The organism is Algoriphagus resistens (assembly GCF_001442615.1).
GTDB lineage: Bacteria > Bacteroidota > Bacteroidia > Cytophagales > Cyclobacteriaceae > Algoriphagus > Algoriphagus resistens.
On record NZ_LMXN01000006.1, the window covers coordinates 173015 to 230685 of the forward strand.

57 protein-coding genes and 3 pseudogenes (2 of these 60 running past the window's edge) are annotated in these 57671 nt (G+C 40.4%); 25 read left to right on the top strand and 35 right to left on the bottom strand.

All coding sequences use genetic code 11. The annotated features are described in order from the left end of the window. Positions 1-478 carry the beginning of an acetyl-CoA carboxylase biotin carboxylase subunit gene (locus AS141_RS12820; RefSeq protein ID WP_057938060.1) on the bottom strand. Its footprint begins 1019 nt before the window's first position, so only the first 478 of its 1497 coding nucleotides appear in the window; its start codon is at positions 476-478; the stop codon falls past the left edge of the window. Between the two features lie 181 nt (positions 479-659). On the opposite strand from AS141_RS12820, the gene AS141_RS12825 reads away from it, so the two are divergent. Further along, positions 660-1910, top strand: a complete 1251-nt coding sequence (locus AS141_RS12825; protein ID WP_057938061.1) for an aminotransferase class I/II-fold pyridoxal phosphate-dependent enzyme — start codon at positions 660-662, stop codon at positions 1908-1910. 102 nt (positions 1911-2012) lie between these two features. Continuing rightward, positions 2013-2189 (top strand): histone H1, encoded by a 177-nt coding sequence (locus tag AS141_RS12830; RefSeq protein WP_057938062.1) that lies wholly within the window; start codon positions 2013-2015, stop codon positions 2187-2189. 63 nt (positions 2190-2252) lie between these two features. Here AS141_RS12830 and AS141_RS12835 read toward each other — a convergent pair whose 3' ends face one another. The 5 genes from AS141_RS12835 to AS141_RS12855 all read right to left on the bottom strand — a co-directional run bounded on the left by AS141_RS12835 (position 2253) and on the right by AS141_RS12855 (position 8556). Further along, positions 2253-4094 (bottom strand): M1 family metallopeptidase, encoded by a 1842-nt coding sequence (locus AS141_RS12835; RefSeq protein WP_394331078.1) that lies wholly within the window; start codon positions 4092-4094, stop codon positions 2253-2255. Positions 4095-4211: 117 nt separating this feature from the next. Beyond that, positions 4212-5264 carry a dTDP-glucose 4,6-dehydratase gene (rfbB, locus tag AS141_RS12840; RefSeq protein ID WP_057938063.1) on the bottom strand — a complete coding sequence of 351 codons (1053 nt, stop codon included), beginning with the start codon at positions 5262-5264 and terminating at the stop codon, positions 4212-4214. A 1-nt stretch (position 5265) separates the two neighbouring features. Beyond that, on the bottom strand, positions 5266-6318 hold the full coding sequence (locus AS141_RS12845; protein WP_057938064.1) for an NAD-dependent epimerase: 1053 nt from the start codon (positions 6316-6318) through the stop codon (positions 5266-5268). A 38-nt stretch (positions 6319-6356) separates the two neighbouring features. Beyond that, positions 6357-7523 (bottom strand): glycosyltransferase family 4 protein, encoded by a 1167-nt coding sequence (locus AS141_RS12850; RefSeq protein WP_057938065.1) that lies wholly within the window; start codon positions 7521-7523, stop codon positions 6357-6359. A gap of 88 nt (positions 7524-7611) precedes the next feature. Beyond that, positions 7612-8556 carry a hypothetical protein gene (locus tag AS141_RS12855; RefSeq protein WP_157243467.1) on the bottom strand — a complete coding sequence of 315 codons (945 nt, stop codon included), beginning with the start codon at positions 8554-8556 and terminating at the stop codon, positions 7612-7614. A 254-nt stretch (positions 8557-8810) separates the two neighbouring features. Between AS141_RS12855 and AS141_RS12860 the strand changes: the two genes are divergently transcribed. The 4 genes from AS141_RS12860 (at position 8811) to proC (ending at position 13006) form a co-directional block, all read left to right on the top strand. After that, entirely contained in the window at positions 8811-9182 is a 372-nt protein-coding gene (locus AS141_RS12860) for a BlaI/MecI/CopY family transcriptional regulator (protein ID WP_057938067.1), read from the top strand. After that, the gene (locus AS141_RS12865; protein WP_057938068.1) at positions 9179-10573 is read left to right on the top strand and encodes a M56 family metallopeptidase; all 1395 of its coding nucleotides are present in this window, start codon (positions 9179-9181) and stop codon (positions 10571-10573) included. The genes AS141_RS12860 and AS141_RS12865 overlap by 4 nt, the downstream gene beginning before the upstream one ends. A gap of 235 nt (positions 10574-10808) precedes the next feature. Beyond that, complete coding sequence (locus AS141_RS12870) at positions 10809-11999, top strand: hypothetical protein (RefSeq protein ID WP_057938069.1); 1191 nt, start codon at positions 10809-10811, stop codon at positions 11997-11999. 206 nt (positions 12000-12205) lie between these two features. Beyond that, the gene (gene proC, locus AS141_RS12875) at positions 12206-13006 is read left to right on the top strand and encodes a pyrroline-5-carboxylate reductase (protein ID WP_057938070.1); all 801 of its coding nucleotides are present in this window, start codon (positions 12206-12208) and stop codon (positions 13004-13006) included. Positions 13007-13288: 282 nt separating this feature from the next. On the opposite strand, the gene AS141_RS12880 is transcribed toward proC, so the two are convergent. From AS141_RS12880 to alaS, 3 genes are read right to left on the bottom strand one after another with little or no spacing between them, the layout of a single operon-like run. Further along, the gene (locus tag AS141_RS12880) at positions 13289-14386 is read right to left on the bottom strand and encodes a TlpA disulfide reductase family protein (protein ID WP_232424901.1); all 1098 of its coding nucleotides are present in this window, start codon (positions 14384-14386) and stop codon (positions 13289-13291) included. A gap of 15 nt (positions 14387-14401) precedes the next feature. Further along, entirely contained in the window at positions 14402-15862 is a 1461-nt protein-coding gene (gene gatB, locus AS141_RS12885) for an Asp-tRNA(Asn)/Glu-tRNA(Gln) amidotransferase subunit GatB (RefSeq protein ID WP_057938071.1), read from the bottom strand. 21 nt (positions 15863-15883) lie between these two features. Continuing rightward, the gene (alaS, locus tag AS141_RS12890; protein ID WP_057938072.1) at positions 15884-18508 is read right to left on the bottom strand and encodes an alanine--tRNA ligase; all 2625 of its coding nucleotides are present in this window, start codon (positions 18506-18508) and stop codon (positions 15884-15886) included. Positions 18509-18945: 437 nt separating this feature from the next. On the opposite strand from alaS, the gene AS141_RS12900 reads away from it, so the two are divergent. The 5 genes from AS141_RS12900 to AS141_RS12920 all read left to right on the top strand — a co-directional run bounded on the left by AS141_RS12900 (position 18946) and on the right by AS141_RS12920 (position 22971). Continuing rightward, positions 18946-20052 carry an alanine racemase gene (locus AS141_RS12900; protein ID WP_057938074.1) on the top strand — a complete coding sequence of 369 codons (1107 nt, stop codon included), beginning with the start codon at positions 18946-18948 and terminating at the stop codon, positions 20050-20052. A 107-nt stretch (positions 20053-20159) separates the two neighbouring features. Continuing rightward, a complete protein-coding gene (gene nudK, locus AS141_RS12905; RefSeq protein ID WP_057938075.1) occupies positions 20160-20738 on the top strand; it encodes a GDP-mannose pyrophosphatase NudK in 579 nt (192 codons plus the stop codon). A 68-nt stretch (positions 20739-20806) separates the two neighbouring features. Beyond that, the gene (locus AS141_RS12910) at positions 20807-21304 is read left to right on the top strand and encodes an SRPBCC family protein (RefSeq protein WP_057938076.1); all 498 of its coding nucleotides are present in this window, start codon (positions 20807-20809) and stop codon (positions 21302-21304) included. A gap of 33 nt (positions 21305-21337) precedes the next feature. After that, on the top strand, positions 21338-21991 hold the full coding sequence (locus AS141_RS12915) for a DUF2306 domain-containing protein (RefSeq protein ID WP_082632287.1): 654 nt from the start codon (positions 21338-21340) through the stop codon (positions 21989-21991). A gap of 26 nt (positions 21992-22017) precedes the next feature. Continuing rightward, positions 22018-22971, top strand: a complete 954-nt coding sequence (locus tag AS141_RS12920) for a magnesium transporter CorA family protein (RefSeq protein WP_057938077.1) — start codon at positions 22018-22020, stop codon at positions 22969-22971. Between the two features lie 82 nt (positions 22972-23053). On the opposite strand, the gene AS141_RS12925 is transcribed toward AS141_RS12920, so the two are convergent. Both AS141_RS12925 and AS141_RS27415 read right to left on the bottom strand, forming a co-directional pair. Next, positions 23054-23641: a hypothetical protein gene (locus AS141_RS12925; protein ID WP_057938078.1), complete on the bottom strand. Its 588-nt coding sequence runs from the start codon at positions 23639-23641 to the stop codon at positions 23054-23056. 470 nt (positions 23642-24111) lie between these two features. Further along, positions 24112-24438 (bottom strand): annotated as a pseudogene (locus AS141_RS27415) (transposase); the annotation flags it as partial. 137 nt (positions 24439-24575) lie between these two features. Here AS141_RS27415 and AS141_RS26015 point away from each other — a divergent pair. Then, positions 24576-25801, top strand: a pseudogene (locus tag AS141_RS26015) (IS5 family transposase); the annotation flags it as partial. A 382-nt stretch (positions 25802-26183) separates the two neighbouring features. On the opposite strand, the gene AS141_RS12940 reads toward AS141_RS26015, so the two are convergent. Continuing rightward, a complete protein-coding gene (locus tag AS141_RS12940) occupies positions 26184-27158 on the bottom strand; it encodes an AraC family transcriptional regulator (protein ID WP_057938080.1) in 975 nt (324 codons plus the stop codon). Between the two features lie 111 nt (positions 27159-27269). On the opposite strand from AS141_RS12940, the gene AS141_RS12945 reads away from it, so the two are divergent. From AS141_RS12945 to AS141_RS12955, 3 genes are all read left to right on the top strand, one after another. Next, positions 27270-27641, top strand: a complete 372-nt coding sequence (locus AS141_RS12945) for a hypothetical protein (RefSeq protein WP_057938081.1) — start codon at positions 27270-27272, stop codon at positions 27639-27641. A gap of 308 nt (positions 27642-27949) precedes the next feature. Beyond that, positions 27950-28654, top strand: coding sequence for an alpha/beta fold hydrolase (locus tag AS141_RS12950; protein WP_057938082.1), 705 nt, complete (start codon positions 27950-27952; stop codon positions 28652-28654). Positions 28655-28760: 106 nt separating this feature from the next. Then, positions 28761-29144, top strand: coding sequence for a VOC family protein (locus AS141_RS12955; protein WP_057938083.1), 384 nt, complete (start codon positions 28761-28763; stop codon positions 29142-29144). Positions 29145-29637: 493 nt separating this feature from the next. On the opposite strand, the gene AS141_RS12960 is transcribed toward AS141_RS12955, so the two are convergent. The 19 genes and pseudogenes from AS141_RS12960 to AS141_RS13040 form a co-directional block, all read right to left on the bottom strand. Further along, complete coding sequence (locus AS141_RS12960; RefSeq protein WP_057938084.1) at positions 29638-30186, bottom strand: hypothetical protein; 549 nt, start codon at positions 30184-30186, stop codon at positions 29638-29640. 136 nt (positions 30187-30322) lie between these two features. Further along, positions 30323-31465: an acyltransferase family protein gene (locus AS141_RS12965; RefSeq protein WP_057938085.1), complete on the bottom strand. Its 1143-nt coding sequence runs from the start codon at positions 31463-31465 to the stop codon at positions 30323-30325. A 428-nt stretch (positions 31466-31893) separates the two neighbouring features. Continuing rightward, entirely contained in the window at positions 31894-32349 is a 456-nt protein-coding gene (locus AS141_RS12970) for a GNAT family N-acetyltransferase (RefSeq protein WP_057938086.1), read from the bottom strand. A gap of 15 nt (positions 32350-32364) precedes the next feature. Then, complete coding sequence (locus AS141_RS12975; protein WP_057938087.1) at positions 32365-32913, bottom strand: alpha/beta hydrolase; 549 nt, start codon at positions 32911-32913, stop codon at positions 32365-32367. Between the two features lie 342 nt (positions 32914-33255). Continuing rightward, a complete protein-coding gene (locus AS141_RS12980; protein WP_057938088.1) occupies positions 33256-34359 on the bottom strand; it encodes an alpha/beta fold hydrolase in 1104 nt (367 codons plus the stop codon). 535 nt (positions 34360-34894) lie between these two features. Continuing rightward, complete coding sequence (locus AS141_RS12985; protein WP_198293546.1) at positions 34895-35272, bottom strand: DUF1330 domain-containing protein; 378 nt, start codon at positions 35270-35272, stop codon at positions 34895-34897. A gap of 76 nt (positions 35273-35348) precedes the next feature. After that, a pseudogene (locus AS141_RS27075) lies at positions 35349-35555 on the bottom strand (alpha/beta fold hydrolase); the annotation flags it as partial. Between the two features lie 120 nt (positions 35556-35675). Next, the gene (locus AS141_RS27080; RefSeq protein ID WP_232424905.1) at positions 35676-35846 is read right to left on the bottom strand and encodes a hypothetical protein; all 171 of its coding nucleotides are present in this window, start codon (positions 35844-35846) and stop codon (positions 35676-35678) included. Beyond that, on the bottom strand, positions 35846-36250 hold the full coding sequence (locus tag AS141_RS12990; protein ID WP_057938089.1) for a VOC family protein: 405 nt from the start codon (positions 36248-36250) through the stop codon (positions 35846-35848). Before AS141_RS12990 ends, AS141_RS27080 begins: the two co-directional genes overlap by 1 nt. A 91-nt stretch (positions 36251-36341) precedes the next feature. Further along, complete coding sequence (locus AS141_RS12995; RefSeq protein WP_057938090.1) at positions 36342-37244, bottom strand: helix-turn-helix domain-containing protein; 903 nt, start codon at positions 37242-37244, stop codon at positions 36342-36344. 123 nt (positions 37245-37367) lie between these two features. Then, positions 37368-37847, bottom strand: coding sequence for a hypothetical protein (locus AS141_RS13000; protein ID WP_057938091.1), 480 nt, complete (start codon positions 37845-37847; stop codon positions 37368-37370). 1 nt (position 37848) lies between these two features. Then, positions 37849-38208, bottom strand: a complete 360-nt coding sequence (locus AS141_RS13005; protein ID WP_057938092.1) for a bleomycin resistance protein — start codon at positions 38206-38208, stop codon at positions 37849-37851. 96 nt (positions 38209-38304) lie between these two features. Then, positions 38305-38925 carry a dihydrofolate reductase family protein gene (locus AS141_RS13010; protein WP_198293547.1) on the bottom strand — a complete coding sequence of 207 codons (621 nt, stop codon included), beginning with the start codon at positions 38923-38925 and terminating at the stop codon, positions 38305-38307. 9 nt (positions 38926-38934) lie between these two features. After that, the gene (locus tag AS141_RS13015) at positions 38935-39309 is read right to left on the bottom strand and encodes a VOC family protein (protein WP_057938093.1); all 375 of its coding nucleotides are present in this window, start codon (positions 39307-39309) and stop codon (positions 38935-38937) included. A gap of 4 nt (positions 39310-39313) precedes the next feature. Next, positions 39314-40234 carry an AraC family transcriptional regulator gene (locus AS141_RS13020; RefSeq protein WP_232424906.1) on the bottom strand — a complete coding sequence of 307 codons (921 nt, stop codon included), beginning with the start codon at positions 40232-40234 and terminating at the stop codon, positions 39314-39316. A 344-nt stretch (positions 40235-40578) separates the two neighbouring features. Beyond that, positions 40579-41193, bottom strand: a complete 615-nt coding sequence (locus AS141_RS13025) for a YdeI/OmpD-associated family protein (RefSeq protein ID WP_057938094.1) — start codon at positions 41191-41193, stop codon at positions 40579-40581. 463 nt (positions 41194-41656) lie between these two features. Beyond that, the gene (locus tag AS141_RS13030; RefSeq protein WP_057938095.1) at positions 41657-42235 is read right to left on the bottom strand and encodes a Crp/Fnr family transcriptional regulator; all 579 of its coding nucleotides are present in this window, start codon (positions 42233-42235) and stop codon (positions 41657-41659) included. Positions 42236-42453: 218 nt separating this feature from the next. Then, the gene (locus AS141_RS13035) at positions 42454-42729 is read right to left on the bottom strand and encodes an Ada metal-binding domain-containing protein (protein ID WP_057938096.1); all 276 of its coding nucleotides are present in this window, start codon (positions 42727-42729) and stop codon (positions 42454-42456) included. A 7-nt stretch (positions 42730-42736) separates the two neighbouring features. After that, complete coding sequence (locus AS141_RS13040; RefSeq protein WP_198293548.1) at positions 42737-43048, bottom strand: 2OG-Fe(II) oxygenase; 312 nt, start codon at positions 43046-43048, stop codon at positions 42737-42739. Between the two features lie 637 nt (positions 43049-43685). Here AS141_RS13040 and AS141_RS13045 point away from each other — a divergent pair. Together AS141_RS13045 and AS141_RS13050 are read left to right on the top strand one after the other, a co-directional pair. Continuing rightward, complete coding sequence (locus tag AS141_RS13045; protein WP_262480999.1) at positions 43686-43913, top strand: erythromycin esterase family protein; 228 nt, start codon at positions 43686-43688, stop codon at positions 43911-43913. Between the two features lie 311 nt (positions 43914-44224). Further along, positions 44225-44425 (top strand): hypothetical protein, encoded by a 201-nt coding sequence (locus tag AS141_RS13050; protein WP_157243468.1) that lies wholly within the window; start codon positions 44225-44227, stop codon positions 44423-44425. Positions 44426-44703: 278 nt separating this feature from the next. Here the strand turns inward: AS141_RS13050 and AS141_RS13055 are convergent, their stop codons facing one another. The 3 genes from AS141_RS13055 to AS141_RS13065 form a co-directional block, all read right to left on the bottom strand. Next, positions 44704-45042, bottom strand: coding sequence for a HepT-like ribonuclease domain-containing protein (locus tag AS141_RS13055; RefSeq protein ID WP_057938099.1), 339 nt, complete (start codon positions 45040-45042; stop codon positions 44704-44706). Then, positions 45032-45340: a type VII toxin-antitoxin system MntA family adenylyltransferase antitoxin gene (gene mntA / locus AS141_RS13060; RefSeq protein WP_057938100.1), complete on the bottom strand. Its 309-nt coding sequence runs from the start codon at positions 45338-45340 to the stop codon at positions 45032-45034. Before mntA ends, AS141_RS13055 begins: the two co-directional genes overlap by 11 nt. Before the next feature lie 1015 nt (positions 45341-46355). Beyond that, the gene (locus tag AS141_RS13065) at positions 46356-47555 is read right to left on the bottom strand and encodes an ATP-binding protein (RefSeq protein WP_057938101.1); all 1200 of its coding nucleotides are present in this window, start codon (positions 47553-47555) and stop codon (positions 46356-46358) included. Positions 47556-48819: 1264 nt separating this feature from the next. Between AS141_RS13065 and AS141_RS13070 the strand changes: the two genes are divergently transcribed. The 8 genes from AS141_RS13070 (at position 48820) to AS141_RS13105 (ending at position 56954) form a co-directional block, all read left to right on the top strand. Further along, on the top strand, positions 48820-49290 hold the full coding sequence (locus AS141_RS13070; RefSeq protein WP_157243469.1) for a DinB family protein: 471 nt from the start codon (positions 48820-48822) through the stop codon (positions 49288-49290). A gap of 143 nt (positions 49291-49433) precedes the next feature. After that, the gene (locus tag AS141_RS13075) at positions 49434-50525 is read left to right on the top strand and encodes a hypothetical protein (protein WP_057938103.1); all 1092 of its coding nucleotides are present in this window, start codon (positions 49434-49436) and stop codon (positions 50523-50525) included. A gap of 269 nt (positions 50526-50794) precedes the next feature. Beyond that, positions 50795-51655, top strand: a complete 861-nt coding sequence (gene hisG, locus AS141_RS13080) for an ATP phosphoribosyltransferase (RefSeq protein ID WP_057938104.1) — start codon at positions 50795-50797, stop codon at positions 51653-51655. A gap of 38 nt (positions 51656-51693) precedes the next feature. After that, entirely contained in the window at positions 51694-52989 is a 1296-nt protein-coding gene (gene hisD, locus AS141_RS13085) for a histidinol dehydrogenase (protein ID WP_057938105.1), read from the top strand. Further along, complete coding sequence (hisC, locus tag AS141_RS13090; RefSeq protein ID WP_057938106.1) at positions 52986-54053, top strand: histidinol-phosphate transaminase; 1068 nt, start codon at positions 52986-52988, stop codon at positions 54051-54053. Before hisD ends, hisC begins: the two co-directional genes overlap by 4 nt. Before the next feature lie 3 nt (positions 54054-54056). Beyond that, a complete protein-coding gene (hisB, locus tag AS141_RS13095) occupies positions 54057-55154 on the top strand; it encodes a bifunctional histidinol-phosphatase/imidazoleglycerol-phosphate dehydratase HisB (protein ID WP_057938107.1) in 1098 nt (365 codons plus the stop codon). Between the two features lie 119 nt (positions 55155-55273). Further along, positions 55274-56074: a tetratricopeptide repeat protein gene (locus AS141_RS13100; protein WP_057938108.1), complete on the top strand. Its 801-nt coding sequence runs from the start codon at positions 55274-55276 to the stop codon at positions 56072-56074. A gap of 133 nt (positions 56075-56207) precedes the next feature. After that, on the top strand, positions 56208-56954 hold the full coding sequence (locus AS141_RS13105; protein WP_057938109.1) for a polyprenol monophosphomannose synthase: 747 nt from the start codon (positions 56208-56210) through the stop codon (positions 56952-56954). On the opposite strand, the gene AS141_RS13110 is transcribed toward AS141_RS13105, so the two are convergent. Beyond that, positions 56938-57671 carry the 3' portion of an ABC transporter permease gene (locus AS141_RS13110; protein WP_057938110.1) on the bottom strand. The gene runs 484 nt beyond the window's last position, so only the last 734 of its 1218 coding nucleotides appear in the window; its start codon lies beyond the right edge, outside the window; its stop codon occupies positions 56938-56940. The two genes, AS141_RS13105 and AS141_RS13110, sit on opposite strands and share 17 nt — an antisense overlap.

The following is a 57671-nucleotide window of genomic DNA, read 5'->3' on the forward strand; positions in this document are numbered from 1 at the left end:
TGATCAGGATCGGATAACCGATTTCAGCCGCCCGGGCTTTGGCCACAACAAGGTCTGAAATAGCTTCTTCAGTACCCGGAACTAAGGGAATATTGTATTTTGCAACAGCCTGTTTGGCAGCAAGCTTGCTTCCCATCACCTCAATAGCCTCAGGGGAAGGACCAATGAATATCAAACCGGCGGACTTCACCTTTTTGGCAAAATCTGCATTTTCCGAAAGAAATCCATAGCCGGGATGAATTGCGTCTACATGCAGGTCTTTACAAGCTTTGATTATTTTATCGCCCAATAGATAGGATTGTGCAGATGGTGGAGGGCCCAGGCAAACTGCTTCATCCGCAAAAAGTACATGGGGAGAAAGTCTATCTGCCTGGCTGTAAACTGCTACTGTGGCGATACCCATTTCCCGGGCAGTCCGCATGATCCGTAAGCTGATCTCTCCTCTGTTTGCAACTAGTATTTTCTTGATTTTGGCCATTATCTCCTGTAATTAAAAGCTAAGAATTTTGGGTTAAGGCGAAGTAAAGAAAATATTCTGAGCTTTATGAAGAATCATTTGTTTCAGCAGCGTTTTTTGCTTGGCAGGCATTAAAGTTTTATTTTTGTCGGATTTTAATGAACAGATCATTAAATCCCTTATCACTTAAATTCGAAACACTTTGGATCTATTTGCAAAATTAAAAATGAACATGGGCCCCTTGGGCAAACACTCTGAGTTTGCAGACGGCTATTTCTCCTTCCCGAAACTTGAAGGTGAAATTGCTCCAAGAATGAAATTTCAGGGGAAGGATGTTCTAACCTGGAGTTTGAATAATTACCTAGGCCTCGCAAATCATCCTGAAGTACGTAAAGCTGATGCCGATGCTGCAGCTGAATATGGCGCTGCCTATCCGATGGGCGCACGTATGATGTCAGGACAAACCAGCCTTCACGAACAGTTAGAGGATGAATTGGCAGCTTTTGTCAAAAAAAAGAAAGCCTATTTATTGAATTATGGATACCAAGGTATCATGTCTGTGATCGACTCCCTTCTGGATAGAAAGGATGTGGTAGTCTACGACTCAGAATGTCATGCATGTATCATTGATGCCCTCAGAATGCACTTGGGCAAGCGCTATGTCTTTCCTCACAATGACATAGAAAACTGTGAAAAGCAATTAGAACGGGCTACCAAGCTTGCCAACGAAACCGGAGGAGGAATCCTAGTGATTACTGAAGGTGTCTTCGGAATGACCGGGGATCAGGGCAAGCTGAAAGAAATTGTTGAGTTGAAGAAGAAGTTTGATTTCAGGCTGCTTATTGACGATGCTCATGGTTTCGGAACTATGGGTAAAACCGGCGCCGGTACAGATGAAGAGCAAGGCGTACAAGATCAGGTGGACCTGTACTTCTCCACCTTTGCCAAGTCGATGGCCAGTATCGGTGCATTCATCGCAGGAGACCCCGAGGTAATTCTATTTTTGAGATACAACATGCGTTCGCAGATCTTCGCCAAGTCCCTTCCCATGCTTTTGGTAAAGGGTGCATTGAAGCGCCTTGAATTACTTAAAACACAACCTGAACTGAAGGAAAATCTTTGGAAAATCGTTAGAGCGCTTAGAAAAGGGCTTCATGACAATGGATTCAGTACGGGAAAATCCAACTCTCCGGTAACTCCTGTTGTACTTAATGGGACAGTAGGTGAAGCTGCAGCGCTGACTCAGGACCTAAGGGAAAATTACGGTATCTTCTGTTCAGTAGTCATTTATCCTGTGGTACCTAAAGGAATGATTATCTTAAGATTAATACCTACCGCTGTTCATACACTTGAGGAGGTGGAAGAAACGGTGACAGCATTTGCTGCAATAAAGGAGAAATTGACTAGCGGAGTTTATAAGAACTCTAAGCTTGCGATGTCCTTTGGAGAGTAAAAAAAAAATCAAAAAAAATGCCCTCAGGATTGAATTAGTAAGTATTTGGGCTATATTGAATTAAAAATAAACTTATCATCAACTTTAAAAAACACTTTTACTATGAGCAAATTCAGTGAAGTAAGCGAACTGGTTAATTCTCTTAAAGACGATTTTGAAAAGTTCTACGAAAAAGGTAATCAGGCAGCTGGTACTAGAGTTAGAAAAGGAATGCAAGACTTGAAGAACATGGCTCAAGACATCCGCAAAGAAGTTCAGGACATGAAGAACGCAGGATGATTATTCCAGCAATAAAAAAAGGTGACTGATCAGTCACCTTTTTTTATGCAGTTTGGAGGTAGCTTAATACTCCACTTTATTGTTTTCTTGATTGATATCTGCAAGTCTTTTGCTTGGATCAATCTCTATGGATTTAATAGAATCATATTTTTTGTTGATTCGGATAGTTTTGGTCATATTAGTCCAAGGCCAATCCTGAGAAATGACCCTGCTGGCAGCGCCAGCTTCAGGGACTTTTTCACCTCTCATTATTTCCAAAGGCAAATACACCATTTCAGACGTCCCATCTTTGTAGGTGATCACCAGATCTATAGGCATTGGCATCAAACCTATACGTTCTAGTGTGATTTCTGTACCTTCTCCTTCAGCTTTTACCTCTTTGATACCATAATCGATTGTCTTGGTAGTATACACAAAGTATTCCTTATACCAATCCAACTCCAGGCCGCTTTGCTTTTCCATAATACGGATGAAATCATTCACATTAGGATGCTTAAACCCCCAAGTGTTCCAATAGCTAAGCATGCCTTTATCTCTGGCTTCCTCACCTATTATGTACCCCAGTTGAGCTAAGAAAACAGCTCCTTTGGAATATGCAGCAGCGCCGTAGGCTGCATTGGTGTGGTAATGATCAGAATGGGTAGTCATAGGCTCTTCTTTTCCTGAACTAACTAACCTGTAGTAGCCTGAATACGATCCCTGCAAAGGATTGTCACTTGGTCTGAAGATCTCTGCCATGGCAAGTGAAGATGCATAGCTCGTAAACCCTTCATCCATCCAAGGATAAAGCGCTTCATTGGTTGCCAGTACACCCTGAAACCAACTATGGGCCAACTCATGGGCCATTACTCCTACCAGCCCATTAAGATTACGCCCTCCTGTCACTAGTGTGGCCATAGGATATTCCATACCACCATCGCCCCCCTGGATCACAGAATATTGCTTGTAAGGATACTCTCCAAAGTGCTCAGACATAAACGCTATCGCCTTAGGAGTATACTCTTTCAGCTTTTCCCAGTTTTCAGTCACATCATCTGAGGGAATGTATAAGTGGTGAACTGTAATCCCATTTGACATCTCCACTTTGTCATGGCGATACTTAGGATCTGCAGCCCACATGAAATCATGGACCTTCGGTGCGTTGAAATGCCAGGTAAGTTTATCCCCTTTTGCCTGAGTCACTTTGGTTCCATCTTCTTCATAGCCGTGTCCGATTTCATTTGGATTTTGCAGGTAGCCTGTTCCTCCTAGCACATAGGTTTTATCGATGGTTATTTTCACATCAAAGTCTCCCCAAATCCCATAAAATTCACGTCCGATATAGGGATTTGCGTGCCAGCCCTGCTCGTCATATTCAGACATTTTTGGATACCACTGGGACATGGAAAAGCGCACGCCTTCACCACTATCTCTACCTGATCTTCTGATCTGCAAAGGGACTTGCCCAGTAAATTCCATTTCGAATTTAGCATCAGAATGAGGTAAAATCGGCTCAGCAAGCTCAACTTCCAAAATTGTCCCCACTTCTTCGAATTCCACCGGTTTACCATTCATTGTAAGGCTGCTTACGCTCAGGTATCCAATCTCATCCGCTTTTAATTTGCTGATACGATCACCGACCCTGCGATCAGGATCTGCAATACTTCTAGACCTTTCGTCCATCATGCTCCCCGGTTGAAAAGCATTGTAATACAAATGATAAAAAACCCGCTCCAAGGTATCTGGAGAATTGTTTGTATAAATCAATACCTGGGTCCCCTTATATTGATTCGTGTTGACGTCCATTTCGACATCCATCTGGTAGTTGGCCGCTTGCTGGAATCTTCCTGTTTGAGCAAGAACTCCACCACCAAGTGCCATTAAAAGAAAAAGCCCACAAAAAGGCTTTGCTGGGTTTATACACATAGTCATTAAATTTTAACAAAGAAAACCAAATCCAAAAACGATCCCAAACCACCCGTAAAAAACACTGGCACTGGAGAATGCGCCAGTGCCAGTGCTTTACTAAAGTGCTTTAAGCTATCAACTGTCGTAGTGCTTGGAATAATATTCCTGATAAGCTCCTGAGGTCACATGATCTAGCCAATCCTGATTAGTCAGGTACCAATCTATTGTGATCTCAATTCCTTCCTCAAACTGCAGACTTGGCTCCCAGCCCAGTTCCTGTTGGATCTTAGTGGCATCAATTGCATAACGTAAATCATGGCCCGCCCGGTCTTTTACATAGGTAATCAGCTTTTCGGAAGTCCCGGCTTCTCTACCAAGTTTCTCATCCATTTTGGCACAAAGAAGCTTCACTATATCAATATTTTTCCACTCATTAAATCCGCCTATATTATACGTTTCTCCTGCATTTCCTTTATGAAAAACAGTGTCTATCGCCCGGGCATGATCCTTTACAAATAGCCAATCTCTCACGTTTTCCCCTTTTCCATACACTGGCAAAGGCTTATTATTCTTGATATTATGGATACATAACGGTATCAATTTCTCCGGAAAATGGTTTGGCCCATAATTATTGGAGCAGTTTGATATCACCGTTTTCATTTTGTAGGTATTGGCATAAGCACGTACGAAATGATCTGAGGAAGCCTTGGATGCAGAATATGGAGATTGGGGATCATAGGGGGTAGTTTCCAAAAAGAATCCACCATCATGCAAAGAACCATACACCTCATCTGTGGATACATGATAAAATAAGTGTCCAGAAAGATTTTCCTTCCATTGTTGCTTAGCGGCATTCAGCAGGTTCACAGTACCAAATACATTCGTCTTGACAAAAGCCAGTGGGTCTGTGATGGATCTATCCACGTGGGATTCTGCTGCCAGATGGATCACATCAGTAATCTCATGTTTTTCAAAAACAGCTGTAAGAGCATCTGCGTCTTGAATATCCACTTTTTCGAAAAAATAATTCGAAGCTCCTTCTACCGCCTTGAGATTCTCCAGATTCCCGGCGTAGGTCAATGCATCCAGATTGACTATTTTATATTCCGGATACTTTTCTACGAATAGTTGCACAACGTGGCTGCCGATAAAACCAGCTCCACCCGTAATCAAAATTGCCTTACTCATCTTATTTTTTGTAGTAGTCTAAATACCAATCAGTGAATGCCTTCACCCCTTTATCTATCGGTGTATCTGGCTTATAACCTGTATCCCGAACCAAATCAGAAACTTCTGCATGGGAAGCAGGAACGTCCCCGGGCTGCATGGGAAGCATATCCATCTTAGCTTTCATTCCAAGGCCTTTCTCTACCGCATGAATATAATCCAGCAATAAAACCGGAGCGGAATTTCCAATATTGTAAACTTTATAAGGCGCTTTTGAACTTCCCGGATCAGGATGCTGCGGGTCAAAGTCTGCATTTGGACTTGCCGGTCTATCTGCCACTTTGATCACTCCCATTACAATATCATCAATATAGGTAAAGTCCCGCTTCATATTCCCATGGTTAAATACCTGGATAGGCTCACCTTTCATGATAGCTTCAGTAAACAGAAACAATGCCATATCTGGTCTACCCCATGGTCCATACACTGTGAAGAACCTCAACCCTGTAGTAGGAATGTTGAAAAGGTGGCTATACGTATGGGCCATCAGTTCATTGGACTTCTTAGAGGCAGCGTACAGACTGATCGGATGATCCACAGAATCTGAAGTGGAAAAGGGCATCTTCTCATTTGATCCATATACGGAGCTTGAAGAAGCATATACCAAGTGCTTGACAGGATGAAAACGGCAGCATTCCAATAGATTCAGGAAGGCTACAATATTACTCTCTATGTACACTTCGGGATTTGTCAACGAATAGCGAACACCCGCCTGCGCTGCCAAATGAATCACTACATCGAATTTCTCCTGGGCAAAAAGAGTAAGAAGCGGCTCTTTTACTGAAAGGTCCAGCTGAATGAACCTGTATCCTGGAATCTGCGCTGATTGCACAATTTCTCCCTTTTTTACCTGATCTCTCTGTATCCCCATGTGCGCTAAGCGGGAGTATTTCAGATTGATATCGTAATAATCATTTATAATATCCAGTCCAACGACTTCATCCCCTCTCTCCAACAATTGTGTTGCAACGTGAAATCCAATAAATCCGGCAGTTCCGGTCACAAGGTACTTCATAGATAAAAATTCAAGTTTTATTGATGGCCAAATATACGTTATTCCCTGCTATCAGCATTCTTTAATACCTGCTGGTACCGAGTAAAAATTTCTTGCTGAACCCTGGTTCTTTCGTAATCAGTATAAACTTTCCGATAAAGGTTAGCCGCCAATTCAGCCATTTTATCACGCTTTACATATGCAAATTCCAAAGCTTCCTTTAATATTTCTACATTTTTTACAGGAAAGATCAGTCCGGTTTTCTGTTGGGTGATTACATCTGTATTACCGATAATATCGGAGCAAATCACTGGCAGTTCCATCGCTCCAGCTTCCAGGATCACATTGGGAAATCCCTCGCGATGAGAAGGATGTACAAGCACATCAGCCAATGCAAGGTAGTGGGCCACATGATCAGACCAGTCAATCTGCACAATTCTTGGATGGTCGGTTATGATTTTTATAGTTTCAGCATTGAGTGGATTTAACTTTTGTTCAAAACTTCCAAGCAATACCAGCTTCGACTTTCCTACGATCTTCGAACTTAAGAAAGCATCTACGAGTTCCTGAATTCCCTTGTCTTTGACAAGCCTGCCCACCGACAATATAATAAAATCATCTTCGCCAGGAAGTATACGCATGGTGGCAGCGACGAGGTGGTTTTCCTTTAAAACCCCACGGTTGAATTTTTCCAAGTCAACACCATTTGATGAGCCGCGGCCTATAACGGTAAGTTTCTCTGAAGGGCATAGCTTATGCTCCAGTACAAAGTTTTTTAGACCATCCGAATTTGGCCAGACATGCGTAGCATAGCTATAGGTGATCTTCTCCATTTTTTCCAATAACCCCTTCTTTCCTCCTTCAGCAGCCATATAAGGTATGCCTGCCAGGGTATGGATCCTTACACTCACTCCTGCCAATTTCGATGCGATCATCCCCAAAAGTCCTGCCTTTGGGGTATGTGTATGCACAATATCCGGTTGCTCTTTTTTGATCAGTTGGTATAGCTGCCAGAGGCATTTCAGATCCTGTAAAGGCGTGATCTTGCGGGTAAAAGGAATGATTTCATGCCTCACCCCTTCAGCTTTGATCACTTGGGAAAGCTCTCTCCCATCCGCGCTTACCATTAGTACATCCCACCCCTGTTCCTTCATAAACTTCATTTGCCCGGCAAGCAATAATTTGAGGGAAATCGGAACGGTGGTAATTCGAATGAGTTTTGGCATCAAAAAGGGATTCTATAGAAAATGTCAAAGTTAAGGCTTTTGAAACTTTTATCCCTGTTAAAATGCAAATGCCATTCCATTAAATGATTTAAAGCATTTCCAAAACCCGAATTTCTGTTTTTAATTTCTGATCAGAGCCTGTATTTCTAACTTCTTTTGAATAGATAGGCCAACCTGATCCATGAATTACAGAAACATTTTCAATTGTATTGGAAAGTTGACCAACTTCTGCCATTAATTTGTCTATTTCTTCATCAGTAGCATTTGGCATCATAGTCTTTAAAGCTAACACCGTTTCTGAAGCTAATTGTTCAGAATTAGCTTCAGAAAAAGAAATGATTCTGTAATCATTATCTTCGGGAAAAACCTCATCCAATAATACGTAGACTTCTCTCTCTAATCTATTTTTTCCCAACGCATTTGATGCTTTGGAAACAAAAGAAACTTCTTCACCTAGATTGTAAATACCACCATGAAAATTCAAAAACTGCATAACATCCTTAATACTTTGAGTTTCAATTGAATTTTTGGTTTGATATATCTTAAACGTTACATCTACTAATTCATTGATTTGTGGAATGTTCCCAAACATTGACTTAAGTGTATCTGCACCTCCTTGATAAAACTCACTTATATCCTCCCAATTTGTCACTTCTTGAAAAACACCATACTCATTTGTTCTGAATTTCACCGTTGACCCTTCTGAAATAGAAAGCATTTTTTCTATAAATGATAAGTAGGCAGAATCCATCTCTTGGAGATCAAAACCAAAATTTCTGTAAGACCACAACACGTCGTAATGTGTGGAAGAACTATCCAAAATCTCCATGTCAACCACGTAATTTATTTTTCTCCGGTTGATAGTATCACCACCGACTACGTCAAATGACTCAAGGACGAATTGATAAGATTGTATCTCTTTATTCTCCCAGTAAGCAATTGTCTGTACCGTAGAATCTTTCGTATCAATCTGAGAAAAGCCCATATGATAAAAGATTAACAGGTTTGTGAGCAGGCATACTATTCTTTTCATAATCGTTCAAATAGCACGCAAGAAAGCTATATTTTTCAACTCAAACTACACTTTGTTTTCTTATGGTGAAATATTAATCAGGACACTTTCTTTCCTTCATCCTATCAACTAAAGTCAGCCCGCAGTCAAAAGATATTGAGATAGAATTCTCGTTTCAAGGTCTTTAAATTGTTAAAAAAGATAAAAAACAAAGTTCATGTTTGGTTCATTTATTAATAATTCTACATTTGTAGAAATAAATTAACATCTGTAGAATGAAATTATCAAAATCAGAAGAAAAGCTCATGGAATTAATCTGGTCCAATCAAACCATCTTCATGAAGGACATACTCGAAAAGCACCCGGATCCAAAGCCGGCCGCCAGCACAGTGGCGACCCTGCTGAAACGTATGCAGGAAAAGGGTTACGTTGGGTATAAAGTCTTTGGCAACTCACGGCAATATTATCCTTTGGTAGAAAAGCCTGACTATTTCATAGGAAAATTTAAAACCATCATTAAGGACTTCTTCTCCGACTCACCTTTGAAATTTGCATCATTTTTCACAAAGCAGGCTAATCTATCTACCAAAGAGCTGGAGGAAATCAAGGAATTGGTAGAAATGGAAATTAAACGACGAAAACAATGACAGTCTATCTACTGAAATTCATTTTATGTTCTGTGGTGCTTTTCACCCTGTTTAAACTATTCTTGTCCAGGGAAAAATGTTTTCAGTTTAACCGAATAGTTCTGTTACTCACTATTCCGCTTGCTGCAATAGCACCACTTTTTTCCGTTCCAATTGAGATTGGGTATCCACTTGATCCGGTTGAAAACTTCATTTTTTTTGAGCAACCGCAAAGCTCAATCTCCTTAAGCCACACCTCTGAACCTTTTACCCCTACGGCAGAAACCACTGGCATCGATTGGATAGTTCTATCCTATCTGCTCATAGCATTGATGCTTCTTGTTTATAAGTCACATTCTATTCTATCGCTTTTACGGTGGAAAAATCAAGGAGAGAAGTTGATGTTTGAGGGTACCAGGATCATTATTTCTGAAAAGGCTAAAACTCCGTTTAGTTTTTTGAATGCTATTTTCCTAAACCGAAAGGATTATGAAAAAGCCTATGATCTGGGAGTAATAATCAGCCATGAAATGGCTCATATTTCCCAAAAGCATTATTTGGATTTACTATTTCTAGAATTTATAAGTGTACTGTTCTGGTTTAACCCTGTCTGCCATGTTATCAAACACCAAGCTAAACTCAACCACGAATTTTTGGCCGATCAGGCCATTCTAGACAGGAATTTTGACATCAATCATTACAAAAGAACACTCTTTAAATTCTCTACCTCCCACCTTATTCCCTTTACAAGTCCAATAGTTTCATCTACACTTAAATTACGAATGACCATGCTAAATAAGATCCAAAACAACCGAACTAAAAACCTAAGCCTGTTTGCTTCATGTTTCTTAGGAATTCTTACCTGGGGAGTTTTCACCGTTGAACTCCAAGCTCAAGAAACAAAAACTACACCTGTTACAAATGTTAGCCAGGATATCCCCTCTACAGAACAGCGCTCTAAAGCTGCCAAAGCATTAGATAAGCTCATTGAAGATGCAACCGTTATAAAAACTAATTCAAAAGGTGAAGAGGTACGTCAATTTCGGAACAGGGAAGGGCTTTCCCTTCAGATATATAACCTCTACAAGCAGCTCCCAGAATCAGAAAAAACAGGTGACAGAAAGGAATACGGAGAATTGATTAACAGTTTAACCAAAATACCCGAAAAGAAACCAATTACGCAAGGTCAGCTAGAAGAGTGGCAAGACTCCAGTGAATACGGTATCTGGATAGATGGTGGAAGAATTGAAAACACTATATTATCATCTGCAAATCCTGAAGATTATTCCTATTACCATATTAGCAGACTTGAAAAGAATGCCAAAAATTATGGGAAGCATTATTATCAGGTAAACCTGATGACACATGCCTATTTCGATGAAACCTTTCCACTTCTAAAAACAGATAAATAGAATAAATCATAGTATCCGGGCTTGGAAGTGACCAATCGGTAAACACTAGATTATTAACTTCCAACCCACTTCTTTGAATGCAAAAATCTCTTCCATACCTATTCAGGCAGGCTTGGAATAATTCAAAGAAAAACTGTGACTAAGACCTATTTCCCTGCCTTCTGCTGTTAACGATTGTATGGAAACTTGGCACTGAAATTCATTTGTTTTTAACACCTAAACAAACCTCCTAAACGTGAAATTTATTGGAATCACTTTACTGATTTTTATCATTCTAAGCTCCTGCGGTGGAAGTAGGAATGAGCTTAAAAGCCCAGAAACAGGGCAAGTTTGGCAATTAATCAAAGTTGATTCTATTCAGGTCCCTTTTCTTGGGACGCCTCGATTAGATGATGTGGACCCAAAGAACCGAAAGGTGGTTTTTGTACAAAGTGGTCCAGATGAAGAAGAGCTATTCGTAGCCAATTTCGATGGGCAGATTTTACATTCCTTTGTTGCCCATGGAAACACACGTGTTGGGTATTTGAATTTGATGGCCCCCTTACAGTTTGGTAAGGAAGGCAGTACCTTAATAGCCTTTGGGGTTCCTCATATTAAACAGATTTCATTGGACGGAGAAGTAGTCGATATACTGTACTCAGGGAACATTCCTTATTATAGTAGTAGCCCAAGTCCAAGTAATGAGCTGCAAATGCGTGATGAAAAGATTTTCTATAACAACCGGATGAATGAGCAAGAGTTAAGATGGAACCGGGCGGATTTCTTTAAAGAACTACGGTTAATAGGCTATTATGACTTGACTAAAAAGGAGAAAAACAATTTTTTAAAATTCCCGGATGAAAGTATCTATACAAGTGGCAGGATTTTCCCCCACTCCGACTGGGTTTCCCATTTTGCATTTTCAGATGGCCACCTAAATGTAGTATTTAATGGAGAGCCGGCAGTTTTTGTTTTTGGAGCCAATCCGCCGTTTCCCTTTATCAAAAAGATTGAACTGGACCTTAAAGAATTTCAATTTTCTCAGGGAGTGCCAGAAGGTGAGCGAGTGCCGGATTTTATGGAGACCATGATCACCATGGGAAAAATGAACAGTATTAAATTTTATGACAGTAAAATACTAGTTTTCTATTCATCTGGCTTTACAACACAACAGCTTAAGACTTGGGCAACGGCCAGCTCACCCGAAGAGAGAAGTGAAATGATCAATAAGTTCCGAAGGGAAACTCCTGATAGAGTTCAGGTTTTAGACAATGAATACAATTTACTAGCTGATTTTCCTATTCTTCCACATATATTACCTTCAGATATATTTGAGCGTGAAGGCTTTCTATGGGCAAAAAAACACAATCCAGAGGAGGAAGAAGATTTTTTTACGATCTACAAACTTGCATTAGTTCAAGCTGATCCGGTTACAGTGAAGAATTAAACCTAGCTAAGTGGCATAATACCCATTACTGCTAACTACTTCGAGGCTTACCTTTGTTATCCCAACCCCTATTTCCAACGTAAAGGCAGCTCTCGGATACGTTTGGCTTGACCCGATTCAACACTCATAATATTTTATGAATCCGTAGAAAAACAGCCTATTTGTTTACCTTTAATCAACAAATACAATCAATAATTATATTTTCTATGATTTCAAATTTGAAAATAGCCATCATCGGCTGTGGCAATCTGGGAGCATCCATCGCAAATGGTTTGTTGAAAAGGGATGATTTTGATCCGCAGAACCTGACCCTTACCAAAAGACACCTGGAAAGCCTAAGTGACTTTGCCGCTCTAGGAGTAAGAGTTCAACATGATAACCTATCAGCAGCAGCCACTGCAGATATCATTATTCTAGGTGTAAAGCCCTACAACATCGCCCCTATCCTAAATGAAATCAAACCATCTCTGGACCCTAAAAAACAAATAATCATTTCGCTGGCTACAGGTATTACGCTTGCAGAAATGAATGAAGAAATTGACCCCGCAAGTATCACTTTCCGCGCTATGCCGAATATAGCAGCGGATATCCAAGAATCTGTCACCTGTATCTGTGCACAGAATGCCAATCCAGATCAAATCAAACTTGTATCAGAATTATTTGATGGAATCGGCTTTACCATTCCTATTGACGAAAGCCTGATGGAAGCAGCAACAGTTTTGGGCGCCTGTGGGATTGCTTATGTACTGAGATTTATGCGGGCGATGATCCAAGGAGGTATACAGATTGGATTTGATTCGGTCACAGCAAGTAAAATCGTCAATCAAACGGTGAAGGGAGCTGCAGAACTTATGATTCAGAAAAACATGCACCCTGAAGCTGCCATTGATAAGGTGACCACTCCAAAAGGATGTACAATCGTAGGTTTAAATGAAATGGAGCACCAAGGTTTCAGCTCTGCAATGGTAAGGGGCGTAATAGCCAGCTATGAAAAAATAGCCAAATAATTGAAAACTTAATGAATTATTAATTTTCAAGGAATATTAAATCTAAATCAGGAAAAATTAATATTTAATTCAATAAGAATAACTTAAGGATTGTTTTTCTTTTGAATCTTTTCAGTAGATTTGTCTTGGGTGATAAACAACTTTTGCTATTCCTTTTTCAATGACACGATTTTTAAAGGAAGGACTGTTTGGTACTTTTTCTTCCTTCCTTTCCTAGTTTTAAAACATCAAAAAAGCCTTCTGAAAGTTTCAGAAGGCTTTTTTGATGGTTCCCTTTAGACCTTAGTCAAAAATCTCTTCCAACTTAGCCCTTAAGCTTGGACCACGTAGGTCTTTTCCAATGATTTTACCATCGGGATCGATCAGATAAGTAGCAGGAATAGCATCGATCTGATATATCTCTGCGGCAATAGAATTGAAATATTTCAAATCAGAAACTTGGGTCCAGGCCAATCCATCTTCTTCAATTGCGTCTACCCAATCCTCTTTGGTACGGTCCAGTGATACACCGAATACTTCAAAGCCCTTATCCTTATATTCATTGTAAAGGTTTACCACATTTGGGTTTTCTTCACGACAAGGCTTACACCAAGCCGCCCAAAAATCAATCATCACATATTTTCCTCTCAAATCAGAAAGCCTTACGGTTTCACCCTCAGGATTAGGCAATTCAATTTCTGGTGCTACCTGCCCCATAGAAAGTGCTCTCATCTCATCGAGTTGCTGCTTCAGCTGAATAATAGACTTCGTCTCCGGATATTTCTCATCCAATTTGGCTATCAGGCTGTCCATGAACTGGAACTCGTTTTTCGGATTTAGCAGCCCTACTGCAGCTAAAGAAGCGAAACTGTCCCCCATGCTGTTGATCACATTCTTCACTTCAGATGCCTGGTTGCTTTCCAGCGCCATAGCATCCGTTTGTATCTGCTTGATGGTTTCAGTGTCGTTTTCACTCATGGCTTTATAATATGCCTCATTGAGCGCATTCACCTTGGTCTGATAGTCATCCATCAGTTTTTCTATTTTCAGCATTTCCTGGGAATCCTTGGATCCGTCGATAACAAGGCTTTCTGGATTGGCAAAATCATAGGATAACTTCACATCCTCTTTGAAGAGCGCAAGCCGTATCAACTTTTCACCATAGAAATTCAGCTCGTAGAATGTTGGAGTATCCACAGCTACTTCATATCTGAAATTCCCTTTGTTGTCCAATTCAAGTGTATCTAAAACCTTAGGACGGCTATCGGTGAACTGGGATAATATTACCGCTCCTTCCCGTGCATTTTCTATTTTTCCGGCTATTTCTACCTTTCCATCATTGTCTTGTTTTTTCTCACAGGAGAAAAAAGATAGGAGTACTAGAAATACAATTCCGTTCATTTTGTTCATCATGGATTAATTAGCTAATAATTCAGTCAATAGTTTGGTAGCAACTTTAGGATCTGCTTTACCTTTGGATTTCTGCATCACCTGTCCCATAAATAAGCCCATAAGGCCTTTTTTCCCAGATCTGTATTCCTTTACTTTTGCAGCATTTGCCGCCAATACCTCTTCAACGATCGGTTTCAGGGAAGCTTCATCACTTTCTTGGATCAAGTTCAGGCGCTGCGCAATTTCCAGCGGGCTTTCGGTGGCACTCTTCAGCATCTCAGGATACAAATTTTGCGCGGCTGCCGTATAACTAACTTTTCCCTCATCTACCAACGCTATCAGAGCAGCCATAGTCGCTGTACTGATCAGAAAATCAGCTATTGAAAGTGACTGCTCATTCAGCGATGACCTCACAGGACCCATTACCCAGTTAGACGCTGCTTTATAGTTTTGGGTTTTACTGCATAGCTCATCAAACCATAATGCAATTTCCTTCGACTCCGTCAAAAAGCTTGCATCATAATCAGGTAAGCCATATTCCTCTACAAACTTCCGGTGAAGCTCCCTTGGCAAAACCGGCATCGTTGCCTTCACTGCATTCAGCCACTCGTCAGAAATAACCACAGGGCTCAAATCAGGCTCCGGGAAATAACGATAATCATTCAAATCTTCTTTCGTACGCATACCGGCGGTAAGCCCTGTATTCGCATCGAAGGTTCTTGTTTCAGAAATAACCTCCTCTCCTGCTTCAATAAGACCAATCAGTCGCTCATGCTCATGCTCGATGGCACGAAACACATTTCTGAAGGAATTCATGTTTTTTACTTCTACTTTTTTGCCCAATTCTTTGGAGCCCTTTAGCATCACAGAGACGTTGGCATCGCAACGAAGAGATCCCTCTTCCATATTTCCGTCGCAGATGTCGAGGTACCTTACTAGTTTTTTGACTTCGGCAAGGAAAGCATAAGCTTCTTCAGGGCTATGCAGGTCTGGCTCGGTAACGATTTCTATCAGGGGAGTTCCGGCACGGTTGAAGTCAACCAGGGTATCCTCTTCGCCTGCCAAATGGATCGATTTTCCGGCGTCCTCTTCCATGTGCACACGGTTTAGGATCACTTCCTTTTTGCGGCCATCAGCTAACTGGATCGGCACAGTCCCTCCAACACATATTGGCCCCTTATCCTGGGTAAGCTGGTAGCCTTTAGGAAGATCCGGGTAAAAATAATTCTTTCTTGCAAAGACATTATGTCTTGTAATCTCAGAGTTGCAGGCCAAACCCATTTTGATGGCATAAGCAATAGCTTTCTTATTGACCTTGGGCAAGGTGCCCGGGTGACCAAGGGTAATCACTGATATTTGAGTATTTGGCGATTCCCCGTACTTATTGGCGTCGGCAGCAAACATTTTACTCTCGGTCAAAAGCTGCGCATGCACCTCAAGTCCGATGACCAACTGATATTTATTCCTTAATTCTTCACTTAGCATCCGCTCGTGTTTTTCTGTTCTCTAAAGATATAACTCCTTGGCTTTGGCCACTACATTTTCCAGTCCGGCGGGATTTTTCCCCCCAGCAGTGGCAAAAAATGCCTGTCCGCCACCTCCGCCCTGAATCTCCTTAGCCAATTCCCGTACGATTTGTCCTGCATTTAGCTGTTTATTATTGACCAAATCCTCGTCTATAATTACGGCTATCTGAGGTTTGTTCTCAATGTTGGCTGCCAGAATAACAAAAGCGTTGGCTGTTTCATTTTTCAGTTCATATGCCAGTTTTTTCAATGAATCCGCATTCGGCAATACTACCTGCGCGATTAGTGTATTAATTCCTTCTCCAGCTACAAACTGCTTCAGCAATTCCTCTTTCACACCTGAAGCTTTCTCCAGATGTAAAGAATCAATCTCTTTCTTCAGCTCATTCCGTTCCTGAAGCAAAGCTTCAATCGATTTTTTCAAATCCTTCGGGTTCTTCAGCAATTCCTGGATCTCCTTCAGCAAACGCTCTTGTTTACGGAAATAATCCTCAGCAGCCTGGGCAGTTATCGCTTCTATTCTTCGGACACCTGAAGCACTGGATCCTTCAGAAACAATCTTAAACAAACCAATTTTACTTGTTTGCGGTACATGGGTTCCTCCACAAAGTTCCACCGAGAAATCCTTATCAAAGGTGATAACCCGGACGAAGTCTCCATATTTCTCACCAAAAAGCGCAGTAGCCCCTTGTTTCTTGGCCTCTTCTATCGGTACATTTCTTTGCTCAGTAAGTGGGATATTTTGCCTGATTTTCTCATTCACTATATCCTCCACCTTTGTGATTTCCTCCTCAGTTAATTTACTGAAGTGGGAAAAATCAAAGCGAAGCAAGTGCTGGTTGACCAAAGAGCCCCGCTGCTGAATATGATCTCCCAAAACCTCTTTCAATGCTGACTGAAGCAGGTGTGTGGCCGTATGGTTGTTCTCAGTCAGAAAACGCTTTTGCGCATCTACTTCAGCTCCGAATTTAGCTTCAGGATTTGTAGGAAGCTTCTCCACAAAATGAACAATCAAGTCATTCTCTTTCTTGGTGTCAATTACCTTGACTTTCTCAGTCTCTGATATCAACCAGCCTGTATCGCCTACCTGACCGCCACTTTCTGCATAGAACGGGGTTTTATCCAGCACCAATTGGTACTTATCCCCCTTCTTATCCGAAATCACGCGATATTTGATGATCTGTGCATGCGCTTTAAGGAAATCGTACCCTACAAACTCGACTCCATTATCTTCATTCACAATCACCCAATCCCCGGTTTCAGATTCGGAAGCAGCACGGGAACGTGTTTTCTGAACTTCCATTTCCTGTGAAAAGCCTTTTTCATCTAACGACAGTCCGCTTTCACGCGCGATCAACGAGGTCAGATCCAACGGGAAACCAAAGGTATCGTACAATTCAAAAGCCGTTTTTCCCGGAATTACGTTCTCCCCTTTTTCATTCAATTCAACTTTGATCTGATCCAGCATTTTCAGGCCATTGTCCAAGGTGCGAAGGAAGGAAGACTCCTCCTCGTAAATTACTTTGGCAATAAACTCCTGCTGCTGTCTCACTTCGGGAAAAATATCCCCGAAATTATCAGCAATCAGTCCAGTCAATTCATATAAAAACGGTTCATGGAAACCTAAGAAGGTGTATCCGTATCGAACCGCTCTTCGCAGAATTCTGCGGATCACATAACCCGCCTTATTATTGGAAGGCAGTTGCCCATCAGCAATGGTAAATGAAATCGCACGTATATGATCGACTATCACACGAAAGGCAATAGCTGTTTGCTCATCCTGGCCATATGTTTTACCTGATTTCTTCTCCAAGGCACTCAAAAACGGGGCAAACAAATCCGTATCGTAATTGGAAGACTTGTGCTGGATCGCTCGCACCAATCGCTCAAAACCCATTCCTGTATCCACGTGAGTTGCAGGCAATGGCTTCAGACTTCCATCAGAAATTCGGTTGAACTGCATGAAAACCAAGTTCCAGATTTCAATCACCTGTTCGTGATCGTTGTTTACCAAGTCTTTTCCAGCTACCTGGGCACGTTCTTCATCGCTCCTTAAGTCAATGTGGATTTCCGAGCAGGGCCCACATGGTCCCACGTCGCCCATTTCCCAAAAATTGTCCTTTTTGGATCCCATAATAATACGTTCTTCCGGCACAATGGCTTTCCAGAGATCGTAGGCTTCCTGATCCATAGGCAGGTTATCGCCCTTGTCACCTTCAAAAACAGACACATACAATCGGTCCTTCTCCAGCCCAAAAACTTCGGTAAGCAATTCCCAAGCCCATTCGATCGCTTCTTTTTTAAAGTAATCCCCAAAAGACCAATTACCCAGCATCTCAAACATGGTGTGGTGATAAGTATCAACTCCCACTTCTTCAAGATCATTGTGCTTACCGCTTACCCGAAGGCATTTTTGCGAATTGGCCACACGGGAATACTTAGCGATTTCATTGCCAAGAAATGCGTCTTTGAACTGATTCATTCCCGCATTGGTAAACATCAGGGTTGGGTCATTTTTGACCACAATCGGTGATGAAGGAACGTAGTGATGTTGCTTGGATTGGAAAAACTCTATAAAGGTGCTCCGTATTTTCTTTGCTTCCATGAAGGTTTTGAGGCAATTAAGAATGCTATTTAGGCCATTTTACAGCCATTTTAATTGGGTGACAAAATTAATAGAATTGGCGGTGATACCTGCATTGCCTAATGAATTTCTCATTATTGACCTACTTCCGCAAAAGCGCAATCTTTCCTTCACTGTCCTTAAACTTCAAACCCCGAAGGATTTCTATGAATGATTTCATCTATTCCGGGTTTTACGCTATCCATTGTAAAACTGTTCGGCAACACCGGCATCTCTTCCTTAATTGAAACTTTTCACAAAATGTGAGAATGAAAAAATGCCTGAATTTAAGAAACCAGTTACCTCTTGCGATACTCCCGTAAATCGAAAATCGTCATTCGTTAATATCCTTTCAGCTTGTAATTCCCCTTCCCCCCGATTACTTTCAATAAAATTTTTATAAAACTCAATCGTAACTAATGAGCTACCTCGATCAAATAACCTCCCCCACACTACTTCTGGACGAAAAAATCTGCCGCGCCAACATTCAGCGAATGGCTGATAAGGCTGCACGTCACACTATGAAATTGGTCCCACACTTCAAAACAGCCCAATCCAATCAAATCGGTGACTGGGCCAAAGAATACAACATCACCGAAGTGACAGTTTCATCCATTAAGATGGCTGAATACCTCTCGGGACAAGGTTGGGTGAATATTCATATAGCCTTTCCATTCAACCCGCTGGAAATTACAAAACTCAATAATATAGCAGCAAAGCAATCCCTTTCGGTACAATTGATCAATGCTGAGACTACCCAAATGCTTGCAGATCAATTGGAGCACCCTGTTGGTTTCTTCATCGAAATCGACGCGGGTTACGGTAGAACGGGCGTTGAAGTAAGTGATTTTGGTTTGATTGAAGAGATCTTATTGATCGCCAAAAAGTCGGACAAACTGAAATTTAAAGGTTTTTATCTGCATCCTGGGCACACCTATTATATGCCTGATATTCCGGCAATCTATGAACAATCCAGAAATGCGCTAGGGATGCTCAAAAATAAATACAGCACCGAATACCCAAATTTGGTGACAAGAATCGGGGACACACCGGGATGTGCAGTGATGGAGGATTTTGAAGATATTGACGAAATGGGACCAGGCAATTTTGTTTTCTACGACTTGATGCAGGCAGAACTGGGTGGTTGTGACAAGGAGGATATTGCCGTATGCCTTGCTGTACCTGTGGTGGATATCAAAAAAGACCGCAAAGAGATTTTAGTCCACGGCGGTGGAGTTCATCTGGCCAAGGATGTTCTTATAGGTGAAAATGGGCTGAAAAACTTCGGTGAAGTGGTTTACCTAAATGAAAATGGCTGGACTATCCCTGAAGAAAGATCTTTTTTGAAAAGCATTTCTCAAGAGCATGGCATCATCAAAGCATCTTCTGAGCTCCTGGAAAGAGTAAAAATCGGAGACATTCTGGGAATTCTCCCTGTCCACTCTTGCATGACCGCCGATGCAATGGGAGCGTATATGACCCTGGACGGAAAGAGAGTTGATCACGCCGAAGGCAATAGATACTAAGCAATTCTCAGTAGACAGTTGGAGAATAGAAGAAACCAGCTAGTCCCGTAAATTCATAAGTAGCCCAGACCTAAATCCTGGGTTTCTTTTTACCACACTATATAATCATGATTAAAGACGTCAAACTTTTAAAAACCGAAGTGCTCTCGGATAATTGGTATACACTCCGGAAAATAACTTTTCAATTCACCAAAAAAAATGGGGAGGTCATTACTCAGGAGCGCGAAGCCTATGACAGGGGAAATGGAGCGACCATTCTTTTGTATAACCAGGAAAAGAAAACTGTCATTCTCACACGGCAGTTTCGCCTTCCCACCTATACCAATGGCAATAACTCAGGTATGATGATAGAAGCTTGTGCCGGGCTACTGGATGAGGATAATGCCGAAGATTGCATTCGCAGAGAAACTGAGGAAGAAACAGGCTATGTAGTCAAAGATGTCAAAAAGGTATTTGAGGCTTACATGTCCCCAGGCTCTGTGACCGAGATCCTGCACTTCTTTGTCGCGGCTTATTCCAAGGACATGAAAGTCAGTGAGGGTGGTGGTGCAGCACATGAGGAAGAAAACATCGAAGTTTTGGAAATGTTTTTTGATCAAGCGCTAGAGATGATCGTTACCGGTGAGATCAAAGACGCCAAAACGATCATGCTCATTCAGCATTTGAGGTTGCAGGGGATACTTTAAATGGAGTTCTTGCTTAGGGAAAATACTAGAATTCTCTATACTTACTTTGTAAACAAAACTTTAAATTCATGCCCACACAACTCGGAATCACAAGCTATTTCTCGCACGCGAAAGAAGCCGTTTACAAGGCATTTTCCACAGCAGAAAACCTGCAGAAATGGTGGGGACCTGCAGGGTTTACCATGGAAGTCAAAACCTTCGAATTTTATCCTGAAGGTATAGTTCACTTTGTACTAAAAGATAATGACGGTAATGGAATGTGGGCTAAATGGATTATTAAAGAAATCAAAGAACCCTCCAAACTCCAGTTTGTCAACTCCTTTTCCAATGAAGCCGGAGAAACGGTAAAAGCACCGGAGGTCCCGTTTGGTACAGATTGGCCCCTGGAAATGATCGTAGATTTGGAATTCTATGAAGAAGATGATAAAACCAGAATTGACCTAGTCTCCTTCCCCCACAACGCTTCTGATGCATGCAGACAAGTATTCTCGGATAATATTGGTAATATGGAGAAGGGATTCGGTGGGACTTTTGACCAGCTGGAAAAATACCTTTCAACGACCTGATCAACAAACCAAAACTCTTCAGTCAAACGCCAAATGAGCTTATTTTATGCAGCTATCAGACCTTTAGTATCCAGGATCCCCTGGTGGATAGTAGGAATCCTAGGCACAGTCATCGGGTTGTACCCAATTCTCTATTTTGTACAAGACAGAAATTTCGGGCTACTACAGTCAAAATCAGCAGAACTCCTTAGCAATCCCCTCTGGAACACTGCATTTTACACCCATATTATACTTGGCGGTTTCGCTCTTTTGATCGGCTGGACCCAATTTCCCAAGACTTTTCGTGACAAGTATAGAAAGCTTCATAAGAAAATCGGAATGGGGTATGTTACGGCCGCATTTTTCAGTAGTCTGGCAGGGATATACCTTGGTCTTCATGCCACTGGCGGAATAGTCAGTATTCTCGGATTCGTATCTCTGGGAATAATCTGGCTTGGCACGACGATGATGGGATGGCTTACAGCCAAAAAGCATACGTATGACGCGCACGAAGACTGGATGATCTTTAGCTATGCTGCTTGCTTTGCTGCAGTGACACTTCGAATATGGCTTCCGGTTTTGATTACTTTGCATCAGGGAGAATTTATTCCCGCCTATCACATTGTAGCCTGGTTATGTTGGGTACCAAATATGGCTGTGGCATTTTGGATAGTGAGGAGAAGGAAGACTCTTCATACAGTCTTATAGCTATTGATTTTCTCTAAAATAAGCGAATGATAGAAATTCTCCTAAAAAACAAAAAGTCCTTAAAGGCACAAACTGTGAGTGAACTCTCAGTTTCTGATCTGGATTTTCACGTCATGCATTTTCTCGATTATAGCAATTCGGATTTGAAATGGTTGGAGCAAAATTACGGATTGGATTTCTCAATCATGAAGCATTACGAGGATATAGAAATCAGTTCCCACTTTTTGGAGAATGAGAACCAGGCTGCTTTTCACTTTTCTATCCCCTACTACAACAAGGAGAAAAAAATGATTGAAGAGCCCTTATTTATTGTTATCTGTCAGATGGGCCTTTTTTTGTTTACAAGTTCAAATCTCGATACTTACATCAATGAGATCTATCCTGGCAAAATAAATTCCCTTCGCAGGATAGCTGACTTGAATGATATCTTCAAATTCCAGTTTGAGTTTGTCTCCGATTATTTCGCAGACATCACCGAAAATCTGAGCAGAAAGATAAAAATCCTTGCCAATAACATTTTGATTCAAAAGGAATTTTCCAGCAATGTGATGGATATCATTACCCAGAACAATTTCAACAACTTACTGATTAAAGAGTCGCTGATTGAAACTACACGGGTTTTAAGACTTTACCTCAAAAGTGACTGGGAACAAAAAGCTGAATTGAAGGAAAGTGTAAGAGCTGAGCTGAATGACCTGACGGTGATTTCTGATTATATCCAGTTCAATTTTGACCGATTGGATGACCTAAAAGAGAATGTTTCGAATAAGATTGACCTGGAGCAAAACCACATATTTAAAATGCTCACAGTCGTTACCGTTTGCATTTCTCTTCCAACATTTATTGCCGGAGTTTATGGAATGAATTTTGAAAAAATGCCGGAGCTTAAGCTGACTTACGGCTATCCTATCGTTTTGATTGCTATGGTTTGCTCCGCAATTTTGCCCTTCATTTACTTCAGAAGGAAAAAGTGGTTATAGCTTTTAGCAACTGAATGACTCGCACATAAAAAAGCCCTGATTTGGGAATCAGGGCCTATACTTAATAGTTGGCTTAATTATTTTAGAAATAAAGTGTCTTGCTTCTTCCTTGCTTGTCAGTCACTTTCAAATGAATTTCCTTTGAATCAAAGTTACTGAAAGAATAGTCTTTCTTAAAGCCTTCTGTCTGATCGACATGGTCAGCATAGATTACCTCCCCAGTTTCGTTTGAAAAGACTTCTACATCAACTCCCGGCTCCATCAATCCTACAACAGTGACTCTTACTGTATTTTCATCCAGCGTTTTACCATAGGCCATCAAAGGTAGCGATGCTTTAGACATTGGCTTTTCTTTAGTTGCAACAGTATAGATTACCTCTTCCTGATCCGTTACGATTTTCACCTGATATTCTCCTGCCGGCATGCCGTCCAAATTGTAGGGTACCATGATGTTTTCATCTTTGACACGTACTTTTTTATTGCTTAGGACTTTGCCCTCTTTGGATAAAATAGAAATTTTGGCACTTCCGACTCCTTCATTAAGGGTGACATTGATTTTCTTAAAGTTGGAGTTAACCGAGGATAGTGATCTCAAGTCTTCTGCGGCGCTGGCTACCAATGAGCTAAAAGATAATGCGCCTGCTAATGCTATTGTGAATAAGGTTTTCATATTATGCTGGTTTAAATTTTTAGATTTTCTGTTATGCTCTCCTTATTGCCAAGGGCATACCAATCCAAAAATCAATTCTCTAGAGAAGGTCACTTATTTTTCAAAACATTAATTTAAAAACAGGTTTTTCGAAATTTAATTCTGAACAAAACACGTTTATTTAACCAAACCTGTACAAAATATGGTCACTTCGGTGTTCGACTGTATTGCCAGCGGACACTAGTTGCATGATTTTAGCTTTTAGCAGGTTGCATCATTCCATGTGTATTAAGAGAATTTAATTTTCAAAAAATTTAAAAGCTTATACTTTAAGCTGAATAACCAGTAATTTCCTGTACGCTTTCGAACACACTTCGTCCGATTGGAATCAAGATCACAGATAATTCTTTACTTTTTTGAACAGGTTTATTTTTATGTGCCATCCCCCCTTCATCGCTTTAGCGTGGATGGGATATAAGGCACAAGGATAACTAACCTTGTGAAAGGATATATTGACCGATAGTCTCCTGTGACGCTTCACCTAGTGGACAAACAAAGAACCCATCGCCCCAGGGTAAATGCCGGTACCGATAATACCGACGTAACATACCAGAATGTAACAACCCTAATTGACGGGTGGATTCTTGTTTTAACCTAAGGACCATTTGTGGTACAGCTAGCCGGGGAATGTACCGGATAAGAAAATGGATAGGGTTTATATTGGGTACCATTACTTCAGTTTCAAAATCTTCATTACCTGCTATGGATTGAAAAATAGGGTTTAAACCATCATTTAACTGGCCTACCAAGATATTTCTACGATACTTAGCCCATCCTTAAAAACAGATTAAACATTTGATTATCAATAGTTTGTGTTTGTTTTCGGTATGATTTTCGCCTTTAAATATGCAAGAAATGAGTGTTTTTGTTTTAAAACCTTGCAAATTTTTCCCTTATGTTGGCTAAGAAACCGATTGATAACGGCCCCAGTTTATTCTATTCTTCCCTCTCTGTAATGCTTAACCAGAAGCATCCGCTGTATATTTTAGCAGATCAGGTAAACTGGTCTGTTTTTGAAGAGGCCTTTGCCCCCTTGTACTGTCAGGATAACGGCCGGCCTGCAAAACCGATCAGGTTAATGGTTGGCCTGCTGATCCTCAAACACCTGCGCAATGTTTCTGATGGGGGATAGTGGAACAATGGTCAGAAAACACGTACTACCAATACTTTTGCGGGGAGCTGAACTTTGTTCCTGCAGCCCCCTGTGAGGCGTCTGAACTGGTGCACTTCCGCAAACGCATAGGCGAAAGCGGAATGGAACTTATTCTTAAAGAGAGTATCCGCATCAACGGGGAGGATGGGCGGGAAGAGCATGTGAGTGTGGACAGCACGGTACAGGAAAAGAACATTACCTATCCCAACGATGCAAAGCTACACCGTAAAATCATCTCCAAATGCCGGCCCATCAGCAAGAGGCACCATCTAAAACAACGCCAGTCCTACACCTTTACCTTAAAGAAACTGGGCATCGACCAACGTTTCCGCAATCATCCCAAAAACAAGGGCAAAGCCCGCAAAGCGGATAAAAAAATAAAAACCATTGCCGGGAGAATGGTCCGCGAGCTGGAGAGAAACCTGCCTGCAGGTTCTTATGCAGAACAGATCGCTCTGTTCAAAAGAGTGCTGGGGCGAACAAGGGCGGATAAAAACAAGGTGTATTCCCTTTATGAGCCTGATGTGTGCTGTATCTCCAAGGGCAAGGAACATAAGAAGTATGAATTTGGCAATAAGGTATCCATCGTCTACACCCAGAATACCGGGGTAATTGTAGGTGCAAGGGGCTTTAGGAATGAATACGACGGGCATACCCTGGAACCGGCGCTGCACCAGCACGGGTACTTAACGGGGAAGCGGGCGAAAAGTGCCACTGTAGACCGGGGCTACCGGGGTAAGAAAAAGATAGGTGAGACAGAAATATCCATACCTAAGCCATTCATCAATAAAAGTTTAAGCAAATACAAACAGAAAAAACTTAGAAACGGCTTTAAGCGAAGAGCAGCGATTGAACCTGTAATCGGTCATTTGAAGTCAGATTATCGGTTAGGCCGCAATTTCTATAAAGGCATCTTTGGCGATAACATCAATAGTATACTTGCAGCTGCCGCATTCAACTTCAAAAGGATGTACAGCAAGTACAAAAAAGCCCATTTTGGCTTCTTTTATAACTGGTTGAGGAACCTGGTGATGGCAGTCAGCGAATTGTCCGGCAAAAATAACATCTCGATAACCCCAAAATATGAAATCCCAAAACTGAAATGGGCTTTTTAAGGATCGACTAATTCGCAGAACTTAAACGGAATGCCAAAGGCTTATTAGGAAAGCCTTTGGCATTGCCTATCCAAAAACAGTCAATGTATTTTTTTAAATGGTCTGGCGGCTTAATAGTTTGATACATTTTGTGTCTAATTTAAAGTTTAGGGTCTCACCTATCATGACCGCTTCGATAAAGAGTTTTAAACGAATTACGTCAAAAAAAAATCTACTTTGCGAATGCAATCAATGACTAAAAATATAAGGAGGGTGTAGTGCCTGTCCACCTTTTAAATGCTCGGACAAAAGCGCTGGATTCATTGTACCCAAGTGAATAGGCTACATCTTTTATCTGGTTATTCCGGTCCTTTAAATACTCCAATGCTAGTTCCTTTCTGACATTGTCCACGATTTCTTTAAAAGAGCAGCCTTCTTCACTTAATTTCCGCTGTAAAGTCCTGGAACTCAAATTAAAATTGGCTGCCACATCGTCAATAGAGAGGATCTTTAAATAGGAATTACTCATGATATAAGTGCTCACCCTATTTTTTAAGGATTCAAATTGGGTTAAATCCAACGTAGAAGTTTCCAATAACAAGGTTTTCAAATACGCTTGCATCCTGTAGTTGGCAGTAATCACGGGTATGCCCATCAATTTTAAATCAACGGAAATGGACATTTTATCAGCGTGTTGAAAATCATTGCATCGGAGAACCCGGCAATATTCATCCGATTCATGGGCTGATAAAGGTCCAACTATTTTGTTGGGCGTTATTTTATCATTGATAAGGCCATCTAACTCATGAATTACCAAAGCTGCTATAAAATCCCGAATACTTTTATAATAATAAGGGCATTGCTTCCTAATTTCTTGGTTGGCCCGTAGTTCAATTTTGACTTGATCTTCTAACACTTCAGATGTTAATTCAAAGCCTTCTGCCATTAGAGGTACCATCGAAGCACCTTTTGCAAGTGCCTCTCCTACGGTATTACTAGTGGTGATTAGTTGACCTACAATCCCCAAGGCTGACACCTGCATGGATTCACCGAAATGAAGACCAAAGAGCTGATCACCTGATTGCTCCATGATACCTTTCCAAAGGCTGTCCAATTCCCGGGAAGTAAAAGACGCAGAAGGATTACTGAGGGAATGGAATGGAGTTAAGGACACGTTCCGCAAGGTACAATAGGCTCTTAAAGCTGATAAAAATTGGGTTTGAAAGTCCATATCAGATAGCAGGATTAATCTGTCGTCAAATGATAATTGAATGGCAGGTAAAGATAATTACAACGGTGGTATCCGCCCTACTTTTGAGGTATAACTTAAACAACATTAATCATGCTTACTTTATCAAACATTCTAAAAATCAACGCCCTGAGCTCAGGAGCAACAGGTCTGCTACTAGTAATCTTTTCTAAATTTTCTGCAAATCTATTTGCGGTAACCTTGGAGATTCCCTTTATAAGCACGGGATTCTTTCTGCTGGTATTCTCAGTGTTTGTAGCCTACCAAGCCTATCAAACCCCACTAAATGTAAAAGACATAGTACCAATTATCTGGATAGATAGACTCTGGGTAATTGGAAGCTTAGTATTAGTCGTATTCCTATACGACTCTATTTCAACCCTAGGAGTTGTAATTATTCTGGCAATTGCAGGCTGGGTTGGACTGATGGCCTATTTGCAAAATTCCAAATTGATCAGGGTGTAAAACCCCATCCTAAAGCAACATTTATCGTCCAATTGGATGTCTGTTTTCTTCTATCCAGAACACATATTATATCAAAACATTCGGGATTATTAATCCCTAAATACACCTATAAAAATGAAGAATTTATGTTTTGCTCTAGGTATAGCCTTCGCTATACTAGTATTAGGGCAGCAAAACCTAGCGGCCCAACACAGCCGAATTTCCATCTCCGAAGATGTGAGTTTATACTACAAAGACTGGGGCAAAGGCAAGCCTTTGATTTTCCTTCACAGCTGGGGGGGGTAAATTCGGACATATGACAGTATCAAATGAACCACTTGGCTAATTCGGGCTATCGCTGCATTGCCTACGACCGGCGTGGACATGGCCGGTCTGACCAGCCGTGGACTGGCTATACTTACGATACCCTTGCTTCAGATCTAAACAAGCTTATAGAAAATCTGGAATTGGAAAATGTTACCCTGATAAGCCATTCCATGGCTGGCGGTGAAATCATTCGTTACCTGACAAATTATGGGCAGGAGAAAATAGCTCAGATCATATTGACCTCTCCAAACCTTCCATTCATGCTAAAGAGTGAAGACAACCCCCAAGGAATAAACAAAGAAGTAATAGATCAATTCACCCACTATTTACAGCTGGATATCCATGGTACCATTCGTGCCGGAGTTGGGAGTTTCTTTGGCGATACTCCTGTGGTTTCCAAGGATATGATAGAATGGGGAATCTCTCTCTTTTCACAAGCCTCGCTACGGGCACTAATAGAATGTAACCGAAGTAATATGCAGACAGATTTCAGGAATGAACTGAAAAATATAACTATCCCTACCCTGATTATCCATGGCGATGCGGATGTATCAGCACCAATTACACTCACTGCGGAAAGAAGTAAGGAGCTTATGCCTCATGCAAGGTTACTGGTGTACAATGGAGCGCCCCATGGAACCGTACTAACCCATAAAGAGCAAATGGCAAAGAATATTGAATCCTATATTAAAGAAACAGCAAAGTGACCCCTTGTGGGGTCAAGGCCAAATTACTTCTCTGTATGGTTGGCCATAACCAATTCCCAAATGATGCTTAAAGATTCTATTAATTAAACCCTCAAAATAAATTACTATGAAACTAAATGCAGGAATTATAACCGAAAAAATGGAGGAGAGTAAGAAGTTCTATACTGAGAAACTGAACTTTGGAATAACCTTTGAAAACGAGTTCTACCTGTTGTTGCATACACCCAATAAGGAGGAGCAACTCAGTTTTTTACTGCCCAACCATCCCTCCCAAAAACCCCTATTTCAGAAACCTTTCAATGGAGAAGGCATGTATCTGACGATAGATGTGGAAGATGTGGATAAGCTTTACCGCACCCTGAAGGAAAAAGGAGTTGAGATTGAAATAGAAATCCGTAACGAACCCTGGGGTGACAGGCATTTTGCCATTGTTGATCCAAATGGGATAGGTATTGATTTTGTGACCTATACCACACCGGAGGAAAATTAGCATAGCATTTAGGAAAAGCGACCAACTTAAAATTCAGGGCTGGTCGTTTTTTTATGCGTTGATCGTATTGGAAGCTATTCTGGATCAACCATTACCGGTTACAAAGTGAAGGTAGGATGTGCGAAGTCTTGCATCATGTTGCGATACTAGCAAGGCTTCAAAAACTGATTATTTATTGAGTTATTGTATTGGACCATCTGCTCTTTGGCTGTGGGATTGCTTTTTCTAGTTAAACCAATCTCATAATCATCTTCGCTACCCACCGATACACATACTTCCCTAACTTCTTTTCCCTTTAGAATTCAGTGGTTGCATCAGGTAGTTTCCTGTCAACTCCCTGTTTTTGAAGAATATCACCTTCCCCTAGCCCATCAATGAAAACGAGCGATTATCCTGAAAAATAGGTTGACTTGACTTTATTGAAAATCGAACAGGGGTAAGCTATGCCTTAGTAATGAATGTATTTCTCTATCCTTAATCCCTTAAAGAGCACCTAACTTATAAGCACTCCAATTAACAATAAAAGCAGAATGCCAAGTACCGAGCCAGCGAAGAGATAAAAACGACTAATCCGAAAACTATGGGAATACTGTAGGCCAATTCTAACAAACAGAATTCCAGGAATGCCAAATATAAGCCATGCTGCTCCATGATTGAACCAGCCTTCTGCCTGCATATTTGAAATACCTTTACCCGTTGATTCCCATAATCCAACCAGAACCAGAAGCTTTACGAAAAGTTCTGCCAAAGGATAAACCAACTGTCCACTAGAGCATGCAAACAAAGCAAGAGCAATAAGTTTGGTATTTCTTTTAACTGGAGTTGAATAGGTACGTAAAGCCATAAATACAATCCCTAATGTAATAAGCCTTATTATGGACGCACCCAAGATAATCCAGCCTGTTTCATCTATCCGTTCTTGGTTGAAAATATGGTCTATAGACCAAGCAGTCAACACATAAAAAGAGAATCCACCAATTATCAAAAGGAGCCAAAAAAAGGACCATTTGCTGGTGTTTGGTATTGCATCTAAACGTAGCACAAATTTCTATAAATAATTGGTTAATAATTGGTTAATACCCTAAGTACATTTTCATTCCCGGTGAAAAGTCAATAGCGCAACTCAATTGCATGAATGCCGAAGGTTTTACTATCCCTTTCAGGGATTCATCAAACAGTTAGCTGTTGGTAACTGGTTCTCCCATGTTAGCACCTTTGTTATCTTTAATTCCAAAAAACGGATACAGTATTTTCACCCGCTTAAGTACTAATTCGTACAGGAACCAACAGCCGCCAAATGTGCCAATAAGCATCAGCAGCATTTTCCAACCATAGTGCATGGAATTTTCAATTAAGTAATAGCCAATAATGATAATTAGTGTTTGATGGAGGATATAAAATGGGTACACTGCTCTGTTTCTATAGTTTATAACTTTACTTTTCTTATTTAGGAAGGTTGCCGCATAACCAATAATCGCCAAAATCCAGCTCCACCGGTTGAAGCTGGCAAATAGGGGAATCCAAAATATGCTCATGTAATTCTCCCACATCCAGAGCATGGTCGGAAAAGAAATTACTCCTATGAGGATCGCAACATTTTTAATTTTTTTTACCGCTACCCAAAATTCATCTCCTATGCAAATCAATATAAAGCCTGCTATAAAGCATGTAAAAAAATGAACTAAAGCATACCAGTCGCCCACCAAACTATTGGTGACAGGAAAATAAGGCTCCAAATAAACTTCAATGAGGAATAACGGAATGATAAAAAGGTAAAGAGCTAAAGGTGATTTAGTAATCCATTTTTTCAAGGCAAGAACAAACACATTATCCTGCCTTCTTAGATATAAGAATAAAGGTATTGCGGCTAAGGACATCAGTAATAGATAGGGAAGAAACCACAAATGCGCCCAACTAAAATTCCCTATTGGATAAACCCCACTAAAAAATTGAGGGTAAAAGGTTATATACGAGGAATAGTCATAGCCTTCAGCAATCCTACCTAAATAAATTTGTGGGGGTACAACTATTAGTGTACCCGCCAGTAAGGGCAGAAAAAGCCTCGTAAATCGTTCTCCAGCAAACTGTTTCCCACTCCGATGGGATAAGGCGAATCTTGTTCCCATTCCGGATATGACAAATAAAATGGGCAATCTCCATCTATTAACAAACAACATGGGCCATCTTAGCCACTCCACTAATTCATTATTTTTTAACTCCCAATCCCAAGGGACAAAAAACATTCCTATGTGGTACAGAATCAAAACATCAAAAACGATAACTCTAATCCAATCAATATCGTACCTTCTATTATTGGTCATTAATTTTTTTGTTGTGTAGTATAGTTTATTTTCACAGCATCCCTAAACAATATACCAGCAGCTATATTTCAATCATAAATGATTTTAATTCAGGTTCTATATGAGTAAATCAGTAAACTCAAAACAAAACACTTAAAATCATATCCTTTCTGCGTTTTAAAAAACACAGAAAGCAACAATACAGCCTTAGGTTATACCTACCTTTTCAGCATGGATTCTCTGTCACTACTTTAAACAGACCTCTCTTAACAATAGCATATCAGCCTACATTGTATTTACTCCTTCATCCTGATATAAAGAATATGACAGAACAGAAGAACTAATCAAAACAGGCTTTATGCTAAAGCCCAAGTCAATTCCTATTTATAGCCTAATTAGGGTAACTGAAGAAAGGTGGAGAAAGGAAGCGCTCACCTAATGCTTATGTCTTAGGTTAGCCTCATATCGGTCAGAATACTTTTAAACCCTAATTTTTCATAGCTACTTATAGCTGGAAGATTGTCAGTATACACCTGAAGCCGTATTTCTTCCATTCCTCTTACCCTAGCCCATTTTATGCATTCTCCCACCACTAGTTGGTTGATGCCCTTTTCGCGGTAGACGGACTCAGTAAACATAAACCCTAAGTGGGCATATAATTCAAATTGATTATGGGCTAAGCCCTTGCGGATCTTAACACTCCCACTACCTACAGGTGTACCATCCAATTCAGCTATAAACACCGCCGCATTCTCATCAGCCAGCATTTGGGATAAATCATAGTAGTGAAAATTCCCTGACACCAGGGTTACATCTAATGGACGTTCTGCTTGGATCAATTCATATTCGAACCGATAGAGGACTGGTAAATCCGTCCGTGTCCCTTGCCTTACTGAGAAGTGCATCTTTGCAAATAGTTTTTACCCTTCAACTCTTAACTTATCTAGGTCAGCAATCATGGTATCCACGGCCTCTAGCATTTCGTGCCCGGCTTCTTTAAATGTTCGGACCATAGCATCGGGTAAATGCTCCCTGTAGCGATTGTGATGGGAGAATGGCACGAATTGGTCATCCTCAGCGTGGTAGATAAACTTCTTAACTGTTGGGAGTTTATCTGCAAAATTGGAATCCAACATATAGGCATCAGAATGCCAATCCGGTTCACCCCAAAATGGCGAAGAAACCAAAAAAAGAGATTTACAATGTTTATGGATTTTTTCCTCATATAATAGCTTTAATAGCACCGAGCCACCTAAAGAATGTCCGATAAACACCATCGGCTCGTTCAGCAGACTTATTTCATTAAGAATGGCTGTTTTCCATAGCTGATAGTCAGGATTTTCTTCCTCCGGCATTTTAGGGTAATGAAGCCTGTCATCTGGTTTTAGTTTTTCTTTGATGGCATTGACCAATGGTTTGTCCCAATCGTAGGAACCTTCACCTCCACCTTGAATAAATAATAATTGCATATAAAATTTGATTTAATTGTTACTAACTATTTCTTTTTATTACGGCCACGTAGTGATAAATATTCAGTTTAATTGCTGGTTGGCTTCTATCAATTGCGTACCCGGGATTGGAGACCTATCGAGCGTCTGACAGGGGAATTACAACCATACTAGAAAGACACATATACTACCTAAGAACGGTCTATTAACAAGGAAGCCCCGTCAATTCAATGCTTACTTCAGTAAATCTGCTGCATTGCAATTTTTCACTTGGCAGCAATTTTAAACCGGTTAATTCTTTTGAAAACTCTTCTATTGGTACAACGAATAAGCTTTAGTCCTGACTATGGCCCCAAATATCATTTAGTTAACTGCTCTTTTTAATGCCCAATTCAAATACTCCTTAAACTTTGATGGTTCATCCATCCATATTCGGTGTCCTGCCTTTTCCACAGTAAAGATTTCCAAGGAAGGCATCATACTTTTATAGTTCTGCCATATTTTATTTTTATGCAAATCAGCAATGGATCGTTTATTTTTTGCTTCAAGAACGGCAGCCAATTCAAGACCTTTATCGCTTAAATAGAATTCCAGCAAAAAATCGAAACTTTTAGCTGAAAAATTTAAATAGTCGTATTCTCCTACTAGGACAGATATAGGGAAATTGCTTGTTTTAAAAACATCTGTATAGTCCCATTCCTTAGGAGCAGAGGGATAGATTACATCTGCGGTATGTTGATTAAAGTACGCTACTCCACCTTTGATTTCTTGCCAGTTTGTCACATTGAATACATTGACCGAGGCAAATGAAATACGCCAAGAATGGGTGTACATTTTTGAGGTCCAAACATCCTTATTTTGAGGGAGATTTAGTTTCTCCCTCTCTATAGAAACCTCTGGACGGTTTTCCAAATAATACGTAGCAAACTCTGGTAGATATGTAGGATTGGATTCAGGTAAAAACCCACTAACAAGGGTCAATGCTTTCACCTTATCAGGATGTTTTTCTGCATAGGCCATTGCTATCCTAGTCCCCATTGAATGGGCTACTATATTTAGTTTACCTATGCTCAATTCTCTCCTTAACTCCTCCACATCCTGCACCAGCTTTTCAAACGATAAAATATTATCGGGAGCTGGACTGCGAAGTGAACCCCGCTGGTCATATAATATAAAATGAAAACTATCCTCCAATGGCATTAATGCTTCAATCAGATAACTATGTTCTGCCCCAAAACCCCCATGGACTACCAGCACAGTATCCCCTTTGCCAAATTCATAGACGTACATATTCAGACTGTCAGAAGTATATAAGTACCATTCTTCTTTTTGCTGGCTAAACCCTGATCTAGGAATCATAGTCGCCAGTAGCATTAATGCTGACAATGCTTGAAAATTTATAGCTAAAAGCTTAAGCAGGTTGGCTTTAAACTTCCCAGGTAATGGGAACCCATCCCTATCTCTCATAGGTAACTTATTTTTGGTTTATCGTAAGAAAACTTCCCTAAGGTTGTTGCCACCTCATGATTTCCTTTTTGACTGAAATAGTGAGGATGAAAATCCCGAACCTCCCTGCCTAAAAGCCACCTCCATCAGAATAATGCGGGCAAATTTTGCGGTTCTATGACAGACTGAGTCCTCACTATGAATAAATGGTACGTACATATAATAGGTGAGCTAAGGAATAAATTCGCTTGTTTCCAAAACTAGAGAGGGTAATGATTGTATAATAGTAAAAAACAGACATCTATCATTACCGTATCCTGCAGTGTATTTACTGTTGCCATTTAGCCTCGTTATACTAGTTCTCCTGCAACTATTCTCCCTTGGAAAATTGAAAGGTTTTCCAAACTCCGAGTTAATAAGATGCACTGGCAGCTTTTTGACTGAGTGCACTCCAGAGTTGAAAGAAAATAAGCTAAAATTCTAACTAGCTAATTCCCTAAAGGAATAGTACTAGGCAATCCAAAATTTGAAATGCATTCCGCCTGAATTATTCCTTTCACCCGATCAGCGAAGAGCGAACCCTATACATTTTGACTTCAAAATGCATCCGGATTTTGTAGTACGAATAGGATTGAGTACTTCCTTTGTTGCCATCTTCAGTGAATTTTATGGATTGCTCCTTTAAATGTAAAAACTGTAACCCTGTCTCATCCTTGACAAAATCTGAAAAGTCATTTTCAGTTGTAAATTCCACCAAATGAATTTCATAGGGTTTGGCTATACTTTTTTCAATGAAAGATTGCTTATCAGGCCGCAGTCGTAGCAATAGCCGTCCATTGTAAGTCGCAATAATAGGTATGGCAAGGTTTTCATATTCATTGAAAACTTCCTCCTTGCCTTCGATGAGGTAGATTAATTGGGTAATGTATAGCATTGGAATAGTTTTTTGGTCCCTTCGCAGATAGTTTTAAATCAACGATTCTGATTTAGCGCCTACCTCTATTTCGTTTTTACAATAAATCAGCGTCCCTAAATCGAAGTCCTGGACTTGGAACCTTTTTAACTTTATCCGGACGATCAGAAGCCATTAGCAAGGCTACATTACCTCCATCACTGAAACCAAAGACATAGGCACTATCGAGCTGCATTAGGTCCAGCATCTTGGAAAAATAATCAGCCATCAGCTGGTAACTCAAAGTTTCCGCCTGTTCGGATCTCCCCTGACCAGGTCAATCAACGGCTATCACCCGGAACTTCTGGGATAACCCCGGTAGTACAGGGGCCATGCTCTCTATTGAACTCAACCCTCCATGAATAACAAAAAGGGGGGGGCCTTCTCAGTACTCTTCATAATACAGCTTTACACCATTCACTTCCTGGTATTTCCCGTTATTTGATCCGTAAGGAATAACTGTTTGGGCAAGACTATTCCTGCCCAGCCCGCCAAGTGAAAGCAGGAAGGTTAAGAACACAAAAATTCTCCTTGTTTTTTTGTTTATCGTTTCCATTAACCGGGTAACTGGGTTTCATCTAAATAGGCAAACTCCCATTGGTGCCCATCCAAGTCAGCAAAACTATGCTGGTACATCCAACCATGATCTGCTGGCTCCTTATAAATAACAGCACCTAATTTTTCTGCTTTGGAGACCATTTCCTGTACCTCTGCTTTTGAACTGGCGTCTAATGCAATGAGTACTTCAGTACTTTTTGTCGCATCACAGATCTCCTTGTTGGTAAATGTCCGGAAATAACTTTCTACTAACAGCATTGCAAAAATGGTGTCACTGATCACCATGCATGCTGCATTTTCATCGGAAAACTGAGGGTTAAAACTGTAGCCTAAGCCTTGAAAAAAGGATTTGGATTTTTCCAGGTCTTTTACCGGTAAGTTGATAAATACTTTCGTTGTCATGTTTTAAAATGTTTAAGTGTTAACTACTGTTACAAAGGAACTGGCTTCTATTGCCAAACTTTTGTCAATAAGTTGGCTGAACTTGTATGTTTTATTGGTTAGCATGATTTCTGAATTTGGAGGGAGTCATTCCGGTTTCTTTCTTAAAGAAATTACCAAAATTGGCCGGGTCAGAAAATCCCATCTGATAGGCTACTTCAGATATGCTAAAGTCGGTGTATAAGAGCAGGGATTGACTTTCTTTTAACAACCTTTCAGAAATATAGGAAAGCGCGTTTTTTCCTGAAATTGCTTTGATAGCTTGCGAAAGATGATTTGGCGTAACGGAAAGTAAATCTGCATACTCCTGAACAGTGCGTTTATCTATATAGTGGCTATTGACCAACCGCAGGTATTTACTGAGCAAAACCTGCTGGGGAGAAGCAAAGCGGGTTGCCTCATACTGCCCTTCCAAAAACCCTTTCAAATGGTAAAACAAGGCGAGTAGTTTAAGCCTGGCTTCTATGTTTCCCAATTTGTGATTACTGGAATAAGCGGTAAAGACCTCTTCAAAATAGGGAGCTAATTTGTGAAAAGAAGATTTTTGAAGGGTAATAAGATTGGTATAAATCCGATTAAAAAAAGGAAATTCCTCGTGGAAGCTAGGTTTAAAGAATGAAAAGCACTCCGGTTTAAAATAACAGATATAGCCCTCAAGAGAATTGCCTTTGGAAAAACTATAGATCAAATCCGGCGAATGGCAGACCAGGTATGCTTCTGGGTCGATTACCGTCTTGTCATCATAGTTAATTTGGATTTTTCCGGCATTAAGGAATAGCGCAAAAAAATAAAATGCTCTTCTGAATGGAGGCCTATAAATTTCCAAATCATTTTCAATTTTCTCCAGTTTCAGGCAATAAAACATAGGGTTCGTTGTCCTTCCTGGCCAGGGAAGAGTTTTTAAAAAATCATTGATTTCCATATAATATGGAATTGTATTATATACCTTTTCCATTGGTATGTAGAGCTTATCCGTTAATTCCTATTAGCATCAGTTCAAAATATTATAGCCCCTCTCGATTTCATATGTTTATGATTTGTTTTTTTAAGGCCATTTGGAATCTCGCAGGGAGATTAATCATCCTCCTGAGTCATTTTCGACTTGCTCAATTGTATCTTGCTTATTCCATTCCATATCAAGAGACTGCCCAATGGCTAGTTGCTCCCATTCTTCCATGAGCTTTTTGATTTCTGTTAAACATTTCGTTAATAAGTGCGATGGGATTTTATACGCTAGGTGCTCGCTATTATTTTCAAAATCCTGCCTGGATATATAATTTAAGTATACAGACTGAATGGGCCCCACTAGCTGTTCAACAGCTCTTAGCCCGGTAGTTTCAGGGTTTTCTTTGCCAAAAAGATCATTGAATGAATAGCCTTGGGATAACATTCCCCAGAAGCCATTGGAGAGTTTTAGTGCCCTTTCTACTACAAAATGGCAGAGGTCATGAACAAGATATGTTTTGGTTTCATGGGTTATTTGTTCTACCGAATTATCCTCTCTGAGAATGGTGTATTCGCTTCTAAAGTTGGAAACCTTGTGGATTGTAATTCTCATTTCACGTTATTTTAGTGCTTTGTCCAAAAGTGATCAGGTTAGCATCGGGATCAAGTACTGAAAATTCTATCTGCTCCCAAGGGGTGGACTGTAATTTACCATTAGGGTGTATGACTGTATTATTGTCAAGAAGCGATTGGTGAAGCCTATAAATATCATTCGTTCTAATGTAAACCTGACCATAGTTTTTTCTTCGCTCAAGGTCTTTAAACTCAAAAAAATGAAGTTCTATATTGTCCCGGGACAAAATTAAATAATCTCCATAGTCACTAACCTCCTCAAAGCCTAAGTGATTTAAATAGAAATTCTTCGTCGCGCTTTTATCCCGCATCGGTAATTTGGGGCATATTGTAGTTAACATTCTTTTCTTTTAGATCGATTTTGGAGTTCTTTCTTCCCCTGCTCTATCTACTTGAATAGGGTAATGAACTTCCTGGTACAATAAGAATCCCAGAGTTTAAGAAGCCTTCCTGAGTACAGGGTATCTCAGGTGGGTCACTCCTTTTCCGGTAATCACTGCAGGGTTGCCGAGTACATATGGGGTATTTTTAAGCTGATCAAATAACCGGACTCCTGAGCCAAGAAGTACTGTTGCGATGTCTATTTGCAGCTCATCAACCAATCCGGTGTTTAAGCATTGGCAGATGAGGTTAGCTCCATGAACAGCAACTGATTTTCCAGCTGCAGCGTCTTTTGCCTGCCTGACTGCCGAAATAAGACTATCAGTTACAAAATGTACATTAGAGTCAGGTCTGGGCCAGCCATCAGGGACATTATGGGTCAGGACGTAGGCCGGACCCCACCCGTGATTTCCTCCCCAACCCTTTGCTACTTCGAAGGTCCTTTTACCAGTAAGCACTGCGCCAAGCTCGTTGACAAGACTAGTATAATGTGCTGCACTAGCGTGTGTTAAGCTAAAAGTCATGAAATCTGCTCCACCAGAATCTATCTCCACTTCATTACCGGTAAAGTACCAATTGAATACCTCTGCAACCCCATCATCGCTGTCAGCAACAAAACCATCAAGTGACATGGACATAACTGCGATTACTTTGGAGGAAAGTTGTTCAGTTTCCATAGTTAAAGTTTATCGCGGTGAATAGGTTACTATATCAATTCCAATTCCATTAGGGTCAACCACCGCAAAGTGTCTATCTCCCCATGGTTCCTCACGGATATCAATCTTGATTTCAACACCTTTTTGTTTAAATTCCTGATATAAACTATCCACGTCTTCCACTTCAAGGGTTAGGTACATTCCCTGATTTTGAAAAGGCTGTTGAAAAATTGGTTGTTGACTTGGATGATTGGGAAGTAGAAAACTTAATTCCGCCTCCTTGTTTGGGGTATGAAGCAACAGGTAAAACTCGTTTTCGAAGGTGACTCCAAAGTTTAAAATTGTGGTATAAAACTCCTTGGTCTCAGCCAATTTATCCGTGATTACCCCAGCATTAAGTTTCATTTCTCTATGATTTTTGGTCTGTGTGCTTGTTTGCGAAAACACATGTGTTGATAAGCAAACCAGTAGAATGCCTGCTAATAATATTTTCATACTTTTCCCTATTGGTTATCGGAACAAAGATGGCACAACAACAATAGGTGAAATAGTAAAAAACGGACACGATTATCTTCCAAAAGCTTTTACTTGGTGTTACCCCATAAAAGGTTTTAAATTCCTTTATGAAATGGGATTGATCAAAATACCCGTCATAAAACAATTTATTCTCCCTTAAGCTTTTGCTTAAGGGTTTGGCTTTAAGAATATTCTGAAACCGGACCACTTGACTGAAAGTCTTTGGAGTTGCACCAATGTAATATTCAAATATCCTCCGAAGCTGTCTATTACTAATTGCAACATCCAGATCTTTGTCAACGCCAATTACTCCGAGGTTCTTTAGAATTACTTCAAGAGCACCATATAGCCTGAAGTCTTTTTCAAATTGAGTTTTTGCCATTATCCCAATGAAATAATTGTCAAGCAAGGATTTGATTTTTTCCTGAGAATGGGTTTCTTTAAAATTATCCGAAATGAAATCAGCTATCTTTGGGACTACTAGTTGCAGCTTTTCATACCTGTCACTGAGCGCTTTTGCATCTATTCTGAAAAATTGGGGAAACATAGTAGGCAAAAACCGTATCCCAACATAATTGAAGGTGTGGTCAAGTTGAAATTCAGTAAACTTCCTGCAGAATCCCATCACGTAACTTTCCACTGGATTTGTTAATTCGAAATAGATATCAATGCAACCATCGGCAACCACGCGGTAGGTAAATGGTTCGGATAATTCGTTCGTGGTGTTGAGTTGCCAATAGCAGTAAATGAAAGGCTGAAGTTCTGAATGAGGCAGAAATTCCTTATACCTCACCTGTTCAGCTGATTGTTTCACTGTAGGTTGAATCGGGTTATATAATGATCTTAAATCAGCTGTAAATCTCATGAGTCCTATTCGTACTTTGAAGGTGAAACTATAGTATAACGCTCTAGAATATTTCTGTGTTGTTTTAGTTCTGCGATTCCCCTACCATTCCTCCCGAAAATCCAGGCATTCAATTTTAAATACCTTTTGACCATCAAGCCGGTACTCCTTTCGATATAATTTAATTGTTATTTACCTAAAGTCCAAACCCGCTACTAGGGTGTGTAACCTGCTAACAATAACCAAAATCCTAAGTACCAATTTGAAGTAACAAAGGGTTGAAAATAGCTCATCCACGTACTAACACCAGCATACTACTTCTTTTCATATTGCCAGAATCTTCTTTTTCCTTCTCCGATCCATTCCATTGATTGAGCAATCCTTTTTTGACGGGTTGCCTCGGTTTTAGCATCCATAATCCAAACCAAATATTCTTTTCGGAATGCATCAGTTTGGGTTTCCCAAATGGCTTTCACCGCATCATTTTTGCTAAGAGATTCTTCAAAATAGACTGGGGTTTCCAAAATTTTTACCTTTCCGACTGCGGGCTTGGGGTGTTTAATCCCCTGCTCATTCAGAGCCATGGCCTCTTGGATAAGCGAAACTAAAATTTCAGAAGAAGGTAAGTCTGCAAGGGATTTCAGCTTATCCATATAGCCGAATTTTTTTCCTGCTTTGACACTTTTTACTATTTCGGTGTCTTTCATAAACGCTGCTTTGTATAAGCTGAAAGAGCAATGATTTTTAAAACCACCCAGCATACAGATGTAATCTCCCTCGTAGGTATAATGTGGTGTCCCCCATTTGATATCTTCTTCCACAGTGGGACAGGTTTGGTGAATAATTTGTCGCAAATGGTTTAAGATTGCCTTGGCAAAACCTTCTGATTTCGCAATGTATTCATCTACTTTCGAATTGAATTGACTCATAAAACTAGAGTATTAAGTGTGTAAAATATTCTGGCTAATTTTCAAACTTTGTCTTTATTTGGAGAATCAGGATTCTGGCAACCAGTTGATTAGTAGATTCAATTTTCAGATCTATTGCTAAACCCTGTTTTTTCTTATTTGAAGGTTTTTTGTTTCCGGAAAAATTCAATTAAAGCGTAGTAAGTGTTTCCGGTTAGCTCTAGTGTTTGAATTACCTCCCAATAAGTCCCAACAGTAAATACCACTTCATGCTAACTTGGACTAGGTTTTGAAACTCTTCAAAAGTTCAAAATCAAACGTTAACTCCTTAAAGAATTCATCGGTTCTGCCAGGAATCTATTTTGAAAGAATGAAGGAACTAACAGCTGCCAAGTTTAGCATTATTAACTGGTTGATGTTAAAACAAAGGTCTAATCCCGAAGTGTACTAAACATTTACATATGTTGAGAAAAAGCAAAAAAAATTATTTGGTGGCCAAAAACACTCTGCTCAACTGCGTAGGTGTGATCCCTAAATAGGACGCGATGTGATGCTTTTTTAAACGTTTGACCAAATCCGGATATTTTTTCAGAAAGTCATCATACCGTTTTGCCGATGTTTTGGTTCTAAAGCTAATCTCCAAAGGTTCCTTCTCAATTATCCAATGAAGATCGTTGTAGGTTATATAGAAAAGTGCGAGGTCAGGAAAGTCATTAAATAGTGACCTAAACTCAAAGAAATCATATTCCAACACAGTAGTATCTTCAATGGCAGTGATGTAAAACACACTGGGTTTACCTGCCAACATCGCTCCTAAAGAAGCCACCATTCTTTGTTCGGGAAAAAAATATTTTATTATCTCATCACCCTGTTCAGTGATGTAATTTTGTGAAAGGAGCCCTTTAACCACGAATGAAACTTTCTTGGGATGCTGGCCTATTTCTATAAGGTTCTCGTGTTTTTTGTACTTTCTTTCATGCAACAGCCGCTTCCAGGCAATTTCAGCTTGTTCAGATATAGGGTAATAAGTTCTTATTTTGTTAAAAAAAAGGTCACTATCCATTCCTCAAATTTAGGCAGTTAGGGTTAATCTACTGGATCAGATGACAATTTTCTTATCTTAATGTTCATGGCAATGATTAGCCAATGAACCTTAGATGAGGATTATTTATTTTATCCCCATTTTCTGAGATACAGTTCTTTCCCTTTTTCTAATAGCTATTGGTTTTAAAACAAATTGTATGGATTGTTTATTTCAGTATTTAAAAAAATATTAACTAGTTATTTACCATTTGCATGCCCTCTGGTGAACGCATCCAATTCATTTTTCCAATTTTTATATGCTGTATTCATACAATGACCGCAGGGGCGAAAACCATTTTCTATGGCTTCATTTTCTGTTGAGAAGAAAATTCGATTTTCTCGTTTCATTCGTTTGCCAGATTTGCAATTGAGCAGACCGTAAATTTTAAGTTTTTTATTTCCTCCAAAACGGATACTTTGATGCTTAATTTTAGCTCGTAACTCTTTATCCGAACACTCCTTATGCTTTATCATTGCTAACTTACCGCATCATGAAAATTATGCCTAGGGTATAACGTTCCCCAGATTTTACTTCGCTAACTCCATGCTTCATATTCACACGGTAATATCCTTGTTTTCCTTTTTTAGGTTTGAAATTGGTCGTGAAAATAAGTACGTCTCCCTTTTTTGGTGTTAAAACTATAGCTTTGGATTGTGCTCTTGGAATTTTTTGGGTCAGCACAAATTCCCCACCCATAAAGTCTTGATCGGGTTCATTAAGAAATATAACAAGTTGAATGGGGAAATAAACATCTCCATACAAGTCCTGATGTAACGTAAGGGTTAGAACCAAATTCTTAAAACAATACTTTCAACCTATCTTGTTAGTCTCCAAATCTCCCATAAAACGTTCCAATGTCCATAAATCTTCTTTTAAATGGTTCGAAAAAACTTTGTTAGCGCCCACAAGCGCCTCTGGCAGCAAGCCAGGGGCGTTTTTCTTTTTTTACTCCCTATCAGAAGGCCCAACAACAACAGGGTTTTCGGTTTGATTTTACTTAGGTTAAACCGGCTGGACGAATCTGCAATTTATTTCTATGCCTGTCTCGTATTCGAACCATCTCTTAAATAAAATTTCTCGGAATTCCTTAATGACAAACAAGAACTTATAGGGGGCAGGGCAAGAAATCATGCTTTTCCCCTGCAACATCTCGAAAGTGCAATAGACAATCTTGATTTACAGCCGCTGAAGAAAATGATCGGTAACGCACGTGTTGTTGCATAAGGCGAACCCGCTCATGGCTTTCATGAGCCAATTGCATTCAGGAACAGGTTGTTTCGATTTTTAGTGGAAAATTGTGGGTTTACTACTATTGTGATTGAAGCCGGCTCGCCGAGTCTCGCCTTTCCGCTGATTTTGTAACTGACGGCGTTGGCACCGCAGAAGCTGCAGCAGCTAAGTTAACCATCGGTAGCCTTTCCCTGAAAATATTAAACTCCTGAAATGGATGAGACGATATAATGCAGACCCCGCACATAAGTTTAAAGTCAAGTTCTATGGTATGGATATGCAGATCAGAGATCTCCCTGGAAATACTACCCCATCACTTGCCGCGTTGGATGAGGCCCTGACTTATTTAAACCATGTTAATACTGCTTTGGCGAACCAGGCAATTGTAGCTAGTATTAAGGTTAACATCACCCAATTTTTCAGTTGAAAAATTTACATTAGGGCGAAACTCAAAACTCCAGCGATCTTGCGCAAGGGTGATTTGTGACGTGCACACCATAACAATAGCCATCAGCATTGCAGCCTTTGCTTTTCCATAAAAATTATTTTTTGCTTTCATTTTGCTTTGTTTTTTGATTACATCGATAATTAGTGAGGTAAAAGTGGATGTATCATTTCAAACATTTATAACATTGGTCTTGTATTTCTATGGATTTTATCATAGCTGATTTAGTTTAATCTGTGTTCCTTTTTGAGAAAGGCAGCTCAACTTGTTTATTCTTGTACGTACTGCAAATATTGAAAGAACGGCAAACGCAGCAAAGAAGAAAAAGCTTTGGAGGCAGGCCCGCCTTCAAAAAGCTGAAAAACAAACACAATGCGGGTAAGTCCAATATCAATGAGTTAGAACACCGGGGCTTGGACCGTTGTCCGGACAGGAACCGCAAGAATTTTGACCGCTACATCGGTCTTGCCGTTACCGCCTACAAACCTGCATAAAATCGGTAGGCAGCCTAAAAAAGAACCCCAAACAGGGCAATTCACAGGACAGGTACATCCAATCCATCCTAAAATGCCTGTTTTTGAAATTAAAACAAGCAAACGGCCCCCACTTTGGAAAACAACTCAATATCTCAATATCCATTAAAATACTAGACCATAAAAAGTAAATTAAATATTAGAATAATTATATACCCAGAAAAGCTAAGGTGTTTTCTTAGAGGCACTAATTAATACTGATCTATAAATATGTAGGCAGTTACAAAATAAAAACCGGATTATGCACCTTTTAAATTTCGAATTTCATCAGCTAAAACAGGGATGTTCTTTTGAATTATTCCCCACAACATTTCAGATTCAACCGAGTCATAAGCATGTGCAATAATATTTCTTAATCCAATAATATTTTTAGAAGCTGTAATTTTGATGTTAGGATTGACCTCAATCATTTTCCGTATCGCTTCTCCGATAATTTCTAAATCCCGTTCAACTGCCCGCTGCAAAATGATATCTTTAGAAAAATTGTTAAAGTTGTTTTGCGTTTTCTGCTTAATAAATTCGATCTCCTCAATAACACTTTCAATATCTAAAATGTATTTGAGTAGTTTAGGCTGCATACAAATCCACTTTTGACTGATAGACCTCTTTTTTTAGAACTGGGTTCTTAAGTGATTTGTTAGACACAAGATCTACTTTTCTATTTAAAATATCTTGAAGCTGATCTAACAACGAAAAGTAGTTGTCGGCATATTCCAAAACATCAATATCATCAGAAAACTTAACAAGCAGATCGATATCGCTGTCTTCATGCATGGCATTTTTTGCAGCTGATCCAAATAAAGAAATAGCCTCAACGTGGTGTTGCTTACACGCTGTTATTATTTCATCAAGTTTATTTTGGATCAATTCAATCATAATTCCAAAGATAAATGAAATTTCGAATAATCCCCCTGCCCTGCTTAATGGTGTACAATCTGGTCAGGTAAAGGAATTGCACCCTCCCCTTCCCACAGACCGCGCGTGAGACTCTCACCTCATACGGCTCTTCATGTTTGTAAATCGCTTGGCACAAAAAACACCTAAGGTTGAACCAATTTCCAATGCTCGAATAAGTTCGGGGAGGTTTTATACTGTTGCTTCAGCCATCTGACAGAGCCCATTTTGTACAACCCCTTCTCCCATTTTACCCATTTAAGCAGACGATGATTGAGTTGATTCCATACTTCACGCATAGACTATCCCCGCAGCTTGTGGCAGCAGTTCAGCAGTTAATTGGATTGAGATGTTTGGCAATTTCCGGTAACGTCCTTCGCCATTTGTGGATTGCCAATCCCCTAAATCTTTCTCAAAATGGTTCTGGTAGTCTCTAGCCGGCTCCATCTGATGAGACAAATCACTAAAGGCATCGAAACTAATCCTCTGGGACAGCAAAATTTATTATGATTAATCATAAAAAGCCAGTCATATTGGGTTGGTAAAAACACACCTGAAACAGAAGTTTTAGAGGAATTTCAACTTATTTTATTAGTTTCCGAATCGTCCATAAAACGTAGCAATACCCATATATCCTCTTTTAAATGGTTCGAAAAGACTCTTTTTGCGTCCAAAATCCAAGCATTAACCCGGATTATCTAAAGTCTTATTTCTGAATCCAGTTTCAAAACTCTTTCAAAATCTTCCATAAATTGGTTCGATATAACTATGGCTTTGCCAGCTCCACTCCTACTAAAAATCCCCTTGAAATAGATAATCAAGGGGATTTTCTTAATCATAGTTCATTTTCTCAAGTAAACTTCCCACCTGGTTTTTAAGCAATTTGAGATAATCTTAAGAAACAATTCTGTTTAAAAATTGACTGGGGTTACGCCTACCCATTTGGGAAGAATTTAGGTATAAAGTGGATGGGTTTTCTGAAACAACAAATTCAACATCAATACAAAAATCCAAAGAGCCAGAGTGGAATCTTCTTTGCAGTGCCGTATTCAAGGTCATCGAGTGCAAGAAAGGCGTTCTGTATACCTGCAATCTGTTTCCCACTTTTTCCTTTACCACCTATTTCAAACGTATAGCTGCCATCTATCAGGAAGTCCCCGGCTTTTGGATAGGTGACACGGTGACCTGCCCCCGACAATTGTGTATAAAAGAAAGTTTCCCGCAGATTGCCATCATTGGGTTGACCTTCAGCCAATGCCATTATGAGGCTTGTATTGTGCAAGAGCACCTTTTCAGGCTTATTCATTAGACTCACGCCAAATGCTGCGCTGCGTAGGTTATGGATCAATTGTGCCTTTTCCAGTAGATCAAGCATTTCCAACAGCCTGTTACGGGAGGTGCCTACCTGATCGGCAAGTCGTGTAATATTTGGGGTAAATGGTACAGCTGTGGAAACGATATACAGCAACTTCTTCAGTTTAGCTAGTGTGCTCGATTCTATGGAACGGGCCTCAGGCAAGTCGTAGTCAATAATCACATTGATCAGCTGATTCAAGCGCATAAGATAATCTTGCTTACCACCTTCCAAGAAAAAGGGATAGGCCCCCATTGTTAAATAGTCCCTGAATGATTTCAACGGCGATTCCAGCTTCCTTTTCAATTCATCTACGATCTGCGTATGATGTTCAAGGACATCCGTCAATGTAAATGACGGCAATACCAATCGATCTTTCAGTGCGATAAATTCGCGCAGCGATAATTCTGGCAGGTAATAGCGTAACATCCTTCGGCTTAAATCGGCTTCTGAACGCTGTAAAGCTAAAATAGACGACCCGGAGACCACCAACTGAAGCTGCGGCTTGAAATCATACAGGTTCTTCACTTCTCTTTGCCAGTCTGCATACTTATGTACCTCATCCAAAAACAAATGCCTGCCACCATGATGATAAAATTGTTCGGCAACATCGATCAACGTATGCTGCGTGAAATACAAATCGTCTACGGATAGGTAAAGCGTTTTATCCAACGGCAAGTTTGACTTAATATGCTGCAACATCAGAGTAGATTTGCCCGTCCCGCGTGCTCCTTCTATGCATACTGCCTGCGCCTTCCAGTTAATGTGTTCGGCGAGTCCTCGTACAAACCTTGTTTTTACACCCCCTATAAGCTCCCTATATTTAGTAACTAATACTTCCATCGTATCAGCAAAGATACTAAAAATATTAATAAACGTATCGTATGCGATACGTTTATATCAAAAAAACATATCACACCATGTACGATAGAAGGGAGAACAGGTCTCTTACTAAGCACTGAAAACACAAATAATCATGAAATTCTGACTGACATGAGTATGAAAATCTGATTAAAAAAACGGAAAAAAGGGAAAGCTACAATTACTCATTAAAATGCCCCACTCTCCTTTAAAAATAAATTACCTCCCCATCTAAATACAAGCTAAAAGTGGAATATCCTCAACCAAATGGTTCGACTTCACTCCCACCAACTCCAGTTGATGAGACAAATCACTCAAGGAATCGAAACTAATCCTCTAGGAGAGGAAATTTATTCTGATGATTCATAAAAAGCTAGTCAAATTGAGTTGGTAAAAATACACCTGACACAGAAGTTTTATGGGCGTTTTAACCTATTTTATTAGTCTCCAAATCATCAATGATACGTAGCAATACCCATATATCCTCTTTTAAATGGTTCGAAAAGACTCTTCCTTCGTCCATAATACAAGCGTTAACAAGGATTATCGAAGGTCTTTATTTCTGAATCCAACTTCAAAATCCTTTCAAAATCTTCCATAAATTGGTTCGATATAACTAGGGCTTTGCCAACCAAACCAGTTTCAAGGGAAATCAAAAGCTTGTAAACCAGTAGATTTAATCGATCAGTGTGAGCGCCATTTAGGCGATTATATTGAAGTTGAGCACTGAGTGTTCTTTCTTCTTGAGTGAGGCATCTTCTTTGAATACCACGTCCAGACTACAATGGAGGTTGTTTTCCACTGCCCAGTGGCTCCTTACTGTACATGGATGAGCTTCGCATCCGCTTTCAGGGAAGTTTTACAGTACCTGGTCTCGACAGTTCTTTTCCAGTCTGTTTGATAATTCTTTCTGATGTTTTTCTTACAACGAATTTTAAACCCGTCCACTCCTCCCTCCTGTCAAAGAACTCCAATTGGTCGGCCACTTCACATAGTCTGTGCGCTACCCTTCCATGTCCAAGCTCATTGCTGCTGTATTCTGCTTTAATCGGGGTAATGGAAAACAGCTTTTTAACCTTCAGCGATTTTTAAAAGCGATTTTCCTGGATTAACTGCTTCATTTTTGTATTTTCAAAAGCTCCTAAATTTAATCCTATGAAATCGAGCATGACTCAAGAGTCACACACTGGAATGATTATAATGCATGCGAGATTCCATGTGGCCACCAAAAAGAAATTACAAACACATGAAAGAATCTCAGAGAATCCGAAGCCTTTTTACAAAGCAATACAATGATGATCCATGGTTGGGGGTAAATTTTGTGGATAAACTAAAGCAAATATCTCCAGAACAGGCGGCTCATAAATTTTCCCCACGGACTAACTCAATCTGGGAAATTCTCAATCATATCATAAGTTGGCGCGAAATGGTACTGCAGGGGATCCCTCAAAATAGTTATTCCAGCCCAAGCCATAATTTCTTTCTGCCCATCATAGATCCCTCCGAGAAAGAGTGGGCAAAGACATTGGATCATCTCGGCAAGTCACAACAGTCCTGGTTGGAATACTTGTCAGCTTTAGATGAATCGGTTTTTGATGAAAATTTCGGGGGCACCAACTTTACTTATTATGAATTGATTCTTGGGGTATTGCATCATGACATTTACCATTTGGGGCAAATATCGCTTTTGGCAAGGCTTACAACTGAGATCACATAGACTACTATCGCTAGCATTTTACTGATGTGTGACAACTTAGACTCTTAACTTAATCCTAAAAGAAAGACTGGGTAGCAAAACCCGACAGGGTTCAATATGCTCTGTTTGCCTAACTTTTTGGATATTCAGCCGTTTTCTCAATCATGAAAAACTTGCTTTTGGCGGTAATCAGTATGTTGATTTCTCTCGGGAACTCTATGGCCCAGGAAGTCATTTTGAAGCTTAACTCTGATGGAAGTTCTGCACAAGTAAGGAATTACCTCTTCCATGAAGTCATAGATTCCCGGGTAGCACAGGCAATTGGTCAGATCTATGATTCTGAACGAAATAAATATAATGTCAGCTATAAAGACAAACTGGCTGATCAGGCGCTCCAATTTTACAATTCAAAAATCAGCTCTCGGAACATATCCTATGAGTTACTAGTGAAGATTCATAACCTCGATGTCAAAGAAATCTACCAGGCTGACCGCAAAGCCTATAGAGGTGAGATACAACTAAGCCTTGGGTTCTTTTTACGGGGACCTAATGATCCTGTGCATTTAGTAGATTTCAACAGTGGCCTTAACTATAGCAGACCAACACAGGAGATGTACCGTGTGGAAGCTTCAATTCAGCGGTTGTTTGAAAATAGCTGGGAATACTTTGATGCCTGGCTCAGCACCCAATACAAAAGCAATCGTGCGCTTGTTAAAAAAGTACGTTTGCAAATAGCTGATCCTATCAGGCCCAGTGTGAAAGACACTGTATTTTATGACCCTGCAAGACCATTGACCTGGGAGGATTTTACAGAATCTCCCAGTCCGATAAGTTCGTTCAATGCGACGATCTTCAGCAGTTTATCCATAGCGGGGAATGCTTCTATTGTGGATGGGGAAATAGTACAGCATATTGAAGTAAAAGTGTATATGCTTCCCGGCCAATCTTGGGTAAAGGATGCAAATGCCTATGCCAATAATCATGAACAGAGACATTTTGATCTGACCCGAATTGCTGCAGATCGCATGATCCATAGGCTAGAAAATCTGGATCTGAAACCATACCTGTATGAGGCAAAGCTCAATGAAGTCTACCTGGATGCCTACCGGGAAATGAATCGCCTGCAGGAATTCTATGATGGCCAGACACGTCATGGCCTAGATAAAGAAGCGCAAGCCAGATGGAACCAGATGATTACCGAGGCACTTTCAGGAAATTGGGAGGGCTTAGAAGAGCTATTGGAAAAGGAAAACTAAGACTATTTCTTTAATCTGAAGGGTAAATATTCAAAAAAATGCTTCCTCATTTGCATTTTCTCAATGACCTCCTATCTTTGCCAACGATAATGGAAAACAGCAATAGAAATATTGATTTTTTGGCAACTGCACATCAAGGCGACTTGATGCATCACTTCCATCATTCCTCCTGAGGAATATTTTTACACACCCGGTGAAGCCGATGATAGGGATTCCGCTTTTCACCAAAAACACTTACAATCTTTTACTTCTTAGCGTAACTTGCCAACATGGAAAAAATAATCCGTATTGCCGTACAAAAAAGCGGCCGACTGTCTGAAGACTCACTTAGCCTCATCAAAGAATGTGGTATTAAGTTTTATAATGGAACAGGCAAACTCAAATCAACTTCCACAAATTTCCCGATAGAATTTCTATTTCTCCGTGATGACGATATTCCTGGCTATGTAGCGGATGGAGTCGCCGATCTGGGAATTGTAGGTCAAAATGAAGTGGTAGAAAAAGACAAGAATGTCACTACAATGAAGGCGTTGGGTTTTTCCAAATGCAGGCTTTCTCTTGCTGTCGCTAAAGGGCAGGAGTACAACGGAGTGCATTTTTTCAATGGAAAAAACATCGCTACCTCCTACCCTAAAATCCTCGGGGATTATCTCAAGAGCCAAAACATCAATGCTGACATCCATGAAATCTCAGGCTCGGTAGAGATTGCTCCAAGCATAGGCTTGGCTGAAGGAATCTGCGATATCGTAAGCTCTGGCTCTACGCTGATGATGAATGGCCTGAAAGAAGTTGAAGAAATCTTCAAATCTGAAGCTGTTCTGATCGCAAACAATGACCTTGCAGATTGGAAAAAGGAGATCGCTGAAAAATTGTTGTTTAGGATCAATGCTGTTCAAAAAGGAAAAAGCAATAAATATGTCCTGCTCAATGCACCAAATGAGTCCATTGATAAAATTATCAGTTTGATTCCCGGAATGCGAAGTCCTACTATTTTGCCTCTTGCTCAGCAAGGATGGTCATCTGTCCATTCAGTTTTGAATGAGGATCAATTCTGGGAAAACATTGAAGAACTAAGAGCCGCCGGCGCGGAAGGCATCCTAGTCGTTCCGATCGAAAAGATGATTCTCTAAGTAAAACTATCCTATTCAAACTTTAGACCAGATACAAGATGAAAATCCTGGATAATCCTGCGAAGGAAACTTGGAAAAAGCAGTTGGCCCGACCAACCTTTAAAACCAAGCAGATAACTAAGATAGTGAAGCCTATTCTGCGGAAGGTGAAAAGAAATGGAGACAAGGCCCTATTTAAATTTGCAGCAGAATACGACCATGTTGAACTGGAGTCATTATTTTCATCGGAAGTAGAAATCCAGGCCGCTTCAGCTGCATTATCCCCAGCCTTAAGAGAAGCCATACAAGTAGCCAAAGGCAATATTGAGCGCTTCCATATGGCACAGGCTACACCTGAACTGGTAGATGAAGTGATGCCCGGGGTAGTGTGCAGAAGAAAAAGTGTAGCAATCCAAAAAGTTGGCTTGTATATTCCCGGTGGAACTGCACCGCTTTTCAGTACCGTCTTGATGCTTGGAATTCCTGCTGTACTGGCCGGATGCAAAGAAATTGTGCTTTGCTCTCCCCCTAATAAAGAAGGGAAAATCCATCCTGCGATTCTTTATGCAGCCGAATTGGTAGGTATTACTAAAATCGTGAAAGCCGGTGGAGCCCAAGCAATCGCTGCCATGACTTTCGGAACTGAAAGTGTACCGAAGGTGGATAAGATCTTTGGTCCCGGAAACCAGTTTGTGACAGCGGCAAAGCAAATCGCAACTAAATACGGCGTAGCAATTGATATGCCCGCAGGCCCATCAGAAGTTTTGGTCTATGCAGATAATTCAGCCCACCCGGCATTTGTAGCAGCGGATTTGCTTTCCCAGGCAGAACATGGCGTAGACAGCCAGGTGATATTGGTCACAGATACAGAGCAATTTGCAAGACAGGTCATCAAGGAAATAGACGCTCAAATTGAAGATCTACCTAGAAAAGATATTGCAAAAAAAGCCTTGTCCAACTCAAGAGCGGTACTAATGGACAGCGCTGAGAAAGCTATGGAGCTGATCAACTTCTATGCACCCGAACACCTGATCATCAACGTACTCGAAGAAGAAACTGCAGTGGATGCGGTGTACAATGCCGGATCAGTTTTTATAGGAAACTACACCCCAGAGTCAGCTGGTGACTATGCATCTGGCACCAATCACACGTTGCCTACCTATGGCTATGCGAGAAATTACAGCGGCGTATCACTCGACAGCTTTGTAAAGAAAATAACCTATCAGAAAATCAGCCCCGAAGGTTTGAAAAATATAGGTCCAACCATCGAAATCATGGCAGAAAATGAACTGCTGGAGGCACATAAAAATGCCGTATCAATAAGACTCAAGCATCTAAAAAAACAGAAGAAATGAAGTTTGACTTAACCCCATTACTGCGACCCCACATCGTAAACCTTCAGCCATACACCTCCGCACGCGATGAATATACCGGCAAGGAAGGCATATTTCTGGATGCAAATGAAAATCCCTATGGATCTGTCACGGATGAGGAGTATAACCGCTACCCCGATCCCTATCAGGAAGAACTCAAAACAGAAATCGCCGGGATAAAAAATGTAAAACCATCCCAGATATTTTTGGGAAATGGCTCCGACGAAGCGATAGATTTGCTTTTTAGAGCATTTTGTAACCCCGGAAAAGACAATGTAATTCTTCTTCCCCCTACCTACGGAATGTATGAGGTGAGTGCTGGTATCAATGATGTAGAAACCCGTAAAGTTCCGTTGACCGCAGATTTCCAACTTCAGCCTGACCTTATTCTCAAAGAAACAGATGAAAATACCAAGATCATATTTGTCTGTTCACCGAATAATCCAAGTGGCAATAAAGTGGAACGTGAGGATATTCTAAAGTTACTTAGGAACTTCCACGGCCTGGTGGTTGTGGACGAGGCATATATAGACTTCAGTGATGAGCCTAGTTTTACCAATTATCTGAATGAATACGGCAACCTACTGGTGATGCAGACATTCTCCAAAGCATGGGGATTGGCTTCCCTAAGATTAGGGATGGCTTTTGCCAGCAAGAAAATGATTAAGATCCTAAACCGGATCAAACCTCCTTACAATATCTCTGGGCTGACCCAGCAGACTGTTTTGGCAGCAATCCAAAAAGTGGATAAAGTGAATGCCATGATAGCAGATATTCTCCAGGAGCGGGAATACTTAAGAAAGGAAATAAGCCAGCTTGATTTTGTGGAGAAAATCCATCCTTCGCATGCGAACTTCCTGTTGGTGAAAATCCCAAATGCCGGACATGTATATGATGACCTGATCGAAGAAAAAATCATAGTCAGAAACAGATCAAAAGTCCAGCTTTGTGAAGAATGTCTTCGGATCTCTGTCGGAACAAGAGCTGAAAACAATGCCTTTATCCAAGCGTTGAAAAAAATCCACGCAGAAAGCTATAACCTTTAAATCATGAAGAAGAAAGTACTATTTATAGATAGGGACGGGACAATAATAAAAGAACCTCCTACTGACTATCAGGTAGATAGCTTAGAGAAGTTAGAGTTCTTGCCGAAGGCAATTTCTAACCTTCGCAGGATTGCCGAAGAAACAGATTATGAACTGGTGATGGTGACAAACCAGGATGGCCTGGGAACGGCTTCTTTTCCGGAAAGCACCTTCTGGCCTGCCCAATTCAAAATGCTGAAAACGCTGGAGCAGGAGAATATTTTCTTCAAGGAAATCCACGTTGACAAATCTTTTGAAAGTGAAAATGCACCGACCAGAAAACCAAACACAGGGTTATTGACCGCCTATTTCTCTGAAGAATATGATTTGGCAAATTCCTATGTAATCGGGGATAGACTCACTGATGTAAAACTTGCTGAGAATCTTGGTGCGAAGGCAATATTCATAGGTGAGCCTACGGAAAGGGCCGCTTTGAGTACAAAGGATTGGGATGAGATCTATGCATTCTTGAAAATGCCTCCCCGATCGGCAGAAGTAAGCCGCAAGACTTCAGAGACCGATATTTATATCAAATTGAACTTAGATGGGAATGGGCATTGCGACATTAAAACCGGTTTGCACTTCTTTGATCACATGCTTGAACAGCTTGGAAAGCATGGCAGCACAGACCTTGAGATCAAAGTGAATGGTGATCTGCATATCGACGAGCATCATACAATAGAAGACACTGCACTTGCTCTTGGGGAAGCATATCTGAAAGCACTAGGGGATAAAAAGGGCATCTATCGCTATGGATTCCTTCTGCCTATGGATGACGTGCTTGCGCAGGTTGCAATTGACTTTGGAGGGCGGCCATGGATCGTATGGGAAGCGGAATTCAATAGGGAGAAAGTTGGGGATATGCCCACGGAGATGTTCTACCATTTCTTCAAATCCTTTTCAGATACGGCCAAATGCAACCTGAATATCAAAGCTAAAGGCGCTAACGAGCATCATAAGATTGAGGCAATCTTCAAAGGGTTGGCTAGAGCTATAAAAATGGCTGTTATGCGCGATCCGAGAAATATCAATCAACTTCCTAGCACTAAAGGAGTACTCTAACATTCAACCGATTAGGATCATTTTAAGCTAAAAAAGGTTTCCTTCAAAAATATTTAAAGGATTAGGAAAATTTCGAAGGAAATATTTTTCCTAATCCTTATTTTTTTGTTCATTTAGTCATGAAACGACTTTTACGTACCCTGACTATTCTTTTATTAATAATTGTAAGTAGCTCTTGCTCAAGTAGCATTCAGAAAATTGAGCATCTTTTCAACGATAAGAAGTATGAAGATGCAATCTCTGACTTAAACCAATACCTGTTCTTCCACGTGACAGATGTCAAGGCGCTACACATGCGGGCAAGATGCTATGAAGAGCTTGGGCAACTGGAAAAATCCAAGTCGGATTATGAGCGTATCATCTCCATTGACAATGAATATGCCCAGGCATACGCTGGTTTGGCCAAAATGCTTTTTGAGCAAAAGGACTACAAAAATGCTGAGCTGAGTATTCTACGTGCCGCTACCTTGGATGCCACTGACTTTGAAATTTTATATTTGCTTGGACGCACGATGATTATGACCGAAAAGTTCAGAGAAGCAGAGGAATTCCTCAGGAGAGCTTCCGTACTGAATCCTGACCATGCAAAAGTTTACTTTTACATTGGGATGGCCCTTGCTTACCAGGGAGATGCTCTGGGATGTGCCGCCTCCTTCAATTCTTATGTAAACAGGGAACCCGATAACATGGTAGGAATCTATAATCGCGGGTTTGCCTATATGAATGCAGGGTATTTACCCTGGGCACTGGAGGATTTCAATACAGTCCTCAAGAAAAACCCAAATCACCTTGAAGCAATGGCTCGCAAGGGGCTTTGTATGGCATCAATGGGGGATTCTGAAGGTTGTAACCTTCTTCAAAACGCTGCCATCAAAGGAAGTAAATATGCTAAAGAGCAATTGGAATTTTGCAATTCCTAGTCCCCTTGAATTAAATAGAGACAACCGACTAATCCAGTAAACTAGTTTAAGCAAGGATCTGCTATAACCATTTTTTTTGCCTACAATTCTTCTAAAATCGGTCTTTAGGCTTACTTTTGGCCTTTGCTCACTTATGGACCATAGAAAACTTGTCATAATCCCTACTTTCAATGAGAAAGAAAACATCGTAGAGATGATCGAAGCTGTTATGGGTCTTTCCGGTGGATTTGAGCTTTTGGTGATTGACGATGGAAGTCCAGATGGTACCGGGACTCTGGTTAAAGACCAATTGAGAGTCTTTCCAGAAAGGCTTCACTTAATAGAACGTCAAGGCAAATTAGGCTTAGGAACTGCTTATATTACTGGATTCAAATGGGCACTTGAAAAAGGCTATGATTACATTTTCGAAATGGATGCTGATTTTTCCCATAATCCTGACGACCTAATCCGGCTATACGAAGCTTGTGCTGACCGTAATTTTGATCTGGCTATAGGGTCTAGATATATTACAGGAGTGAATGTGGTAAACTGGCCAATGGGTAGGGTTTTGATGTCCTACTTTGCCAGTGTGTATGTAAAATTCATCACAGGATTGCCTGTAAAGGATGCCACGGCAGGATTCAAATGCTATCACAAATCAGTACTTGCAGGGATCAAACTCGATGAGGTAAGATTTGTGGGGTATGCCTTCCAGATTGAGATGAAATTCACCACCTGGAAGCTTGGGTTCAAACTGGTAGAAATACCCATTATATTCACCGACCGCACAAAAGGAACTTCGAAAATGAGCCCTGGGATTTTCAAAGAAGCAGGATTTGGCGTGATTTCCATGAAAATCAAAAGTATTTTTAGCCCTTATCAGCTTAATCAAAACGGATAGACCGAATAGGATCAACCCTGGAGATCACCATTACAGGTATCCACAGCACTGCCGCAGTCAGGATAATAATCCCAAAATTTATCAGGATAAATACCGGCCAATTCCAGTCAATAGGCACATAACTCATGTAATAACTCGCGGCATCCAGAGGAATCAGTCTAAACTGATCCTGAAAGAATCCTATTCCCAGCCCCAGGATATTTCCAATGGCCATGCCACGCAACAGAATATTGATTCCATTCCAAAAGAAGATTCTTCGGATTTGTTTATTGGTAGATCCCAGTGCTTTGAGTAAACCGATCATTTGGGTGCGCTCCATAATTAAGATAAAGAGAATCGCCCCCATATTAAAGATCGCTACGAAGCCGATCAAACCTATGAACACGTAGACATTATTATCCAATAAACTTAGCCAATCGAAGATCTCCAAGAACTTATCCTGACTACTAATTAACTTTAAATCATAATCCATAAACTCCTCTATAAGTGGTGTATATGAACTAATTTTATTAAAGTCATCGACAAATATCTCCAGACCACCGACCTGATCTTTTGTCCAGTTGTTTAGATTTCTAATCGTCTGCAATTCCCCAATGATGATCTTCTCATCAAAGTTTTCCAGATAGGTCTGAAATATTCCCACCACTTCCACTCGTCTATATCTTGGCGGATCCTGGACGAAGTACAGTGTTATTTCATCTCCTACTTTTAACAAAA

Bases quoted from the DNA above. Each gene is read 5' to 3' on its own strand.
- AS141_RS12830 (WP_057938062.1), top strand. From the start codon at position 2,013: ATGAGCAAATTCAGTGAAGTAAGCGAACTGGTTAATTCTCTTAAAGAC.
- AS141_RS12835 (WP_394331078.1), bottom strand. From the start codon at position 4,094: ATGTGTATAAACCCAGCAAAGCCTTTTTGTGGGCTTTTTCTTTTAATG.
- rfbB (WP_057938063.1), bottom strand. From the start codon at position 5,264: ATGAGTAAGGCAATTTTGATTACGGGTGGAGCTGGTTTTATCGGCAGC.
- AS141_RS12845 (WP_057938064.1), bottom strand. From the start codon at position 6,318: ATGAAGTACCTTGTGACCGGAACTGCCGGATTTATTGGATTTCACGTT.
- AS141_RS12850 (WP_057938065.1), bottom strand. From the start codon at position 7,523: ATGCCAAAACTCATTCGAATTACCACCGTTCCGATTTCCCTCAAATTA.
- AS141_RS12855 (WP_157243467.1), bottom strand. From the start codon at position 8,556: ATGAAAAGAATAGTATGCCTGCTCACAAACCTGTTAATCTTTTATCAT.
- AS141_RS12860 (WP_057938067.1), top strand. From the start codon at position 8,811: ATGAAATTATCAAAATCAGAAGAAAAGCTCATGGAATTAATCTGGTCC.
- AS141_RS12865 (WP_057938068.1), top strand. From the start codon at position 9,179: ATGACAGTCTATCTACTGAAATTCATTTTATGTTCTGTGGTGCTTTTC.
- proC (WP_057938070.1), top strand. From the start codon at position 12,206: ATGATTTCAAATTTGAAAATAGCCATCATCGGCTGTGGCAATCTGGGA.
- AS141_RS12880 (WP_232424901.1), bottom strand. From the start codon at position 14,386: ATGAACGGAATTGTATTTCTAGTACTCCTATCTTTTTTCTCCTGTGAG.
- gatB (WP_057938071.1), bottom strand. From the start codon at position 15,862: ATGCTAAGTGAAGAATTAAGGAATAAATATCAGTTGGTCATCGGACTT.
- alaS (WP_057938072.1), bottom strand. From the start codon at position 18,508: ATGGAAGCAAAGAAAATACGGAGCACCTTTATAGAGTTTTTCCAATCC.
- AS141_RS12900 (WP_057938074.1), top strand. From the start codon at position 18,946: ATGAGCTACCTCGATCAAATAACCTCCCCCACACTACTTCTGGACGAA.
- nudK (WP_057938075.1), top strand. From the start codon at position 20,160: ATGATTAAAGACGTCAAACTTTTAAAAACCGAAGTGCTCTCGGATAAT.
- AS141_RS12910 (WP_057938076.1), top strand. From the start codon at position 20,807: ATGCCCACACAACTCGGAATCACAAGCTATTTCTCGCACGCGAAAGAA.
- AS141_RS12915 (WP_082632287.1), top strand. From the start codon at position 21,338: ATGAGCTTATTTTATGCAGCTATCAGACCTTTAGTATCCAGGATCCCC.
- AS141_RS12920 (WP_057938077.1), top strand. From the start codon at position 22,018: ATGATAGAAATTCTCCTAAAAAACAAAAAGTCCTTAAAGGCACAAACT.
- AS141_RS12925 (WP_057938078.1), bottom strand. From the start codon at position 23,641: ATGAAAACCTTATTCACAATAGCATTAGCAGGCGCATTATCTTTTAGC.
- AS141_RS12940 (WP_057938080.1), bottom strand. From the start codon at position 27,158: ATGGACTTTCAAACCCAATTTTTATCAGCTTTAAGAGCCTATTGTACC.
- AS141_RS12945 (WP_057938081.1), top strand. From the start codon at position 27,270: ATGCTTACTTTATCAAACATTCTAAAAATCAACGCCCTGAGCTCAGGA.
- AS141_RS12950 (WP_057938082.1), top strand. From the start codon at position 27,950: ATGAACCACTTGGCTAATTCGGGCTATCGCTGCATTGCCTACGACCGG.
- AS141_RS12955 (WP_057938083.1), top strand. From the start codon at position 28,761: ATGAAACTAAATGCAGGAATTATAACCGAAAAAATGGAGGAGAGTAAG.
- AS141_RS12965 (WP_057938085.1), bottom strand. From the start codon at position 31,465: ATGACCAATAATAGAAGGTACGATATTGATTGGATTAGAGTTATCGTT.
- AS141_RS12970 (WP_057938086.1), bottom strand. From the start codon at position 32,349: ATGCACTTCTCAGTAAGGCAAGGGACACGGACGGATTTACCAGTCCTC.
- AS141_RS12975 (WP_057938087.1), bottom strand. From the start codon at position 32,913: ATGCAATTATTATTTATTCAAGGTGGAGGTGAAGGTTCCTACGATTGG.
- AS141_RS12980 (WP_057938088.1), bottom strand. From the start codon at position 34,359: ATGAGAGATAGGGATGGGTTCCCATTACCTGGGAAGTTTAAAGCCAAC.
- AS141_RS12985 (WP_198293546.1), bottom strand. From the start codon at position 35,272: ATGCTATACATTACCCAATTAATCTACCTCATCGAAGGCAAGGAGGAA.
- AS141_RS27080 (WP_232424905.1), bottom strand. From the start codon at position 35,846: ATGGAAACGATAAACAAAAAAACAAGGAGAATTTTTGTGTTCTTAACC.
- AS141_RS12990 (WP_057938089.1), bottom strand. From the start codon at position 36,250: ATGACAACGAAAGTATTTATCAACTTACCGGTAAAAGACCTGGAAAAA.
- AS141_RS12995 (WP_057938090.1), bottom strand. From the start codon at position 37,244: ATGGAAAAGGTATATAATACAATTCCATATTATATGGAAATCAATGAT.
- AS141_RS13000 (WP_057938091.1), bottom strand. From the start codon at position 37,847: ATGAGAATTACAATCCACAAGGTTTCCAACTTTAGAAGCGAATACACC.
- AS141_RS13005 (WP_057938092.1), bottom strand. From the start codon at position 38,208: ATGTTAACTACAATATGCCCCAAATTACCGATGCGGGATAAAAGCGCG.
- AS141_RS13010 (WP_198293547.1), bottom strand. From the start codon at position 38,925: ATGGAAACTGAACAACTTTCCTCCAAAGTAATCGCAGTTATGTCCATG.
- AS141_RS13015 (WP_057938093.1), bottom strand. From the start codon at position 39,309: ATGAAACTTAATGCTGGGGTAATCACGGATAAATTGGCTGAGACCAAG.
- AS141_RS13025 (WP_057938094.1), bottom strand. From the start codon at position 41,193: ATGAGTCAATTCAATTCGAAAGTAGATGAATACATTGCGAAATCAGAA.
- AS141_RS13030 (WP_057938095.1), bottom strand. From the start codon at position 42,235: ATGGATAGTGACCTTTTTTTTAACAAAATAAGAACTTATTACCCTATA.
- AS141_RS13035 (WP_057938096.1), bottom strand. From the start codon at position 42,729: ATGATAAAGCATAAGGAGTGTTCGGATAAAGAGTTACGAGCTAAAATT.
- AS141_RS13055 (WP_057938099.1), bottom strand. From the start codon at position 45,042: ATGCAGCCTAAACTACTCAAATACATTTTAGATATTGAAAGTGTTATT.
- mntA (WP_057938100.1), bottom strand. From the start codon at position 45,340: ATGATTGAATTGATCCAAAATAAACTTGATGAAATAATAACAGCGTGT.
- AS141_RS13065 (WP_057938101.1), bottom strand. From the start codon at position 47,555: ATGGAAGTATTAGTTACTAAATATAGGGAGCTTATAGGGGGTGTAAAA.
- AS141_RS13070 (WP_157243469.1), top strand. From the start codon at position 48,820: ATGAAAGAATCTCAGAGAATCCGAAGCCTTTTTACAAAGCAATACAAT.
- AS141_RS13075 (WP_057938103.1), top strand. From the start codon at position 49,434: ATGAAAAACTTGCTTTTGGCGGTAATCAGTATGTTGATTTCTCTCGGG.
- hisG (WP_057938104.1), top strand. From the start codon at position 50,795: ATGGAAAAAATAATCCGTATTGCCGTACAAAAAAGCGGCCGACTGTCT.
- hisD (WP_057938105.1), top strand. From the start codon at position 51,694: ATGAAAATCCTGGATAATCCTGCGAAGGAAACTTGGAAAAAGCAGTTG.
- hisC (WP_057938106.1), top strand. From the start codon at position 52,986: ATGAAGTTTGACTTAACCCCATTACTGCGACCCCACATCGTAAACCTT.
- hisB (WP_057938107.1), top strand. From the start codon at position 54,057: ATGAAGAAGAAAGTACTATTTATAGATAGGGACGGGACAATAATAAAA.
- AS141_RS13100 (WP_057938108.1), top strand. From the start codon at position 55,274: ATGAAACGACTTTTACGTACCCTGACTATTCTTTTATTAATAATTGTA.
- AS141_RS13105 (WP_057938109.1), top strand. From the start codon at position 56,208: ATGGACCATAGAAAACTTGTCATAATCCCTACTTTCAATGAGAAAGAA.